This window comes from Nostoc sp. 'Peltigera membranacea cyanobiont' 210A (genome assembly GCF_002246015.1).
Classification (GTDB): domain Bacteria; phylum Cyanobacteriota; class Cyanobacteriia; order Cyanobacteriales; family Nostocaceae; genus Nostoc.
In genome coordinates this window covers 287,508-345,178 of record NZ_NOLJ01000001.1, presented here as the reverse complement: position 1 = coordinate 345,178, position 57,671 = coordinate 287,508, and the positions used below count along the sequence as shown (strand labels likewise).

The following is a 57,671-nucleotide window of genomic DNA, read 5'->3' as shown; positions in this document are numbered from 1 at the left end:
TATCACTGTTGATCATCAGTGAAGCGCGTAATTTGAGCCGCCGCTTTCTGGAATTTTTTGAACACGTTGGTAATGTCGCCAATGGTGTTTTCACCATCGTTCAACCCCACGAATTGGTCGATCGCGAGAAAGCGATCGCCCACTCAATCACTCAAGGTAAGATTGAGTTTCGGCGGGTGAATTTCAACTACACAGATGAGAAGAAAGTTTTCAACAACCTTTCTGTCACCATCCAAGCGGGACAACGTATCGGACTGGTGGGCTTGTCCGGTTCTGGAAAATCCACCTTTGTCAATCTGATTCTGCGTTTATTCGACCCACAATCTGGACAGATTATCATTGATGGAGTCGATATTCGAGATATGACTCAGGATGCTTTACACGCTCAGATCAGCTTAATTCCCCAAGATCCGTCTCTGTTCCATCGCACTTTGCTAGAAAATATTCGTTATGGACGCTTGGATGCAACCGATGAGGAAGTAATTGAGGCTTCGCGAAAGGCTCATGCTCACGATTTCATCGTCCAAAGTAAGGATGGTTACAATTCTCTGGTAGGCGAACGTGGCGTTAAGTTGTCTGGGGGGCAAAGACAGCGCATTGTGATCGCGCGGGTAATCCTCAAAGATGCGCCGATTCTGATTTTAGATGAAGCCACCTCAAGCCTCGATTCAATTACCGAAAAAGCAATCCAGGATACCCTCGACTTAGCAATGAATGGGAAAACGGTGATCGTAGTAGCTCATCGATTATCTACCATCGTCCATCTAGATAGAATTTTGGTGTTCGACAAAGGTCGGATTATCGAAGATGGTTCCCACGCCAAACTGCTGGCACTCGGCGGTGCTTACTACAGGTTATGGAAAATGCAAGCGGGTGGATTTCTACCGGAAAATCTTGATGAGGTTCGCACTGGCACAGATAACATCGAAAAGGGAATGATCGCTTGACATTTGCCGCTACTTGAGGTTTATTTGCAAATTCAACTCAAGAATTGTCCGGGAAAGAGTCCACAAAACTAAAGTAATGTAATTGAAGTAGTGGCGTGTCAAGACTAAATTTGTGCATTAGCAAACTCTTGTGGGATGGGCTTCTAGCCCGTCCTAATTGGCGGGCAAGATGCCCGCCCCACAAGAAAATTTATTGCAACATTTTAGCCTTGACACGTCACTACGTATATTTCAAAAATTAAATATGAGTTTTATATCATACTTCTAGTGGTGAACAAAACCAACTCAGTTTCCAACTTATCTCATTAAAGCTTGAAAACCTGCTTGTACAAAATGCTGATCAAAAGTTAAAGCTTGAGAAACTTCAGCTTGCTTCATAACTACAAACGAAATACAATCAACTAAACCCCATGCTTTATCTTGATGGGTTTTGTGAAGTGTGAATGCTTGTGCGAATAATTCTGGAGTGAGTCGCACAATTTCCACTTCATCTGAGCCAAAAAAATGCTCGATAATTTCAACAGCCTCATTTTTGTAGTTACGAGCTAGTGCATTACCAATTTCTAAAAGTACTGCATCAGTTGTGATTAAGAGTTGAGTTTCTAAGCTATCGGCTAATTCGGAGGCTCGCTGGTGATATTGGTCACGCTGATTAATTAGTGCTACCACAAATAACGTATCAACAAAGATTTTATTTCTCACCCTCATCCTTAGCTAGATAAGAATCAAGATTGCTAGCGAAATCCTCTGGAGCATTTATCTTAATTTGTTTTAATTTTGACATGAAACTCGGTTTTTTCAGATGTTGTTTAGATTGGGCAAAATCTTGGATTAAAAGATATAGTTCATCTAGATATTCTTCGTTAAGACTATCAATTTCAGCGTGAATTTTGTCTTTTGCAGTCATTTCTACCTTTCCTGTAAATACCATACTCATTGTAACTTTTAAGGATAACTGGAAAGCGATCGCACCTCCCCACAAACCCAATACCCGTAGATGTAACGCGGTGAGGGGGTCGCAGTCTTGGCGGTTCCCGTCGATTGCGAACCCCCGAACCCGAAGGGCTTGTCGTTAGACATCGCACCTCCACAAACCCCAAACGCGATTCCCGTTGAGCATACAATATAGAAAAGCAAGTTATCTGTAATCTCTATGGAAAAGCTCAATATTAAAGAAGAAGCTCGAAAGCTAATTGATAAATTACCTGCTAACTCAACATGGGATGACCTCATGTATGAGATTTATGTTAGGCAAGTTGTGGAAGCTGGACTTGCTGAGAGTCAAGCTGGTAAAGTAATTTCCGTACAGGAAGTTAGGGCAAAATTTGGACTACCAGAGTGAAAGTTTTTTGGACAGAAACAGCCGTAGAAAACCTATCTGCAATTTATACTTATCACTGCCCAGAATTCACCTCGGTACGCAACCAGGATTATTGACCGTATAACCAAACGTTCCCAGCAGCTTGCGAATTTCCCTCTATCTGGTCGAATTGTACCAGAGTTTGAAACCGAGCAAATTCGGGAAGTTATTGAAGGTTCATATCGAATTATCTATTACATCAAGCCCGAACAAATTGATGTACTTGCTGTTATACACGGGGCACAGGAAATTACACCAAGTATAGAATGAATAGCGATCGCACCTCCACAAACCAATCAAGCAAACGCGATCGCCCTTCCCCACAAACCCAAATGCGTAGACGCAACGCGGCTTGTCGTTAGACATCGCACATCGCCCAGATCCTTTTACTCCGGTAAACCCTCTAAAATCTCTCGTACTACCTTAGACCAATATTCATCCTGATACTCAACATATATCTCCAACGCTGTCTGCAAATTAGCCCTAGCCTCTGCATAGTTTTCCTCTGCTTGTGCAACCGTTCCTAAACAATGAAGCGTGAGAGCTTGCGAATAGCGATCGCCAAATTCGATTTTGATTTCCAGGGCTTGTTGATAATAATCCCGTGCCTGGTCGTATTCCCGCAACTGTTGGGCAACCTTTCCCAACTGGTGGTAAGTGCTAGCACACTCATAACGATCGCCAAATTCGATATATATTTCCAGGGCTTGTTGATAATAATCCCGTGCCTGGTCGTATTCCCGCAACTCTTGGGCAACGATTCCCAAGTTGTGGTAAGTGTTAGCACTCGAATAGCGATCGCCAAATTCGATATATATTTCCAGGGCTTGTTGATAATAATCCCGTGCCTGGTCGTATTCCCGCAACTCTTGGGCAAGGTATCCCAAGTTGTGGTAAGTGCTAGCACTCGAATAGCGATCGCCAAATTCGATTTTGATTTCCAGGGCTTGTTGATAATAATCCCGTGCCTGGTCGTATTCCCGCAACCGTTGGGCAACGATTCCCAACTGGTGGTAAGTGCTAGCACTCGAATAGCGATCGCCAAATTCGATATATATTTCTAGGGCTTGTTGATAATAATCCCGTGCCTGGTCGTATTCCCGCAACTCTTCGGCAATCCTTCCCAACTGGTGGTAAGTGCTGGCACTCGCATAGCGATCGCCAAATTCGATTTTGATTTCCAGGGCTTGTTGATAATAATCCCGTGCCTGGTCGTATTCCCGCGACTCTTGGGCAACGCTTCCCAAATTGTGGTAAGTGCTAGCACTCGAATAGCGATCGCCAAATTCGATATATATTTCTAGGGCTTGTTGATAATAATCCCGTGCCTGGTCGTATTCCCGCAACCGTTGGGCAACGATTCCCAACTGGTGGTAAGTGCTAGCACTCCAATAGCGATCGCCAAATTCGATTGTGATTTCCAGGGCTTGTTGATAATAATTCCGTGCCTGGTCGTATTGGCGCAACTCTTGGGCAACCATTCCCAAGTGGTGGTAAGTGCTAGCACTCCAATAGCGATCGCCAAATTCGATTTTGATTTCCAGGGCTTGTTGATAATAATCCCGTGCCTGGTGGAACTGTCGCATATCCAGAGAGGCATTACCTAAATAATGCAAGGAATTAGCGACAGCACGACGATTATTCTGCTTTTTGGCAATATCTAAAGCTTGTTGATGATAGCTGTTTGCACTTTCAAATTGTCGTTGCTGCTGATAGCTTTTACCTAACTGATTGATAACTTCGATTTGTAAGGAATAATCAGGAAATTGCTTGGTAATTTCCCCAGCTTTTTCTAAATATTCTCTAGCTTTGATTGGTTTGTGCTGGCTTAAATATGCTTTGCCCAATTCATTTAAAATATTACAGCAATTGCGGAGATGTTCTGGGCGGGGTATTTCTCCAGTTGGGTGATATTCCATCAACAAACTATGTAATAAATCGATACGTTCTTGTTGTTTTGGTGTTGGTAAGCGTTCTATATCTGTGTCTGCATTCAGAGTATTGGCAATTGCCCTATCTCTACTCAATTCTGTAGTTTTAAAGCGAAATAAACCTGATTTCCAAGCCCAAAAATCAGGTGCAAATTTTGCTAACCGCGAAATCGCATAATCTGGCAAGATAAATAAAAGTGGATGAGGTACAGTTTTTCGATAGGAATCGCGGACGAAGTTTAAATCCTGTAAAACTGGTGGATAATCTCCAAACACACCAATCGATTTTTCTAAGTTCCGAATTAATAAAACAAGTTTTTTATTTGTTTCTTTAGTAATTTTGGCTAATTGCTCCACCAATTCATCCCGCAAAAATCGTAAATTTCTATCAGGAAAATCTAAAACTACAAATTGGATTTCTTGGCATTGAGGATTCTGTTGCAATCCAGCAATTAATAAGTCTATATCGGGCGAAAAGTTAATTTCAATAAAACCTAATGTAAATTTTTCTGCAAAATCGACAAATGTCACTAATTCAGCAAATTCATCTTGATTATAGGCAATAAATTTACCTATTTCGGCTTGAAGTTCACTGTTTTTGTGCTGATTGGAGAGCTTCTTGGAAGAACTCATTTCGCTTCACCACTGGATTTGGATAATTCCACCGTTTATCACCGTTATATTCCAATACGGAAGTATTAAATAACATTAATTGCCCAATTTCATCTTTACTGACATTTTTAGTTAAGCAAACCTGAGCCAAATGAGCGTAATGTTCTTCAGGAATAAACCGCTCAAAACTAAATTGTTGCTGTTTAACTGCATACTCTATATCTTCGGACATAATTTTTGCGTGTTTTTTGGTACTCGCTGTTTGACATGCAGAGCGCATCATTTGCATTAACTGGCGCACGTGTCCACCACTTGCTTTTGCTAATTCTAATAATTGATTACGGCTCTCGAAAATTGCATCAATATCAACCCGCTTTTCAATTACACTTGCCATCGCATCTAAGCCCGTCTGATTATAATCTAGATCGCATTTATGCCGCTCAAATTCATAGATATTAATCATCGGCACAATATGAGGATTACCATCAAATTGATTCAGGGGATTTTTCGGCGAGCAAAGAATTGAAATTGGTACTGTATAAATGATTGTACAATTTAATTCTTGCATCTGAGCCGCATAATCAAAGAACAAGTGTTCTGCTACGACAGGAGGAACCCGATCCAAATTATCGAAGATAATTAATAAGCCTTTACATTGAGGAAATTTTTGCCGCAATTTTGCGTAAGCGTCGCTTAATAACAGATTAGTATCAGATTTGAGGCGAGATAAATCTTTTTCTAGAGTTTGCCGAATAGTTGTTTTTTGCTTGTCCGAGCCTTTAATTTGTGCCAGCAATTTGACCATTAGTTTGGCGATAAATGGCGCAGTAGGGCTGAGAGTGGCTTCTGCCTCGACGTTGACTGATTTTTCGACACTTTGCTCGTTTTCTTGAGTAATGTCTTTAAACCATGATTCAAAAGTTTTTAATAAAGCTTGATTAAAAGTCAAACCTAATTTTCGTAATTCAAATTCAACTTGTTTAATTACAATTAAATATAAATCTGTATACCGGGTATCATTAATATCTGTCTCTTCATTCGCTTCCAAATAAATAACCCGATAATTATTTTCCCAAAGACTCTGAATTTTTTTTAACTCTGTACTTTTTCCACAACCGCGATGTCCGGTAAATAAAATTGTTGTAAAATCACCTGCTTCTTGAAAATCCAAAACTGTACTGACATTATCAATAGCCGAAGTTTTCCGCACCAGCGACAGATCGACATAATACCGTTCCATTTCTGCTGGTTCAAGCGGCTCAACATTACAAGCCAAAAAAGCCGCTTTAAGAGTATTTGCACGCTGAAAACTTGACTGAGACATTGTTTTGGGCAGATAACAATCACCAACTTTTAAATTTTAAGCGATCGCCTATCAAATTTAGCAAATACAGCTATAGGACTCATAAAACTCCGCGCGCAAGGAAAGGAAATTAGTTAGGATTCCTACAATCATTGCACCCCAAAGAGCCAAAGCTATGCTTTGTCTCCCCTTTCCTTGGTATCAGCACTCGTAACTCGCTTAACCCTGGAAACTAGTTGCCAAAATTGAAGCGTTTGCAACAATTGCTCTTTCATATATAAGAAAGGTTTAAGTATTTCCAAGAAAGATATAAGCAGTTGCTGCAAATGCTTCATACTTTGCAACAATTGCTCCTTCATGTATAAGAAAGGTTTAAGTATTTCCAAGAAAGGTATAAGCAGTTGCTGCAAAGGCTTCATGCTTTGCAACAATTGCTCCTTCATGTATAAGAAACGTTTAAATCATTGCAACAATTGTTGTAATTAACTTATGAGTTGCTCTATAGCGCGTCACTTCGGCTACGCTCAGTGACCGCACTTCTCTACGAGACGCTGCGCGTAGCTTGCTTCCCCGGAGGGGTACGACATGGTTCGACTCCCTTCGACTGCGCTCAGGGCAAGCCGCTCACCAGCCGATCAGTGACCATCGTAGACATCGCAAACCGTCTCCATGAGCATAGCTTGGCGCGGACAGCATCAATTTTCGCTAATTACTGCTGTAAGTCAACCTGGTAGACAAACAGAAAGGGGTGCATCCCAGTTTTTATTTTGCACTGAGAGAATAACTGTCATTGCGATCGCGCAGCGTGTCGCAGACAAGCAATTGCATGGACTAGTTCTTAGTTGGAGATTTTGCGATCGCTTTGCTTCACTTTGTTTTGCTCGCAATGACATACAAAAAAGTGGGATGCTCCTACAGAAAATGCGATCACAATCAGCTTATACCATTTTGGATTTTAGACTTCGGCTCCTTTCGACTTCTCTACGAGACGCTACGCGTTAGCGGAGCTTTCGCTTTAGCGATACGCTCAAGGCAAGTCGCTCAGTCGAACGATTTTAGATTTTGGATTGTGAAACATCCATTGGATAAGTGTTTCAGTTTTCCATCTGTCGCAATCATTTTTCAAATTGGTATTAGAAGAATTGAATTTACGTTAACAGTACTGTTGTTTTTTGAACAGTGACAACAGCAAACATACTATTCCCATTACTACCAACGACACTGAAGAAGCAGATTCTGAGACAGGTTGAGGGTTTTGCACAGGCTGATAATTGATGAAATTTTCTTGAATTGGGCTGAGTGATGCCAAAAGTTGCTCAATATCCTTAGATATATTAGTGTCATTACCAACACTTTTAGAAGAGATGAGGCGGTTAAAGGTTTGGCTACTTGATACATCAAAATCTCCCGTGAACCCAAGAAAATTTTGACCTATTTTACCTATAAGAGAGTCAATCAGATTGTTAACATCAGTTTTTATCCCTAATGGGGATAACTTTAAACTGCTGATATTGTTGATGTTTCCAATCTTTGTGTTATCAGTCTTTGTTAACCAATTGCCATTACCAATAATTTCATTTCCATTGGTAAAAACCCAGTTACCATTACCAATAATTGTGTTATCAGTGCCGAAGTCCCAATTGCCGTTTCCAATGGTTGCGTTGTCACTGCCGAAGTGCCAATTTCCATTACCTAGTGTTGCATTATTACTGCCGTTGTCCCAATCCCAGTTGCCATTGCCAAGGGTTGTGTTACTCTTTCCAAATAGCCAGTTGCCATTACCAATGGTTGCGTTGTCATTATTAAAGTTCCAGTTACCATTACCAATGGTTGCACTGTTACTGCCATAATCCGAGTTAAAATTACCAATAGTTGCGTTATTATTACCAAAGTTCTTGTTACCTTTCCCAACCGGTGCGTTGCTCTGATTAAAGGTTTGGCTACCTGAATTAGATGTATTGCCAGTGTTACTAAAGGGTATATTGTTACCAAGAACTTCTTTCAATGGATCGAAAGGCGATTGTTGAAGCAGACTTCCAGCACCTGCGATCGGATTACTGCTGCCTGCAAATGGGTTAGTAGTGCCACCTGCGATCGGATTACTGCTGCCTGCAAACGGATTGGTAGCCCCACCTGCGATCGGATAACCACTGCCTGCAAACGGGTTACTACCTCCTGCTAATGTGTTGTCAATACCCTTGAAATAGTTATCACCCAGAACTAACTTTAATCGCTCAAAGATTAATTTCTGAAGCCCACTGCCACCATCACCTGCAAACGGGTTAATACCGCCACCTGGAATAGGATTGTTACCGTTACCTAATAACAGATTGCTACCACCCGTCAACAGGCTGCCTTTAGCAGCAGACAAACTATCATTGGCAGCAAAGGAATTACCGCTATATAGGTTGCTAGCGCCACCTGCACTTAATGGATTAAATGCACCATTTATGGGATTGACAGCAGACGCTTCCATTGGCACTAATTCTCCTATTTCTAGTTAAAAAATTATGAAGTCTTCAGTACTTCTTATACCAATTATGAATTTGCGAAACTCAAAATCTCTCTAAAATAAAGGCTTTAATAATCTTACCGTCCAACTAACAGAAGATATTGCCTAAACCTTTACCTGAGAAGAGTTTTGGGCGTAAAATAGCAAACTAGTACAATAAGGCAGAAGGCACATCAGCGATAATACACGCTTTTCTGGTTTATCGAATAATTTGTTTATTTGCGCCAAACTGTACTAGCATACTATGTACTGAAGAACTCATCATTGTTCCCTTCTATTTATCTGTTTATTTTCGCAAATATTGTATTAAGCGAAGGGGTTTTGTCCACCTGTAGGAAATGGCGAGGTTTGTCCACCTGTAGGAAATGGCGAGGTTTGTCCACCTGTAGGAAATGGCGAGGTTTGTCCATCAGTAGGAAATGGCGAGGTTTGTCCACCTGTAGGAAATGGCGAAGTTTGTCCACCTGTAGGAAATGGCGAAATTTGTCCACCTGTAGGAAATGGCGAAGTTTGTCCACCACCCACTTCCTTGTCAAGCTTTGAGTTAACTAGCTTGTCAATAGTAGCCCTCAAAGTGAACCCGTCCGGTATTTCAGTTGTGCTAATACCATAGGTCTGGCTGCTACTACCAGTCAAAGGGTCGCCACTACCTTGGTTTCCGCCGCCTGTGGATGGGATAGCGCCGCCTGTGGATGGGATAGCGCCGCCTGTGGATGGGATACCGCCACCTGTGGATGGGATACCGCCGCCTGTGGATGGGATACCGCCGCCTGTGGATGGGCTACCACCAACTGTAGATGGGTTTACACCGCCTGCAAAGATATTCCAGAAGTTGTCGCCAGCGAAAGGATTACCACCATAGGCTAACTCAGGCTGACTGCCAGCAGCACCACCACCAAATGGGCTACCGCCACCTTCTGCATTACCAACACCACTGAATAGATTTTTGACGCCTTCCTTACCGACGACTACTTCCAAGCGACCAAAGGGTGATTGTTCAATTGGATTGTTCCCACTAGTAGAGGAGTTACCGCTACTGCTATTACTCAAATCTTCTGCCATTAGGATTAATCCTCTTATTGTTTTGATCAAAATTTTGCTAGAACGCAACATACAAATAGACAAAAATCAAGTGTGCTTTATAACTTTATTGTTGTCTTTTTGTTAGCAGAACTAGTTAGTAGCTATTAGATTATTTGGTTATCTTCACTTAGCAAAGATAATCTATTTTTAATCAGTGCTACTCACACCTACAATTTATATAATTTGATTTTGAAGGACAATGAAAAATATTTTGATGTGTTGATCAAATTTTTAGATATTTGTAGACAATGATTTAAAAAACTTAACTAATACCAACTCAATTAATGATTGCAACACATCCTTGGGTAAAGACGCGATGAATCGCGTCTCTACAAATGGTCTATTTGTCGCATTCTTTTTTCAAATTGGTATAAAATATTTGGATAATAAAATTAAATTTGGGTTAAACATTATATTGCAATGAATAATCTTTTGATAAATTTACCAAATTTTTAGATATTTCATTTATCTGCATTTATCCTGGGTTTTATCAGTTTTAACCAACGTTGTAGCGCAAGACTGATAACAATAAACAGCACAGTTAGTTCCACCCTATAAGAGGTAGTTTGGCACAATAAAAGGAAACTGTGTGAATAAAAGCAAACAAGGTTTAAACGCTTTTTGTGCCTGCCTTCTGCCCCTATTCGCTGCTTTATCCCAACGATAATTATTTACGCCGACCTAGTTATCTTGCATCATATTAGTACCGCTACGAAGTGCAGCGAAAAAAACTTCAGTGAAGGGATTACTTTAGATAAATCAGCAAATTCAATCCGGGAATTGTACGCGAAAGTGTCCACAAAACTAGGGTGATATAAATTAAACCCAAACTCCATTGATACCAAGCTAGTGCAGAGATAATACCTGGTAAATGTTCATCTCGCAGGCGAATATCATTAAATCCTAATTTAACTAGATTGTTGAGGCTAAAATCATAGTAGTTGAGCCAGTTCCAACGGCGATCGCACAACAAGGGCATATATCGTTCCCGAAATGTCTGATTCCTTGGTATCACTGGCAAACGCCCAATCAATAATCGTAACTGGCGAAATGTGCCGTCTTCTGTGAAGTAAGAAACATCCATTAAGTCATGATAACGACCTTGTTGGTAAAGTCGGATCAATAAAGCCATTGGGACGGGGACAATAATTATCAAAAGACACCCCAATGTCAGCCAAGGTTGTTCAGCATTACGAAAGATCGCTAGTAAGCTGAAGAATTCTAAAACGCTAAAACTGACTAATATCGAAATGGTTTCGTAAGATGTGGGAATAATTGGTACGGGATGCAGCCGACGATAGCGATCTACTAGCCAAAATAGTAGGCCGAAATAAGCGATCGCTAATCCTCCCACACCAAAGACTAACCAAAAATTTGTCCCATAGCCACTCAACAACAGCAGTACACTCAACGCCAACCAACTCCAAGCTTGCAGCAACCACCCAAGTATAGAAAGGGTTTCGCCAACAATTAAGCGATCGCTTAGTTGGGTATATTTTTCTAAATCGATGTCTGCTATGGTAAGTAACTCACTACTGTTACGAAAGGATTTTACCAGACGACGCTGGGCGATCGCTTGGGCTTGAGTTGCAGAAAAACCCAGGTTAATCAAACTTGCAACAGTTGCACTATTAATATTTGTAGCCGTCAAACGATGCCCAAACTCGATTAATCGCAGTCGTTGTTTTGTGTATTCCAGTTCATTAGCATCGGCTACTTGCTGTTGCTGACGGAAATTTTGCCCCAAATTCCGCAAGACGTTTTGATTCCCTTGCAATGTTGGGATGCAGAACATCTGACCAATTTCACCGGGATTACCTAAAATTTTCGCTTTGTTGGAGTTAAAAGTTAAACCAGGTACGCTTAAACAAGCCTCTTTAGCAAACCTCGCATCACTAAAATCTGCTTGGTTAAGAATATTTGCACCTTGCAGATTTACCAATTGGTTAAAGTCTGTTTCTCGGAAGCTTACAGCTTGCTCAAAAGTCGCTTCTGTTAAAAGGAGGAACTGATTAAAACCTGCTTTAGTAAACTGGGCTTGATTGGCAAAATCCACTTCAGAAAAATCAGCATTTCCTTGCCATTGGACACTACTGAATTTAGCCAATTGTTTAAAAGTTGCTTGGTTAAAGTTGGCAGTTGTCTCAAAGATACTACCTTGAAAATCAGCCAGTTCCCGAAATTTAATTTTTTTAAAGTTAGCTTTTTCAAAAAATATACTGCCCTGAAAATTGCTTGATTGCTGGAAGTTAGCACTGGTGAAACTAACGGGACGAGCAAATCTGGTTTCAGTCCAGTTAGTGGGTTGGAGAAAAGTTGCACCTTGGGCATCAACAGACTGAAGAAAAAAAGTATTGGAGAACTTCACTTCGCCGTTGAAGCGAGTTTGCACCAGTGTTAAGACACCACGAAAGACGGCGATTTCACTGGCTGGGGTTGACTCTGTTCCCAGAAGCGATCGACAATCTTTAGAGTTGGGTAAAGCGATCGCCAGTGACTCTAGACAAACGAAGCGCAAACGTTCTAGTTTTTCTTGTTCGGTAGCGGTGAAAATAGGTGCGATCGCTTTTGCATACAGTAGTGTTCTTAAACCCAAATCGCTGCCGACAAAATCCCCCAGAATCAAAGCATAGCTGAGGTCTAAACCTAGAGGTTTTGTTCCAAGTTCTTTTCGCAGCAGTTGGTAAAAAGCATCACGAAAGCTGGCGTTTTCTGGGCGTAAATCGATCGCCATTTTCTGCAAATCTACGGTTAAATTTCCTTCGCGGAGTGTGGGTGTGCGTAGTCGTTCTTGTAATAATTCTAGGGTTAAGGGTGTGCGTTCTGGTTGTGTTTGTGCTGCCGAAGCTGGTAGGGGGAGGAGGAGGAGAAGTAAAACGCAAAGGAACGCTATCGCAAAGCGTCTCGCAGAGAAGGGAAGCGCGGAGGTACGCAGAGAAACTCCTTTGTGTACCTTTGCGTTTAACCTCTGCGTGCCTTTGCGTTTAAAAGATAAATTATGCAAATTGTTCGATCATTCGTCACTAATCAGCAGAACAATTTTACCTGCCACAGACCCACTTTCAATTAATTGGTGGGCTTTAGCTGCTTCTTTTAAGGGAAATTTGTGACTCACATGGATTTTTAATTTGCCTTCATCGATCCAGGTGGCAGATTGTTCGAGAATTTCTGCATGATGGTGGAGACTATCTTGTAATCCTAGCAATGCTGGTGCCAACATGAATTCTAAACCAATGCGGAGGTTGCGAGTTCTAGCAGTTTTCCAAACGGTGTTGGCATCTGGTTCGAGAATTGTCACAATATCGCCATAGACTCGCACTGCGGGGAAGGTTTTGTGAAAGGTTTCGCCGCCTACGGTATCAAAAGCCAAGTCTACGCCTTCGCCACCAGTCCAATCTAATACCGCTTGCACAAAGTCTGTTTGTTTGTAAAAAATGACATTATCTGCACCGAGTTCTTTGACGAAATTAGCTTTTTCCTCAGAACCCACTGTGGTGGAAACAGTAGCACCTTTGAGTTTCGCCAATTGAATTGCTACATGGCCGACACCACCAGCACCCGCATGAATCAAAACCCGTTCCCCAGGTTCTAATCGTCCCCGTTCATATAACGCTTCCCAGGCGGTGATTAATACTAAAGGCGCTGCTGCTGCTTCGGCAAAGGAGATAGACGCGGGTTTACGTGCCACAAATCGCTCATCCACAACGGTATATTCAGCGTAATTTCCTTGGTGTGCGCCTAAGCCACCATAGCAAAAATATACTTCATCACCTGCGTGAAAACGCTGAACGCCAGCACCCACAGCTTCCACAATACCTGCACCATCACATCCTAAAATTGTTGGCGTCCGATCGGGGTAGAAAGTGCCTCGACTCCGAAGTTTAGTGTCAATGGGGTTGATGCCAGCCGCCACCAAACGCACTAAAAGTTCAGTATTCCCTACAGGAACAGCAGGGTTTGGCACATCCTGTACTTGCAGAACTTCGGGACTGCCAGCTGCTGTCATCAAGACTGCTTTCACAATTCTTTCCTCCTGGCTCTAGATGCACGTTCTTATGCAACTTTAGCGTAAGAGGGTAGATACAGAGCTATGTTTGAGGGAAAACTGTGATTTTTGGTGACAAGGTGCGATCGCCCTACATCTATTATTCAACAAAAAACAAGCGACTGAAGCTTTGAAGATTATCCCTTAATTACTGCTAAATTCAATATATAATCTCACGTAAGTAATATTTGTTTATTCTTCACTCATAATTGAGCCATTTTGTAAAGTCGCCAAACTCCTACTTCACTAATGTCCACAGCCTGATGAATAGATCGAGTAAATTAAGATAAGTAAAGAAAACGCTTTGAACTAAATGGCAGCTCTAAGCTTACAAGAAATTTCTACTCAGCTAGAAAGTCCGAATTTACGCGATCGCATGGTAGCCCTTGCTAATCTGCGTCATGTTGCGGCTGAGGATGCAGTCCCTTTGATTAAAAAGGTACTAGATGATGAATCTTTGCAACTGCGATCGATGGCAATATTTGCTCTGGGAATCAAGCCAACACCAGAATGTTATTCTATTTTGGTAAAAATTCTCGAAAATGACCCCGATTATGGTATACGCGCTGATGCCGCCGGTGCTTTAGGATATTTGGGTGATGCCAGAGCCTTTGAGGTGCTTTCACGGGCATTTTATGAAGATACTGATTGGCTAGTACGTTTTAGTGCAGCCGTTTCTCTAGGTAATATTAAAGATCCTCGTGCCCGTCAAATTCTTCTTCAGGCATTGGATAGCAAAGAAGTAGTGTTACAACAAGCTGCAATCTCTGCACTGGGAGAAATTCAAGACATCGAGTCTGTAGATAAGATCCTGCGTTTCGCCCAATCAGATGATTGGTTAGTCAGGCAGCGTTTGGCAGAAGCCTTGGGAAATCTTCCCACTCCCAAGAGTGTCTCAGCTTTAAAATACCTGGAAAAAGATAATCATTTCAACGTTGCTGAGGCAGCCAGAATTGGCCTCAAGAAGCTTGAAGAAATAGGCAATCAAGCTTAATATTAAAGCCTCCTGTTACCTTTTAATAATAATTAAGTGGGAATTTTAGCATTTTGATGCAGGGTAATTTCATTCATGAATATTGAAGAGTTTTTTCAGTTAAGTACTGGTAAATGGTTTTCTCATCGTACTAGTCAACATTTGGCTTTTAACCAATCGGAACATAGCAAGTCAGATATCATCATTGAGGCGCTGGCATTAGATCATCCAGAAGTCATCAAGCTGTGTCAAAGTTACAATATTAATCCTAGTTCTGCTTCCTGTGCTACCAAAATTACCTGGAACGGCACAATGGAAAAGGATCAAGCAAAACACACTGGTTCAACTGTGTTAGTTTCGGTACCTGATGCGGATAATCCGACCCAAGGCAGGTTACTCCAAGAAATAGTTGATGCCAATAAAACTCCAGTTCCCGGACGCTATAAATTTGACAGCGATGGTGCTTTAATCCTAACTACAGAGGATGAAACCATCTCCTCAGAGGAACGCCTGTGGTTTGCTAGCCCCAATTTGCGAATGCGGGTAAATGTCCTCAAGAGTTTTGGTGGATTTAGTATCACTTCCTTCACTTCTGAGATTCGTATGGGTGGCTTTCCCCCAGCCGAGAAGGTTTCTGAGGCGGCTAATTCAGTATCTAGTTAAGTTTGATCGCAAAATATTCTCCCCGTTTCTGGGTTACGGTGTACACACAAGTCGAATTACCCCCCTTAATCCCCCCGATGCATTGGGGGGAAACCGGAAAATCTAGTTCCCTCCCCTTTCCAAGGGGAGGGTTAGGGTGGGGTAAAACCCTGGTTAATCAGCTATTTCAGACTTGTGTGTACACCGTAGGTTTCTGGGGGGAATTAAGTAGAAATGGGTTAGGGTTAGGGAAAGTTTTGATTAAGCCTGTAAAACCTTAAACCACTTATTCAAAACCGTGCTGATGGTTTTCTTAATCTGATGATTGCGACTCCATTTTTGGAATGCCATTTCATACTCTTCGCCTTTAATTTGAAAGGTATTCCAGACATCAAGCGCTACAGGCAATCCGCAGAATAGTAAAATGTACAGCGACCAAGAAATTCCACCACCGGTGATTAAATCAAGCAGTATAAAAAAACCAGTGGAAATTGCATATTTGCTTAGGCGTTTCTGAAATCTTCTGATGCGGTAGGCGTCAAAAGCTTTTCGCTGTTGGAGTTGCCCCTGTTGTGCTACCCAATCGCTTTCTGCTAATTTTAAAGACTCAGGTGAAATTTCTAACTCAGCAGCAATTTCTAATATATGCTCATAAGAAAATTCTGTGTCTTTATCATCTGCTTGACGAGCGATCGCTAAGTGCAGAATTTGTTGGACATCTTCTTGGCTATACGAGCGGATGCTTTGAGGTTCAAACGCCGTCATAATTCTTTCTCTTATTATTACTTTTAATAGAAATTTGCTGCCTGATAGATTTTAAGCAGCTACGCCAGTACTATCTCTATTATTCTTAGATTAACAAATCTAGATGCTGTCCGGCATTGAATGTATGGGATTTTTAACTTTGGGCATAGGGTAAAGAGGCAGAGTGGCAGCACTTCTCTACGAGAGCTACGCTCAGTGACCGGGGAGCGGAGGGGCAGAGGGGAAAAATTTACTGCATCTGCCCACTCTCCACCAATCTAAAGACTCTCCAAACATCCAAGATATTATCAAATGCAGCAGAGCATAATTAATAACGAAATAACAAGCATTAACAAGGATGTAAATCAATGGTTGAAGAAAATGGATCGATTCGTACCCTATCGGTTGATATTGGCGGTAGCGGCGTTAAAGCTATGGTTTTGGATATTACAGGGCATCCTGTAACGGAAAGGGCGCGTTTAGATACGCCCCAACCGGCGACACCGGAGGTTGTAATTAATGCAATTGTGGTGTTAGCAGCGGCTCAAGGTGAATTTCATCGCGTTTCGGTCGGTTTTCCCGGTGTAGTACGATGTGGAGTCACGGAAACAGCCGTAAACTTACATCCAGATTGGATCGGATTTGATTTGGAAACAGCATTATTAAAACACTTAAACAAGCCTGTACGGGTGATTAATGATGCGGATATGCAGGGATTTGGTGCGATCGCAGGTAAGGGTGTCGAATTGGTGATTACTCTGGGTACGGGGTTTGGTTCGGCTTTATTTGTAGATGGTAAGCTGGTGCCAAATATGGAAATGGGGCATCATCCGTTTCGTAAAGGAGAGACTTTTGAGCAGCAATTGGGGCGTGCAGAGTTAGAAAAAATTGGTGAGAAAAGATGGAACAGGCGTTTAGAAAAAGCGATCGCATCTTTGCAACATCTGTTTAATTATGACTACCTTTACATTGGCGGTGGTGAAGCTGTAAGAGTGAATTTCCAGCTACCGTTAAATGTCAAACTCATCCCCAATATCACTGGTTTATTAGGCGGTATTGCTTTGTGGCGAGATGAAAAAAGGTAAAAAGTTTTTCAATATCCACAAATGAGAGTACTAAGCGATATCTAAGGGCGGCCTACGCCTACACACTTTTTGGTTAAGGTGCATTCTTTGTCAAAGTTTCAAAATGATATAAAAATTAACACAGATTAGACAAGAGAATTGCACAAACATTATGTTCAGTGCCCCTGTGTAATTTTTTCATGTACTATCTAAACTTTAACTCAAATTCCATACCGTGCAACAAGGTTGTGCGGTTTCATTCTTTTGAGGTTAAAATGTGCGCTTTCCGAGAATAGATTGAAAGAGCGACATAAGTTGCAATACAGTTCAGAATGAGCAACAAAACCCTTATTGTAGAGACGCGATTTATCGCGTCTTCAAAAACCAATAATCCTTAACCCAAGCGTATTGACATAAGTTGTGATTGATAAAAAGTATTTGAAATTAAGAGCTTTTAATCAATAGTTAAAAACTGACTCGATGAATTCAGTAGTATTGTTACTCGCAGTATAAACATGATAAAAGCAACATCAGCATACCAAGCACGATCCAAATATAACTAAGTAAATTTGTTTGATGGCATTCCCAGGCGATCGTATAGTATGTTATTGTCTAAACCATTGATTTAGATAGTATGTCTGATAACTTGATGGCTTGATTAATGATATTAATCTGATTAATGGAATCGGAGGTGAGCAAATATGAACATGAAAATATTAGGTGGAAAAATTAGTACATGACTTTTTTATTTGGTCAGTATGTACTATCCCGGACAACAACTGTTGGTTAAAAGAAATATTGGTTGAAGTAAAATAAGCTAAAATGACTGAAATTGGCCTGATGATGACGGGCGTGTTGACAATAAGACAAGCATCTGGGGCCAGTTTGCCACAGCAGCAATTATTTCAGATGGAAAATGACGTAAACCAGTCAAAACAGAGTCAGTTAGAGATAGCTGCTAAAGTTACACCACCTGAATTTATGCAGACAGATGAGATTTCCCAGGCTTCTCTCTCAGTGCTGAAACCAGAAAAAGAACACATACTTCAGAAAATCAGCAAAAAGAATCTGGGACTAGTTTCTTCTAACTTAGGTAAGCCTAAGAAGTCTTCTCAGTCTGAAGCTAAAGTTCGTACAAAGGCTACAGGACGGTTCCAGAAGTTTAGTAGCCAACTACCAACTCTTTATTTCGGTAGTTCTGGTATTGCTGTCAGAGCCTTACAACAGTTATTAGTGACTAACGGTTATGCTGTGAGAGTAGATGGGATTTTTGGCGCACTAACAGAGACTGCTGTCAAAGCCTTTCAAAACCAGCAAAATTTAGGTGTAGATGGAGTAGTTGGTCAACGAACTTGGAGTGCGTTGACAATTTAGTTATTTGTTTATTGTCCTTAGTCATTTGTCTTTAGTCTTTAGCTAATGACAAATGACAAATGACAAACTAACGGTGTTTATGCTGTTCTAATAGCTGTTGCGCTCTTGGTTTGTAAATTAAATAGAACAAAGCCTCGATATAGCGCAATAAATCTTCCCGATTTTCCTTGGAAGTAAAGTTCCAGAAGCCATAAATCCGTGCTAATGATAGCAGCTTGCTAGTGTGAATTTTCCAAGTATAGGTGCTGTAAACTCGCTCAATTCCTCGCTGGGCAATTTCATTCCAATAGTTAGGATTTTGCTCGCATTTAGTGATGAATTCCACAATTTTTGTGGCTGTTTCCTCTAAATTTGTCGGGTTAATCAAAAAGCCATTAACCTTATCTTGAATAATCTCTAATGGCCCACCAAATTGGGTGGCAAAAGTTGGTAATCCTGAAACCATCGCCTCTAAAATTGTTAAACCAAAAGCTTCAAATAAAGCTGGTTGTACAAAAATTCCTTGACGATCGGCAATGACTCGGTAAATTTCACCAGAATCAGTTTTAGTCAGGCGCACACCCAGCCAACGAATCTTTCCGTGGAGATTGTACTGATCAATTATTTGGTAGAGTTTGATAATTTCGTCACGTTCTTCGTTGTCGCCTGATTCTTCGACGCGTAATTTACCCGCTACCAAAATTAAGTTGCAATGCTCTTGTAATTCTTTACTTTGACCATAGCATTCAGCTAAACCTGTGAGGTTTTTAATGTGGTCAAGACGCGCCATTGAGAAGAGAGGGCGCTTGTTAGGATCGTCTAGTTTGCCAAAGATTTGTGTGGGGTCTTCCAGAGTAAAGAGGGTTTCTGCAAGGCGTTGGCGATCGCTCTCCACGCGGTCTTTATTTCGGGTGTAGGGGAAGTAATTATTTTCATTTACTCCCGGTGGTACGACATTAAATTTGGGACTAAATAATTCAATGCCATTAGTAACATGATACAACTCCGGCATAGTGAAGCACTTATAAGATTCGTACTGTCCCACACTATCTGGTGTTCCGACAATTTCTTGGTAGGTGCTGCTAATCACAAAATTGGCAGCATTCATCGCAATCAAATCAGCGGTGAATTGCAAGGAAAAATGATATTTCTCTTCTAATTCTTGCCAGTAGAGGTTACTGAACAAGTATTTAGATTTTTCCAAAGCATGGGCAACATTGCATTGAGTAACTTTCAGCCGTCGCGCCAGCAAAAACGCCACTAAATTCCCATCAGTATAGTTACCAACTATTAAGTCTGGTCTACCTTGAAACTCTGCTAGCAGTTCTCTTTCTGAATCAATGGCGTAGGTTTCTAGATAAGGCCAAAACTCAAACCGAGAAATCCAGTTTTGAGTCATGTTAGGATTAAATTCCCGTAAAGGCACTCGCAAAATCCAGGCATTTTCGGTATCGTGGACTTTTTCTAGCCGTTGATTACAAAGGGTACCATCACTATTGGGAATCAAACGGGTGAGAATAATTACCTTTGGCTCGACATTCAATTTTTCTAAACCCGCAAGCAGGACATCTTCTTGTAGCTGCTTCTCTAGGCTCTTTGCCTGGTCAAGGACGTAAACTACCTGACCACCGGTATCGGGACGCCCTAAAACTCCCTCTTGCCCAAACCAACCGTGAACTGATACCAAGACGATTCTAAAAATCATCGGGATGCGAGAAATGAATGCTTCTAGGGTCTGAGGATCGGCAGAATCAATCAATTCATCGAGAATATTTAGGGTTTCCTGCACTCGCGCTGCGGTGTTACCCCAACCCGGCTCAAAACCCATTGACTGCAATTGGAAGCGGAATTGTTCGTAGGGTTCATCTGTGGGGCGATTATTAACAAAACTGATAGCTTTCTTAACTTGCTCGGAAAGTTGCTGCTGTGATTGAATGCGATCGTTGATTAGCAGTTGAACACCGTTGTAGTGGTGCAGGCGCAAGAAATTCAATAAGCTGTCCAGCAATTGTTTGGAGTCTTGAAAGATTTTGCTGGATAGATAGCGGTTGAGAAATTGCACCCCCTTACCAATATTTTTGGGGTCGCGGATGATTGGGGTGTAGTCATAAAAGGGGCCGAAGTCCAATTCTAGCAGGTCGCCCTCGTTGGGATGATATTTGTTCACCAAGCGATCGCGCAAATCCAACAAATCCTGCACCGTCATCGGCTCAATGCTCAAGTCTGATGTCAACCAATAAACTTCTTGGCTGGCAATCTTAGAACGGATGATGAAACAGAAGTTTGAGTCCTCCTGAATTATTTCCTGAGTATAGTAAATGAGTTTGCCTAACTCGGAGGAAGTGTAAAAGCCTTCAGGTTTCTGGGATTTGGAGCAATACTCATTATATACATTGAGTATGTCGTTCCGTAGCAAGTACTTCTTTTCTTGTTGGCGTAATTCACTAATAAAGGAACGTAAATCACTTTTTTCTTCACTATCTAAGACTGCTTGAAGCAATTCAGACATAGCAACTCCACTAAATGACGATGTTTGCATTGTTAACTTTCTAGGCGAGACAAATAAGCCTCTACCTTTTGTTAGACATATATAAACACGAAACAACACAGATAAATATAATTTATCTGTGTACCTACAAGTATCAAATTTTCAGCAGGCACTTAAATCATGTTCTACTTTACTTAAAGTATCTATGACTCAGTATTTTTGGATCTCACTAAAGGAATACAATTTTTATTTCTTTTGATAGATGTTAGTAAATAACTGCATCAGAAGATTTGGGGCACAAATTATCACGCTCTCAATTGCTTAATGTAATATTTACTATATCATTTATTTGCGTATATTTTGACGATCGGCACATACAGCATAATTCAGAATTTATATAATCAGAATAGGCTGCGCTAACAGAAGTAAAATAGGCTTTCATAGCTTGTGTAGTTCACAAACTTGAAATCTGTTGTATGTAAGGTAAATAATTTAAAAAATAAAATATGATTCCTGTATTATGTTAATTTTGGGAATAAGTAATAGTCTTGCCATAATCTCTTTTTAAAGAATTGAAATAAAAGTTAATAGTTTTGCTGAAGTTTAACTATTTAGTTTAACTTAAATTAATTAAAATCAATTTTTGTTTAAAAACAGACTAATATTGATTTGCCATAGTTATAATTTAGGCAAAAGTTGTTTAAATTTGGTCAATTTTATATGGCTACCAATACAGATAAGTTAACAGCTTCTGACCACAGTATAGGCAACATTCTGATTATGTCTTTACTTGCCTTCTGTGGGCTGACTTTGATCGTTCTTCTAGGCATTTTTTAACAAATGTGCGTTCAAAAACTTCTGACACTCAAATTCCCGATTTCTTGGAGAAGTCGGGAATTCTTAATATAAATAGCTCAGGCTCCAGAGAATTATGAGCATTTGTTTAGTCTGATAGCGTAGTAATAGGTCAATACGGTTCAGTTAAGCATTTTTTCTCTTCTCTCTGTTTCCTCTGCGCCTCTGCGGTTCGTTAAAAAAGTTGACTTTGACAAAGAGTTTTAGCCTTAACTGAACCGTATTGAGTAATAGGTTCTCTATCTTTAGCCCGTCTCGTAGAGAAGTTGCTAAAAAGTAGATTTGCTTATATACATCAACTTCTTTATAAGATAAACTAATGAATTATTATAGATTTGTAAACCTTCCAAGTCTATGAACTCGTATACAACAAATCATTGCTAAAGTAATGGTTATGAATGTTCAGAACCAAAACGGATCTTTATATAGGAATATATATCAATATAAGATTATATAGGGCGAACGATGGGAATCGAACCCACGAATGGTGGTACCACAAACCACTGCCTTAACCACTTGGCTACGCTCGCCATTCAACAATTTGAATTATAGCAATAATTTGGCAATCGATCAAGAGTTTTTGTTCAAGGAACGGACTTGGTTGATTTAGAGTCTCTGGAATCTAACGATTACAACGAATTTTACTTGGCAAATATGAAACCATTGACCATCATTGCGTATACTGGAGCAGCAGTAGGCCTCGCCGCCTTGGGTGTGACAATGGCGAAAACCAATCCCAGTCAAGTTGAATATGAAGAATATGCAGTTCAACGCCTGACAAAATACTTAAAAACCGATGTATGTAAAAAAACTACGAATATTATAGAAAATTTAATCCGTTTTAATTGTGATAAGTTAGTTGACTCGGCTAACCCACAAATCCAAGAAATTATTGCCAAGACTACAGAAAGGCAAGATTTCCTTATTTTTAGTGTTTACCGTACAAATTTAAAAATAAATTCTTGGATACCTTCATACAAATTTGAAACGGTAGGAGCTTTTGATCAATTTTATACTTACACTGCCGAAGAACAATAAGGTAAGCAGCAGGGGAAGAATATACAGCAGAATTCAGGAGTGAGAATTCAGGAGTCAGAATCGGCTGCGCTAACAGAATAAAAACAAGCTTTATACCTGCTTTTGAAACGAATAGTTGTGTACTTTACAACTTGAAATCTGCTGTAAAAGTGATTAAGAATAATTCTGTTTAGTAATTGATAATAGTTTCAATAATTACCAGAGTACTTATGAACCCCGGCTTAATCTTAAGTAAGATATAGTAACTGAAAGTTCGAGCTTTACCGATGTCATCTGCCTATCTGTTATTATCTCACGGAAGTCGCGATCGCCGCCCAGAAATTGCTATGCAGCAACTAGCTAGTCTGGTATGTCAGAAATTGTCAAGCGAACATTTGGTTGGCATCGCTGCTTTAGAAATGAGTTCTCAACCTTTACACGAGCAGATTCAACAATTTGCTAAAAGCGCTTTTGGCGATTGCCCACAGTCTCAAAATGAGAATCGCCTCAAAATTGTACCGCTATTTTTACTGCCGGGAGTGCATCTGATGACAGACATTCCCGCCGAAGTAGCACTCGCACAACAGGCTGCTGGTCAAGATACTATCATTGAGTTGCAACCATATTTAGGCTCTCATCCTAATTTAGAGAAATTGTTGGCAAAGCAAATAGCTGCTATCAAAGCAGAAGCATGGATTCTCTTAGCTCATGGTAGCCGTCGCCCAGGTTCGCAAGAAAGTGTGGAAGCAATGGCGGCGAGTTTGGGAGCCGTGACTGCTTATTGGGCTGGGCCTCCTAGTTTAGAATCACGAGTGAAAGAGTTAGTAACTGCTGGTTATCGAGAAATTGCAATCTTGCCATACTTTTTATTCGCTGGTGGAATAACCGATGCGATCGCCACCTCAATAGAAGAGCTAAAATTACAATTTTCTGCGGTGAATTTCCAATTGGCGCAGCCCTTGGGAGCAAGTGCAGAATTAGCCGAGCTAATTTGGGATTTAACACAGAGATGAACCGCATAGAAAAACAGGAGAACAAGTATTTGGGAAAGGTTTATTTAGTAGGTGCGGGGCCAGGAGATCCAGGATTAATTACCCTGAAGGCGAAAGGTTTGTTGGAATGTGCAGATGTAGTCATCTATGATGCCTTAGTGAGTCCGGCAATTCTGGCTATGATTAATCCTCAAGCCGAGCAAATTAATGCTGGTAAACGTGCGGGGAGACATTCGTTGTTGCAGTCAGAAACAACTCAATTGCTGATTGATAAAGCGCAGGATCGTGCAATTGTAGTGCGACTCAAGGGTGGCGATCCCTTTATTTTTGGTCGCGGTGGCGAAGAGATGGAAGAATTAGTCAAAGCTGGAATATCAACGGAAGTAGTGCCGGGTATCACTTCGGGAATTGCAGCAGCAGCATACTCAGGTATTCCTTTGACACATCGGCTGTATAGTTCGTCAGTCATATTTGTAACTGGTCATGAAGCGGCGGGTAAGTATAGACCGCAAGTGAATTGGAGTGCGATCGCTCACGGTTCCGAAACCATTGTAATTTATATGGGAATTCACAATCTGCCTTATATTGTGGAAGAATTAATTACCGCTGGGTTGAATTTAGAAACGCTCATTGCTTTGGTGCGCTGGGGTACGCGCCCAGAACAAGAAGAATTAATTGGGACATTGGAAACAATAGTCACACAGGTAGAGGAAACTGGATTTGACGCGCCTGCGATCGCAGTTATTGGACAAGTAGTGAAGATGCACAGTATTTTGTCTGGCTGCCGCCCAGTTTGATAGTTGGCGAAAAGCTTGTTGTTTCGTATTCTCCGATAACCCTAGTGTATGATCGATAAGGTGATTCGGTTCTGGTGGGAGTCAGCTACCAGAGGTAACGGGGAAAGTTCGGTGCAAATCCGGCGCTGTCCCGCAACTGTGAACCAATGTGAGATTCAGGAACTAAATCGAAAATCTCAAATTGAGTGAGTCAGGATGCCCGCCGAAATAGATTTATTAGTTTCACATATCTGCGAGGTACAGATGACTACGACTGTAAATATTTCCCCAACCAGTCCAATGGAAGTTGCTGAACATACTTTATTTGTTTGCAAAACCTGTGCCAGTGTTTGGCAAAATGGAAAACGCTTAGGTGAAAGTGGTGGTGAAAAACTTTTACACCAACTTCAGCAGCTGGCACAAGATTGGGAATTACGAGATCGATTCCCGATTCAGGAAGTTGAATGCATGAGTGCTTGTAATCGTTCTTGTGTAGTCGCCTTTAGTGCCAAAGGCAAATTAACATATTTATTTGGTGATTTAGCCGTTGATGGCAGTGCCTCTGCGGTACTGGAATGTGCTAGTCAATACTATGCTAAAGCAGATGGTTTACTGCCTTGGTCAGAGCGTCCAGAAGCAATGAAAAAGGGCATTTTAGCAAAGATTCCACCTTTATCTCAATAAACCTCTTGCATAAATCACAAAATTTGAACCCCATCCTGATGCTTTGCGGTGTACACACAAGTCTGAAACAGTTTAATCATTATGGGTTTAAGCATAAGTTTTACCCCTCCCTAACCCTCCCCTTATAAAGGGGAGGGAACTGAATTTCCTGTTTCCCCCCTTTATAAGGGGGGATTAAGGGGGGTAATTCGACTTGTGTGTACACCATCGCGATGCTTTGGGGAGGAGATTAAGGGGTGGGGTGTTAGGGACTTTTACAAGATATCTAATGATGCGCGTTTTGATTCTGGGTGGGACGGGTGATGCAGCAGAACTAGCTGCCAAAGTTACTACTATCCAAGGGTTAGAAGTAATAACTTCTCTTGCTGGCCGCACCCGCGAACCGTCAGTACCGCTGGGCGATTTGCGGGTTGGAGGCTTCGGGGGTGTGGCTGGATTGGCTAGCTATCTGCGAGTCATGCAAATCGACTTATTAATTGATGCAACCCATCCTTTCGCTACTCAGATTTCCTTCAATGCGGCAGATGCGGCAACGGAAGTTGGAGTCCCCCGTCTGATGTTAATCCGTCCGCCTTGGGAAAAAGAAAGTGGCGATCGCTGGATTGAAGTTGATAATGTTGAAGTCGCAGCAACAACCCTGCAAAATCAGGCACAGCGCGTATTTTTGACCGTTGGTAGGCAAGAACTCGCTGCTTTTGCTCATTTGGAGAAAATTTGGTTTTTGATGCGGATGATTGACCCTCCTGGCGAAGATGCTTTAGTACCGCCGGGGATGGTATTGTGCGATCGCGGGCCTTTTACCCTCAATAATGAGAGACAAATTCTGATTGAGAATAACATTGATACCATCGTCAGTAAAAATAGCGGTGGCGATGCCACAAAGCCCAAGATTATTGCCGCGCGAGAACTAGGCGTGAAGGTTGTGATGGTAAATCGTCCAGCGATACCGCCAGGCGAGCAGGTTAGTAATGTTGATGCTGCTTTGGTATGGCTATGCGTAGGCGTAGCCCGCCGTAGGCATCGCTGTTAGTAAATAGGCAAGATTGATAATACTATCTTTCCTAATTTCCGTATAATACACGGGAACGATCGCAGTAACGACTTCCATGAAAAATCTAGCTCTATCTGCCATAGCCCTCGCCACCACATCTGGATTAGTTTTCGGGACAATGCCAGCCGCTTCTGCTTTAAGTTGGAATTGGAATTATTCTGGTACTGGCATAGCGGCGAACGGTACTTTCACCAGTAATGACACCCCTAACGATTTGGGTTTTTACCTGATTTCTGGAATTACTGGTACACGAAATGGTGAAACAATTACCGGTCTGCAACCCGCTGGGACTCCAATACCAGGAAACGAACCTTTTAATGTTGATAATTTAATTAGTCTTAACACTCAGCAGTTAACAGGTGATGGTTTTGGGTATTCCACTTCGGGAGGAAACTATTCTAGTCCATTTTTCGCGAGTTTTTTGCCGACACCAGGTTATTTAGAGGTTTTTTCTGCGCCGCCAATCATACCAGGTTTTGAAAATTTGGGATTAGAAGATAGTGAGTTACTTATTAGTTTTTCTGCAACCATAGTCACTGTTCCTGAACCCACTTCTATCCTTAGCCTGCTCTTTCTTGGTACTCTTGTTGGCGCACCTTCATTACTCAAACGCCACAATCTATCCAAATTTACTCAGAAGAAGCTCGAAAAAGTTTCCTAAAACCATCAATAACAATTCAAAATTATACCCTTACAGGAAAGCAAGCTATGCGTAGCGTCTTGTAGAAAAGAGAGTTGCAAATAGGAATTTAAAGCCCGATTGTAGCTTGCTTTTTGTAGGATAACTTTAGCTAAGTACAGTTTTGCGTAAAAGCGTAGCGTCTCGTAGAGAAGCCGTTGGCGCAGCCTCTCCAAGGGTTGTATTAGTCATTTGTGTTTACCAAGGACAAAGGACAATTGACTTAGGACAACCTCACCAGTTGATGTGCAACTTAAATGCGTAACAGCTTACTAAGTGTTGACGTTCGGTTTTAAACCCTTAAATTCATGAGAAAACTTGCAATCTCTCTATAGGCTCTTTGAGACATACAGATTAAAGTAATATAGCAACGGTGGTATCATTGCATCCAAATGATACCGTAATTTTGTCTAGATATAGAATTCTATCGCCCTGCGGACGGTAGATTATTTCTAAAAGGAGTTTGCTGCAATGTCCACAACACCAACTACTCGATTAATTTTAGAGACTTTACTCCCCCATCTCAAAGTAGCAGCAGCCTATGCCAATTTTCTACAACCAAAAATTGCTGCACTTCCTGCCAAAGAACAAGCAAACAACTTTTTTAGTGCTGCACTTACTGATGCAGATGTGGCTATTCAAAATCTGGTAGAAGTAGTATTACTAGGCACTTTCCCAGATATTCGCTTTTATGGTGAAGAATATGAAAGTTCTAATAATACCAAATATTTTTGCGCTACCGAACTCGGTTCAGAAGGTGATTACTTAGTAACACTTGACCCGATTGATGGCACAAAGTTTTATATGGATGGACATTCTAATTACCAAATTATTCTCAGTATTCTAAATGCGGATGACTTTGAAGCAGTAATTGCCATTTCTCCTGCCCAAAACATTTATTTTTACGCGCTTCGAGGTGAAGGTGCTTTTAAAGGCACGCTGGACATGAACTTAGAAGCTTGTGCCCCATTAGATATAACATCTGCCAAACCTTCTATTTTATTGGGATGGGGAATGAATTCCATCGCACATTTATTAAAAGATCGATATAAAGTAATCGATATAGCGGCTGATTACTCTAGTGATATTCAAATTCCCAATCTTAATGGTATTCTCAGTGGCGACTTGAGTGGAGCAGTTATCAAATCGGGCAAATTTCTTGATAGTGCTGCACTTGCTTTTATTGCAAAAGAGGCTGGCTGGATTGTAACTACTCTCGACGGTTCGACTTTACCGCCACTGCATACTTGTCAAAACTATAGTTTGCCTGGATTGATTGTAGCTGCCTCAAAATCTGTTCATCAAGATTTATTAGAAGCGCTGCAAAGTTTTAGGAGTAATGAGTGCTGAGTAATGAGTAATGAGTAATGAGTAATGAGTAATGAGTAGTAGTTGTGAATCTTCCCACTCTAAGCTGGAGAATTCACTACTGGGAACTGAACTGGATACCGTTTTCCACAAATCATATTTTTTGGCTAAATGAAAATCTGTATTGTTGGCGCGGGTGCGATTGGTGGATATTTAGGGGCGAAATTGGCACTGGCAGGTGAAGAGGTGACATTAATCGCGCGTGGTTCTCATTTGGAGGCAATTCAAAAAAATGGGCTGAAGTTGTTTATGGCAGATGGTTCTAGCCAAATTGCTACTCCATTTCTAGCAACTAGCGATATTCAGTCAGCTGGGCCACAGGATGTAGTAATTTTAACTGTGAAGGCTCACAGTGTTCCTGCGATCGCACCTTTTCTCCCTGCACTCTACAATCCTTACACGATGGTGGTGACAGCCCAAAATGGCGTTCCTTGGTGGTACTTTCGTCAGCATGGCGGTAAGTATGAAGGTACGCGGATTCAATCTGTCGATCCAGATGGGATTATTGAAGCTAGTATCGGTGCTGAACGTGCTATTGGTTGTGTAGTTTACCCGGCAACAGAGATAATTGAACCAGGTGTAATTAAACATATTGAAGGCGATCGCTTTACTCTCGGTGAAATCGACGGCACTAAAACCGAACGCATCCAATTATTAGCACAGACTTTAAAACAAGCAGGATTCAAAGCACCAATCCGCAATCAAATTCGCACGGAAATTTGGATCAAGTTGTGGGGAAATGTAGCGTTTAATCCCATCAGTGCCTTAACTGGTGCGACTCTAGAGGATATTTGTCGCTATCCCCTCACCCGTGAACTAGCGCGACAAATGATGAGAGAAACTCAAGCGATCGCAGAAAAATTGGGTATAAAGTTTGGCATCACTTTAGAACAGCGAATTAATGGCGCAGAAAACGTTGGTTCCCACAAAACCTCAATGCTACAAGATATTGAAGCCAGACGCCCCACCGAAATACACGCCATTGTTGGCGCGGTAGCAGAATTGGGAAAACTTACTCAAATTCCCACACCTTATATTGATGCTATTTATGCCAGCGTCAAGCTACTGGAGACGACCAAAATAAGAATTTGACAGTCCCTAATTACAACATTCCAGTAATTCATAACAAATTCTCCGCGTACCTCTGCGCTTCCCTCCGCGCACCTTTGCGTTTAAATTTCACCCTCAATTCCCCACGAATTTACGCATTTAAGTTGCAGAATTTAAATTATATAATTATCAAGCTTATGAAGAAAAAGAAACTATGGCTATCAACAATATTACTTGTAGCATTAGTAATCAGCATCATCGGACATAGTAATTCTCTAAAAGCTGCTTCACCTTTAGGGAAAGACACCCTGACGATGATTACTTCCCCAGATTATCCTCCTTATGAGTTTTATGATACGAAAGGAGGCGATCGCCAAATCGTTGGCTTTGATATAGATATTGCCAAAACCCTTGCTGAAAAACTAGGGTTTAAACTTCAGATAATGGAATCTGATTTTAATGGGTTAATTCCTGCACTCCAAGCGAATCGCGCTGACTTTGTAATGGCTGGGATGACTCCGACTCCAGAACGTCAGAAAAATATTGATTTTTCAATTATTTATTACGAAGCTAAAGATACAATTGTCGCTCCTAAAGGTAGCAACCTGAAGCAGCCCCAAGACTTATCAGGAAAAAAGCTTGGAGTACAACTAGGAACGATACAAGAACAAAATGCTCAAAAAATTGCTAAAAAAGTTGCAGGTATTCAGCTAAAGCAACTCAATAAAGTGCCGGAAGTAGTTCAAGAAATCAAATCTGGGCGAATTGATGCAGCAATTGTTGAGGATACCGTCGCTAAAGGATTCGCCCAAGCTAACCCAGATTTAGAATTTAATACTATTCCGTCACAGGAAGCAAGCGGATCAGCGATCGCTTTTCCCAAAGGTTCTTCTTTTGTAGAACCGTTTAACAAAGTCCTTCAACAAATGAAGGACGATGGCACATTGAATAAACTTGTCGCCAAATGGTTTTCAGAGAACACTACCGCTAAACCTGCATCCTCAACTCCTGCCAAAGGCGGATTGAATCTCGACTTCACCAGAATTCTTCCAGATATTCCCTTTATTCTGCGGGGAATCCCTTTAACTTTGTTGTTTACCCTATTATCTGTAACCTTGGGGTTAATCTGGGGAACAATCCTATCTCTATTAAAAATTCTCGGCATCAAGCCGCTTACCTGGGTTGCTAACGCCTACACCTCTGTTTTTCGAGGTACACCTTTGCTATTACAGTTGGCATTAGTTTACTACGCAACACCCCAGCTTACAGGCTATGATATTTCAGCATTGGCGGCTGGGGTACTAACTTTTACTCTGAATTCTGGCGCTTATATGTCAGAAACCATCAGGGGTGGGATTCAAGCGGTGGATAAAGGGCAAAGTGAAGCGGCGATGTCTATGGGTGTTCCCTATTGGTTGATGATGTGGGATGTGATTTTGCCGCAAGCATTGAAGAACATTCTCCCAGCATTGGTAAATGAAACTATCGGATTGCTCAAAGATTCCGCGCTGGTGTCAACGATTGGCGTGGTGGAAATATTACGCAGCGCCCAAATTGTTGGCGCAAACAAATATATTTATTTTGAACCACTGCTATTTGCAGGGTTAATCTACTATGTTTTGGTAATGGGTATGACCTTGGGTGCATCCGCTTTAGAAAGGAGGTTACGGGAAAGTGAATAATGTAGTAATTCGCACGGAATTCTTATCTAAATCCTTTGGCAAACTCGACGTACTCAAAGATATTTCTACTGAGTTTTATCAGGGAGAAGTGGTTGCCATACTAGGCCCTTCTGGTTCAGGTAAGTCTACCTTTTTACGATGCATAAACTTACTAGAACAACCCACTAGAGGCAGAATCTACTTTCACGATCAAGAAATTACCAAGCCCAAGGCAAACATCGCTAAGGTGCGCCAGCATTTGGTGATGGTATTTCAACATTTTAATTTGTTTCCCCACATGAATGTGCTGCAAAATGTCACCTACGCACCCATCAAGGTAAAAGGAATAAACAAGCAAAAAGCAGAAGAACATGGCTTAGAATTGCTTGCTAAGGTAGGTTTAGAAGAAAAAGTGTCTGTCTATCCATCCAAACTATCTGGGGGACAGAAACAGCGAGTAGCGATCGCTCGTGCATTAGCAATGGAACCAGAGATGATTTTATTTGATGAACCCACCTCTGCATTAGATCCAGAAATGGTTAAGGATGTGCTGGAAGTGATGAAAGCTTTAGCACTTTCTGGAATGACAATGGCGATTGTCACCCATGAAATGGGGTTTGCCAGAGAAGTTGCCAATCGAATTATGTTCCTCGACCAGGGAAGTTTAGCAGAAGATACTACCCCTGGCGAGTTTTTCCAAAATCCTCAGTGCGATCGCGCCAAGCAATTCTTAGAAAAAATGCTTTAGAACATCAGAAATTCGCCGCTTTTTTTGTATTCTTGAAACTTTTCTAAAACGGGGCGATCGTTTGGCATTAATGTAGGTAAGTCAGCCAAATCAAAAAATTCCAGCGCCAGCGATTCTCCATCTAAGCAAGCGAGGCTGCCTGACCATTCAACGGCTCGCAAAATTAAAATGAAATTTTGGACGCGATCGCCATTAGGATAAGTGACAGCTTCAAAGTCTGGGTTGGAAGAAAACCCCACAGCTGCAAAACGCTTAACCGTTAAACCAGTTTCTTCAAAAACCTCTCGTGTTGAACATTCTTCAGCAGATTCACCTATTTCAGGACAGCCGCCAGGTAGCCCCCAAAGTTTGAAATCACTCCGCTTTTGCAATAAAACACGCCCCAAATTATCTTCAATAATCACCCGTGTGCCAAATAATAGAAGTAGGCGATCGCCTAAAATTTGTCGTAACTTGCCGAGATAAGAGTCTGACCAATTCGCCATAATGAGAAAGTTTGTAAAGAAACTCTAAAGGTAGCAAATAGCGATCGCCTGAAAACAGGATAATGCAGCTGAACAGGTTAATTATTCCCATTCAATCTAGAATTATGGCATCTACACCTAAAATCCTCGCCTTTGCAGGCAGCACCCGGATTGATTCTTACAACAAAAAATTGGTAAAAATCGCGGCGGCTGGCGCTAAGGCAGCAGGTGCAGAAGTGACTTATATAGACCTCCGCGATTTGCCTTTACCTCTGTATGATGAAGACTTGGAAGCTCAAGAAGGACTACCAGCCAACGCCCACACTTTTAAGGACTTGATGATTTCTCATCAAGGATTGCTGATTGCTTCGCCGGAATATAATAGTTCACTCACAGCAGTTTTGAAGAATGCCATTGACTGGGCATCCCGTCCAGCACCAAACGAAGCACCGTTAGCTGCTTTTGCAGGTAAAGTTGCTACGATTATGAGTACTTCTCCAGGTGCTCTTGGTGGTTTGCGGGGGTTGGTTCACCTGCGGTCTATTTTGGGAAATATCAAAGTTTTAGTACTTCCCGACCAAGTAGCAGTATCCAAAGCTTATGAAGCCTTTAATGCTGATGGCACGTTAAAAGATCCGAAACAGCAAGAATCTATTGAGCGGTTAGGCGATGGCTTAACAAAGATATTGCTGAAGCTTAACTAAATTCTTCAGGTGTTCAGTAAATAACGAACACCTATAAGTAAATGTTTTAATCACTAATAGGGATTTTGATGAATTGCAATTCGCTTGCGTTCCAATTTCGGTTCTCAGCAATGTTTCAATCCCTAATAGGGATTTTGATGAATTGCAATGCGTAGAAATTGCTGATGAAAACTCTGATAATTCTGTTTCAATCCCTAATAGGGATTTTGATGAATTGCAATTATTTGCTGCACCTGCGATACTCTAACGACCATTAGTTTCAATCCCTAATAGGGATTTTGATGAATTGCAATTGCGATCGCGCAGTTTTCCTTGCTTTGTATGCTTTGTTTCAATCCCTAATAGGGATTTTGATGAATTGCAATATAAGCTTGCATTTGACAGAGATGGGTTGAGTCATAAGTTTCAATCCCTAATAGGGATTTTGATGAATTGCAATATAGGATAGAATTATGCTAAAATTATGGCGAAAGGGTTTCAATCCCTAATAGGGATTTTGATGAATTGCAATTTGCGATCGCATTAAGCACATATTCCCTTTTTTCCTCTTCAGGTTTCAATCCCTAATAGGGATTTTGATGAATTGCAATCCACTTGCGGCACATGAGGCGGGGCATGATTTCCACGTTTCAATCCCTAATAGGGATTTTGATGAATTGCAATCTTGGACTGGTACGCTTCAGCTTGAAGTCAGTTTTGTTTCAATCCCTAATAGGGATTTTGATGAATTGCAATCTAGATATTCTCTGATTTGAGCAGTCGTCATTGTTTCAATCCCTAATAGGGATTTTGATGAATTGCAATTCGTTCGTAGTACTGCAACGGGGATTCCTGCGGGTTTCAATCCCTAATAGGGATTTTGATGAATTGCAATCCATGTCGTTGTTAAATTCGTGTACTGTTCGACACCGTTTCAATCCCTAATAGGGATTTTGATGAATTGCAATGTTGACATGGGAGTAGATTAGATACATCGAAATCAGTTTCAATCCCTAATAGGGATTTTGATGAATTGCAATGCAAAGTTCTTCACTGAGCAAATTGCACTACTCGTTTCAATCCCTAATAGGGATTTTGATGAATTGCAATTATTGGGACTCCAACCTTGATAGAGTGCAACGTAAGCGTGTTTCAATCCCTAATAGGGATTTTGATGAATTGCAATACTCAAAAGCCAGTGCTATTGGTGGCTCATTTCGTGTTTCAATCCCTAATAGGGATTTTGATGAATTGCAATCATTAGAAAATGGTGCAGAAATTGAAAACCTAGTGGGTTTCAATCCCTAATAGGGATTTTGATGAATTGCAATAATCGGCACAAGATTCCGTTTACTTTGTCGCGGTTTCAATCCCTAATAGGGATTTTGATGAATTGCAATTGCTCTTGTTAAGTTGGTTGAATTTGTTAATAGTTTGTTTCAATCCCTAATAGGGATTTTGATGAATTGCAATAATTCAGCACCCTCCTTAAGATAATGCTTAATCGTTTCAATCCCTAATAGGGATTTTGATGAATTGCAATTTTGGTTGTCATTGACTCAATTATTGCTGATGTAAGAGTTTCAATCCCTAATAGGGATTTTGATGAATTGCAATACTATAACATATATACAGTAAGGTATTGGCAAGAAGTTTCAATCCCTAATAGGGATTTTGATGAATTGCAATCTTAACTACTTGCAACTGAAAGAGATAATGAATTCCGTTTCAATCCCTAATAGGGATTTTGATGAATTGCAATGTTGTATTTGTGCAATGTCATAGATTGAAAGTCTCGTTTCAATCCCTAATAGGGATTTTGATGAATTGCAATATTGAGCGGAGTTCCTTCAAGGTCTTTGTTAGTAGTTTCAATCCCTAATAGGGATTTTGATGAATTGCAATAGCGGGAGCCTGAAAGGCAAGCTGTATTTAGTTTTCAAGGTACGGTTGCGCGATTCAAGGGCAATCATAGCATTAGAGAATTCGTTTGGAAAGAGCGCCAGGAAAATTTAAAGGCTGAAATCGCATTTTGGTAAGCATTTCAGAGGTTGCGCGGATTAGGATTAGGCGACTAATGGCTTGAAATCCTTACTGGAGTTGGGATAGAAGCACTTTTTTCTGGTTGTGAAATTTCTACACCTACCCTTCCGCGCATTTGAGATACAGGAACCTAGCTAGAAGGAGACTCAGCAAAGAAAATTGTTTCGTCTCGTGGCTGTTCTCCGCCAATACGTTCGACTTTTCGCTGACAACAGCCACAGAGAAAATAAAAACGCACGCTATCGGTATCGGGTTTAATCAATTTAGCTAAACGCGATCGCAGTTTAGCATACTGAGTGGGAGTGACATCGCACTCAAACACACTCAGTTGCATCCATTGTCCGTAAGACTTAAGAATCGAATGGATTTTAGTCCGACGCTTATCTTCTGGAATGTCGTAGCTGACAACAATATACATGGAAGTGGGGGAGTTATTTGAGAATTAAAGGAGGATATTTATCGATTTCGTTCATGAGGTATTTAGCCAGTAACCTCGCTTGAATTTCAAAGGATTCTTGGTAGGTGCATTTGTTTCCCAAAACTGGATGTTTGAAACTCGATAGTTTCTTTTGTTGATAGGCGCGAAGAAATGTATGCAGTCCTTCTTTGGTTAAAGACACGGCACCACTGAGCGGTTCGGTGGTAAAATCAGTTGAGGTTAGCGATCGCTTGTTAATCAGCGACAACACTACAGCATCTACTATTAAAGGACGAAATTCTTCCATCAAATCTAAGGCTAGGGAAGGTCTACCATAACGCTCGACGTGTAAGTATCCTAGATAGGGATCGAAGCCAACAATATTTAAAGCACTTTGCACATCATGACGTAGCAATGAATACCCAAAACTCAGTAACGCATTAACTGGATCGGTTGGTGGGCGGCGGCGTCTGGCTTCAAATTGAAATTCTGAGGTTTTGATTAGCTGTTGAAAGCAACCGAAATAGGCTGCACTACCAGCACCTTCTAAACCTCTGAGGGAATCAATACTGCTAGTTTTTTCGATTGGTGCGATCGCGTTTTCCAATCGAGTGATGTTATTATTCAGGTCAACATCAGGATATTCTCGCTGAGTGCGAAGTAAGCTATGGCGGTAATTTTTCAATTTACCCCGGACAAATCCCCTGACTAAATGTATTGCTGGTTGTGATTCTCCCACAGCTTGCCATTGGGCTTTACGAACAAAGATATTTTTGGTAACTTCTGGTTCTAAACGCCCCAAATATCGTCCGTTTTGTGTGAGAAATGTTAAACAAATGTGACGTTCTAAAAGTTCACTGACGACGGCGGGAGAAATAGTAGCCCGTCCTAGTACTACAATTCCCTCTATTTTAATTAAAGGGATATCCAAGATTGTTTTTTGTTCAGCTTTGACGGTGAGACGTTCGTCAACTTTACCGATAAAAGCATCGGTTTGTGTTACGTAAACTGTTCCCATTTTTGATTCTTCCTAGTAATAATTTTGGCTTGGATAAATAGATTTATCGGGTATAATTAAATACGGTTTAGCAAGGGTTATTGGTGTAGATAATTGGTCTTTCAAGACGCGATAAATCGCGTCTCTACATGATGGTTTTGTTGCTCATTCTGAACTGTATTGGGGTATGATTTAATTTACTTCTTGATAACTTTCGACTTTATCTGTTGCTTTGGGTAAACATTGCGAATAAAGACTGCATCCTTGGCAGCGTTTGCTGTAAACTGGTTTTGGCATTGCTCCTGTTTCTAGAAGATTTGTCACAGATTGAATAGTAGCGATCGCATTCTTTCTCAACTCTTGATTAATCTCTACTAATTGCCGTTGATGCGAGTGGGCATAATAGATATATCCAGTGTTAACTGGTTGTCCTGTCATTTCTTCTAAACATAACGCTTGGGCACAAACTTGTAACTCATCGTTATCCCATTCGCCTTTACGTCCTCGTTTGTATTCCACTGGATAAACTTGACCAGATTCGGCTTCAATTAAGTCAGATTTGCCGATGAGTTTGTATTGCTCAGACTTCAGCCAAATTGCCCGAACTTGCCAAGTTTCTCCTCGCTGTCCATCGCCTGTAGTGTGGACGCGATCGTGTAAAGTTGTACCTTCAATTGTATATTGGTTATCGGTAAATTCTCCTGCACAAAACATTCGCCAACAGCGATGCGGACAATAGGCATATTGATTCAATGCCGCAATGGAAATATATTCAGTTTGATTCATAACTTAGGTGGTTTTGAAATGATTATTGAAATTAGGGAGAATACAACCGTCGCGTCATTCCCATACCCATTGTTGTTTTGCGACCAATTCCTGCATACAGAGCAAAGTCAGCTAAAGCGTTAATTTGCTTAATTTGTATTGGTTCAACTGCCCCTAAAATTTTATAAGTAACTTCGCCAATAATGCCAATAAATTTGCTGCGGGAATCAGCTAATATTTCTGTGTGAATATTGACAAATGAGGGAAATATTGACTCGATCGCAATCTGAGTAAATTCTATACCACTGTACTTATTCCACCGCGAAAGTAGGGAATTGAAAACAGATTCTCTAGTAGGAAGAGTAGTATCATACTGTCCTTGACGAAAGGCGGTAGGCGTGGAAAAGTTAAGGTTAATGGAAGAATTACAATCGCTGGCTTCTTCGTATAATTGAGCATAAGTACTAGCATTTGCCCAAGGTTGAATAGATTGCGGTGTACCTTGAATGCTTGTAATATACAAGTCAGCCGGGCCAAGATGCCAAGGACGATTGGGATTAAGATTTAACCAGAGTTGGGTAAGTTTGCTAAATAGAGTGTCATCTAATAAAGAGATGCGCCACCAACAAGGAGTTCCGGCGGGAATGGGTTGTTGATGTGAGTATTGCAATTTAGATCCTCCCTTACCTCCCTTTAAAAGGGGGGAGTTTGTATTAGTAATTTGTAGAGGGGAGAGGGTGAAGGCTTTATCAGCAGTGGAATCGTGCAAGCGATCGCCCAATGTGGTATCTACAGAACTAACGAGGGTTAAAAATAGGGCGTGGAGATGTCTACCTGTGAGATATTGGGGTGGAATGGGCGATTGAGGTAGCAAATTCAACACTAAACTATGAGGCATACTTTCTCTTTTTGGTTGTAGACTGAGTGATTCTTGACTCTACAGTAAACTCAGGGATTTCCTGGAGTTCAGCTTCACTCAAACTATACTGTTCACAAACGAGACTTAGGCGATTTCCTGGGGTTTTGACTGCGTTAACCGAATGGGTTAAATCACCTTGAAAATAAACTAAAGTATTAAATTGGGGCTTAATTTGCCCAAGTTGGCGTTTGTGCGATCGCAATACCAATTCTCCCCCTTCCATATCCGCAGGTACGCGCACATAAAGGACGCTGACAACCGCAGGTGGTTCAATGGTTTTGCTGTAGGAACGTAAGGAGCGATCGATATGCGGATCGACGCGGGAGCCTTCTTTTAGCTGTAAAGGATTGAGGTAAAAAGCATTACAATTCGGTTGGAGAGCCAAATCGAGGTAAGGTTTGAAGTAGGGAAACTGCTGTTCTACTTTTGCTAATCCAGAACGCTGAAATACTACAGAAAATCCTTTGGTGGCGATAAAATCGCGGTTGAGGTTGTTGATAGCAAAGTAAGGACAAGCTTGGATTTCTCCCCACAAGTTGTTTAGGTAGTCGCTGGGGAAGGCGTTGCTTTGTTGTTGATAGTGTTTCACTGGGGATATGAGAGAAATATGCTTATAAATCGATGTTCTACAAATTCTCGCACCAATGGTGCGAGAATTTAATTACTTATCCTGCAATAAAAACTTCATCATCTGGGAGACGTAACTGTTTAAACTTCATTGCCATTGTTAAAATTCCTGACAATCCTGCTAAAAACTCATATTGTTTTTCAGCATCATCGCAAACAATATTTATGGTATAGGAAATAATTCCTTGTTTATGTAATTGGAAAAGAGCAGCAGCATTAGTTCTGGGGCAAATAATTACTCCTGGTAACAAGTGTTTTGACAATGCCTGTAATTCAGGCGTTGGTCGTACTGCTTCTCCAATACTGCGGACAACTTGACAATTTTTAAAAGCTGTTAACTTATTTAGCTCTGTATTAACAAACTCTTGTCGGCTACCAATATAACGCATTCTAAAGCTCAGTTTATAGGTTTCGGTAGCACGACTTTTGATTTCGATAAAGTCACCATTTTGAGCAAATTCGTAATAGCGCAATAGATGAAAAGGTTCTAACTGTGTTTCTTCAGATTCATCTGTGACTAAATTATGCGGGTCACGAATTGGCAAATTTTCAAAGAGACTATAACGAAAGCTAAATAATGGTGCATAGCTTGTACTAAAAACCTCAGCAAATTCTTTTAGTTCAGCCAGTACATTATCTTGTTTAAACACATCCTCGTATGCTTCTAAAGTTGTGCGTCCAGAACGTAAATCATCCCACTCTTCAGGGGATTTTACCTTGATATAGGTTTTGACGAAAGCTTGACCACCTTTAAGATATTTCCAGCCTGTTTTTAATTTTTCTAGAGACTTGTCAGCAATGTTTTCAGCGCCTCGTATAACTTGCATTCTGTGGCGATAGTCTTCCCAATTGCGTTTACCTTCTAAAACTGATTTTAAAGTTTCAAACAGTTTTGGAATTAATTCAGCACCTGCTATATTTTCAAACACTTCTTCCAGATATAACAAAGGACGTGCAATTTCTAGAGATGCTTCTGAACGCCAGTAAGCTTTTAAAAAAGGCTTATCTAAACAGGGAAGTGTTTCAAGTAAGTCTTTTAGCGCTGTACGTCCCCCAGTAATATCTAGAGAGGTTAAACCTTCTTCCCAGGCGTTAGCAGGTAAGTAAGCAATGGCTTCTGAATCAATATTAGTTTCTGATTTACCCAAAACACGCCCTACTCTACCAATTCTCTGCCAAAATGCGGCGCGATCGCGTGCTGAAAAAATCAACCAATCTAAATTTTGTCGTTTCGGTTCAGGATGTCTTCCAAAGTTAAATCCTACATCTACAGTGCTAGTAGCCAAAATAATTTGACACTGCATAGCCCTTTGTCTATCTTTTTTGGGTGCAGGGCCTGTAATACGTCCGATGTAATCACCAAGTCCTTGCTGTCTTAATAAAGTTGATAGACAATCAATATTATTAAGCGAGTCCAGAATTACAGCACCATTTTCATCAGGTCTGTCTCGAAAACGTTGGACAACTTCTGCTACTAACTCTGTTAACCACTCTTCCTTACTATCTGGTTTTGGTCTTAATTCCAGATTAACTGCTGTTTGCGACGGTAAAAGATTAGTATTACCTACTTCTCCATCAATTCTTGCTATCTTAACACCAGCCTGTTTTAAATTCTGCAATGCTAATTCACAAGCTGGTTCTGGTGTAGCTGTTAGCAAAACTATTTTACGGCCGTCCTGAAAAAAGCGGAAAACTTGAGAATAAGCGAGATAAAACAACATTCCTACTAGCTGTTTAGCATCGTAGAGGTGAAATTCATCAAAAATAACTGTCGAAAATTTGGTGTAAAAACTACTGGCAATATTACCTCTATCTAGGTTGTTATATGCAAAGAAAGTTGCATAGTAAAAGATATCAGGATTTGTGACTAAAATGATGGGCGTATTAGCCCCAACATCAGGAAAGACTGTAGCTGGATTCCGTAATACGTTATACAGCTTTTCCCCTGAACGACTGCCAACTTTATCGTTAGACCAGCTTTTAATATCTTTCGCAGAAGCTGATTTGACTATATGAGGTAAGTTAGCATCACTAACAAACTTTTTTGCTGCTTCTGTTTGCTGTTCAATTAAAGCATTAGTTGGAGCAATGTAAACAGCACTTTTATTTGGCTGATGTTTTAATACTGTTAGCCCTGCGTTGGTTTTACCTGTGCCAGTTGGTGCTAAATCAAGGATAATATCTGCATCCTTAGATTCTTCAAATACATCAACTTGATGCTGAAGTGCATTCCCCATAAAAGAGAGTTCATCTGGCAAAGATGCACAAGCTGAAATACTGCGCGGTTCTAATCTGATAACTAATCTTTGATTACTCATTGTTACTTTCTCTGCCGCAAAAATGTAACCCTGCTGGTACAACGATTTCTCCAACTTGCCAAGCAGCGCCCCGAAAACGAAGATTTTTAATGATGGGTGCAGGAGGGATAGAAATTAAATCGAACGCTAAAGCCTCTATTTGCTGTGGTAAATCAGCAGCATTTAGATAATGTTGACTTTGATATTCACCTTCTGGTAGTAAAGTCACAGGAAATTCATTAAGCACATTCACCTTGACTTTACTCATGAACTTACCAAGGCGAATATAGTTTGGTAATTGGTAATTTCCAAATACCAAAGTTTGAAATTTGTTTCTGCGTTCAATCATCCGCAGTCTTCCAGTTTGCGGAAAATTACTTGGTCTAAATGAACTTGGTTTTTTCCCTTGGCGTTGTAATGGTAAATCTTCCCGCGCCGTAGCAACACGGTTATTAGTCATTGCATACCAGTAAGAATCAGAAAGAGCATTGAAACGTTCAAATCTGAATGTAACTCTACCTACTGGTGAAGCTGGTAAGATATAACCAGCTTGTGCTATTGGTTGCAAATCTTCTTTGTAGGTTGGTCGTCCTGTAGCCTGACCTTGGAGGCGATAGGGGGAATTTACCCAACCTAAAGCATAGGTAAGAGCATAATTCCCAATTACCCCCTCAGTGTAATAGGTATCAGACAACTCCCTAGAGGCAAAAAAGACTGGTTCAAGACAGTATAATTCAACAAGTTTTGCCTGCTGAAAAGGGATTGTTGACATAACCTAAATCTCTACTTCAACTGGTGTATTCTTGGCTTTAGCTTTGGCCTTTTTCTTCTCAGGTGCAACCTGACGGAAGGATTCATAGGATTGCGTTAAACGCTTGAGGAAATTATCACGTTCTGCTTCTGACCAATTAGTTTCTACATCAGTCAGCAAATTTGCTAATTCTTCTTCAGATAGTTGCACAGAAACCCCTCTCTTATTTTTCCAATTAGCAATTACTTGTTTGCTGGCTGTAATTAATTGATTAATATTCAAGGGATGTTCTAAAGGCTTACCTAATACGTCATAGGTAGCTTGTACAAGTTCCAGAGAACTAGGAAGTTCGGTAATACTACCAAATACACCTAATATCTCGTTTTCCATGCGTCCAACACGACTGGAAACTGCACCATAACGACTTGTGAACAGAATGTTACCGATGATATAACGCAGTTCATCCGCAGTTACATCTTTTAGGGTGACGACATCTAGAAAATGCACGCCTGGTTTGATGTATTCGCTGGTATTTAAAGCTGTTGATGCGTTACCTTTTTCATCGCGCATTGTGCCAGTTTCGTAGATGGCGTTTATGGTGCGATCGCCTACAACATCACTAGCAGGTAAAATACTAAAAGCGTCTTCAGTCCAAATGCGACTTTTTTGAGCGCCGCCCCCACCAGCCGCGAAGCCGTAGAGGAAACAATCTACACACATTTCACAAGGTGCATTAGTATTTAAGGAACAAAGAGAGCCATCTTTAGGGTTAGTGTATAAAAGCTCATGCGCTCTTAAATGTTCTCGTCCGTAGCGTCTTTCTGGTGCGACTTGTTTACGCTTAGTCATTACCAAGCGTTGAATTATAGTTTTTTGATTTTCACCCTCTAAACCAGCTTGGACAAACTCGCTACACATTGGTTCACCTGAACCTTCTGTGCGGAAGATAGTTTCAGAATGGGTTGTCCTTAAAACAACTAAAGTAATAAAACGTCCTTTGGGGAAGTTCTCATAACTTGTTGCTAGAACCGAGGAAAGTTTTGAAATGGGCATGAAAAACTCCTAATTATTTAAACAGTTGTAGTCGTTTCGATAGATTCATCTTCCGATTGACTCTTTAGTTGTTTACGTGCTTCTTCAAGGAAGAATAAATAAGCAGCTTCTAAAGTTTTTTGGTCAGATAAAAACTTTTCAGGACGTGCTGAATAAACCTCCTCATAAAGTTTTCGTAATAGCTCGTAATAACGCTTGATTTGTTCATACTTTGTTGCACCTACGTGATGCTCACGGATACGGTCTAAGCGAGTATGATATTGCTGTACTAAAGCAGCAAAAATTACATCTAAACCCAAATAAGGCTTTTGAGAACGAATAGCAGCAATAAAAGCTGTAAACGGTTCTGCTTGAGCAGTTCGTTTAAAAGAACTTCCCCAAATTTTTCCCTCTGCTGCAACTTGAGCAGCTTCTCGAAGATATTTAGTTAAGAGTAAGTTTTCATCCGGCATAAAGCTCTCCAGTAAAGTATTTAACGGCTCACAAATGCGACTCCAAATAACACTCAAGTTTGGTTCATCTTGTTCTCGCAGAGTCCAACGTAGCAAGACATAATAAAGTTCAATTGGTCTGACACAAGCACGAGCCAAATCATACAAACAATCATCAGCTTTCTGAATACTTGCAATAGATGTTGCTAGTTTGCCAATGCAACGTAGTCGCTCAAGAATTTTTTCTGCATCTTGGCGTTGCTGATATTGTCCATTTCCTAATAAAGTTTGCAGTGCAGAAGGAATTCCCTCTATTCGTCCATAAACATCATTAGATAACTCAACTTCTAGATTGCTACTCAAGGTAAAAGGAAAGCCAATATCTAAAGACAAGGAAATTTCTAAAGCAAGCCTCAGTGATTTTAGTAAAGCTAAAGAACTATTAACATCTCCCCAAAGTAAAGGAATAATGACAGATGTATGAACAAAATCAGGACGCTTTGGCAATGCCAAACCAACTACTTTGTTAGCTTTAAATTCAAGCTGGTTATCTTTATATAATTTTAATTCATCAATAGTGACAGTACCACCTTCAGCATTTGTCGCTGCAAGTTGTTTTAAAAGTTCACGCCAAATTATCAACAGTTCTGGAGCAGAACCTTTAGGTAATGCTAAGTGCAAATAAAGCGGGTCTTGTTTTTTAACAGCAGGAAAGTTCGCACCGACTGCCATTAATTGGTAAGCTAAAGCTGCAATTGAATCTGCTTGTCTTTTCGGTTCAGCACTGATACCACCCGGTAAGCGATTAGAAAAAGCCTGTACTTTTGTACCAGGGGGCATATTATCTGAAATTAGCTCATCTATATCAGTAGAAGTAGAACCTAAAGAGCATCTTTGTCTGGGATTTGCTTCTACATAAGCATTTAAATCATTGGCTCCATTTAACCGAATAGCAAAAGGTAAATTTACCATTCGGCTAACGGCTGCAATCATTTCTTCAGATACTTCTGTTTCTTCAGATATTTGTGTACTTTCCTTTCTTAGTTGGAAAGATTCTTGTAGAGCTTCTTTAATACCCTCAATTCCTTTAACAGCAGCCTTAGCAGCAAATAAAGGTCGCCCATATTGACCATTAAATGGCTCAATTGCAGTACGCTGAAGTTCGGATATACCCGTATGATGAGCAATTTTATCCCAAACTTCTTTAGGGCTTAATCCTGATTCTCTATAACTGAGGTAAGCTGCTTTTAAACCTTCAGATATGGCAAATTCCTCTGCATTATTTACAGGTAATAACTGAAGTTCAGCCGCTTTTATTAGTGCATCTGCACCAGCAGCATCACCCCACTTAGTTACATCTTTAGCAATCTTGTCTGATTTATATCCAGCTTTTTTCCTTTCTAAAAGAGCCTCAACATTTACCAAAACTTCCTCAATGTTTTGTTGGATGGCTTGATAAGTAACTTTAATACCATCCTTGGTAGGTCTGACAAGTCTTTCGATATTATTCCCAAAAACTTGGTCAATTTTACTTTGCCAAACAGCAGCTATTTCTTTTGTAAAATCTACATTTGGTAAAGCTTCTCCTTCAAAAAGTTCGCCATCAGGGAAAATTGCTAAAGGATTTAACCCATACTTTTCTAAAACCTCTTCGCAAGCACCCAGCAATAGGGCTGTAATATAGCCTTTGTCTTCAGATATGCGTATTCTGAAAAGATTAGAAGGTCGATTAAATGCAATAGTTAACTTATTTTGAACTTTCCGAAAACGTTTTGCTTCTGGAATTCCTAAATCAAATAAGTCAGAACCTGTAACCATCGCTGCCCAACGGTCAATATTCTCGTCTTCGGGCAAAAACCTTGAACCATCGGTCACATGATGATCTGAATGACGTTCAATTAGTTTTCTAACTAATTCCCAGTCATCTTCTGTAACTACGAATTTTATTACGCAAGCTTTTTCAAGTTGTTCTTGTAAAAATTCGTGGTTTCTCGCTAAGGTTTTGACATTACGCCCTTGGGAACCTTCTAATTTATTCAGGTCATGTACAGCAGTTGCTGCTAGTAACAAAGGTCTTTTATCTTCTGCTACTCCTGCTATTCGGCTAACTGTCAAAAGAAATTGACACGCAGAATCAAGATGCTCTGCAAGGGTCGTACCCGTTCTCACACCAGTTTGATGGTGATGTGCATGATTTTCGTAAAGCCGGGGGCGGATTTCACTGAAATAACGCTCCTCCAAGGTTTTGGGAGGAGCATTTAAAAGCCGACTGCGCTTAATCATATTGAGAGATATAAATTGTAAATAGATTTAATACCAAACTCACTCTCACCAAGTGGTCAACAATCACCATAGTCTGTCTTAATTTCTTGTGCCACTAGTACGAGTTTTTATTGAATAAATTTTCAAGCCCTATTTTCAGGTGGGCGAATTCTGACTCTATCTAATTCAGCAGTTACAATTGCACCAGAGAATAATTCGTTTCCGTAAAGCTGAAGTACCCGCAAACAAACTATTGATTGTTCTTTCGTTGAGAGATTAACTAAGCGCAAGATACCACAGTGAGGATTTCCCCGCAGAATTGCTAACTCTCCAAAATCTTTATCAAGGGTGACTAAAATCCTACCTTGACGATAGGCGGTTGCTAAAATTTCCTCGTCACCTGGATCTTTTGGCCAATCTCCAGACCAAACTACATCATACCCAGTTGTTTGTAAATCAATACGCACCCTAGCATTAATGCAAGTATCTAGCAGTATTTTCACCTTGGATACTCTATCAATAAAGGTTCAACTCGTTCATGACCAACTAACCTTCGTGCATAGACTAAACAGGCTTGTACATCTTCCCGTTCTAGCCAGGGATAAGCTTCTAGCAAAGTTTCAATAGTATCTCCTACTGCTAACATTCCTAAAATATGTTCAACAGCTAGGCGACGACCTCGAATGATCGGTTTACCGCCAAAGATTTGGGGGTTAAATGTAATTCTTTCTAGTAATGTTTGTTCGTTCATGGTTTAGTTCTCCTGAATATAACATATTCTTGTCTGTAGGAAAAAAATGATAAAGTTAATCTAGTTCTACAAAAAAATGTTCACCGAAATTTTTGAGATGTATACTAAAGAAGCCTTGAAACTGTACGCTAATCCCTAGCAGGGATTGAAAATGTAGAAAAGATGTGATCAAGGCGTTAACACAATTTTATAAATCCCTATCAGGGGTTGCAAGCCAGGGTATAGCTCTGGCTTTTTTCGTATCTGCCTAGCGAGTAACATTGTGTTTTTTGGTATTGAAATTATTGATTAACTTGGTATACATATAAAATAGCTATAAATACCATTTCTGTCAATAGTATAATTACAATTTATAGATGCCGAGAAAAAAAGAAACGATTACACTGTCAATTCCGCCAGGAACTAAGGAACAATTAGAAGCGATCGCTCGCCAACTCAATATCACTTGGGGCAAAGAACCGAGTATTTCGGGCTTAATAGTGGCGATCGCACAACAATCTGTAGAGGTCGGAAAGCCCTTTACGCTTGACTCTAACCAAATTAATGCCTTACAGCAGGCTATAAAAGCTTTGAATGATGCAGGTCACATAGGAGAAGCGCAAACTGTACTTGCACTTTTACTAGAACGGGGCAATCTCGAAACGCCTCTTCGTCAATTGCTGATGAAACAACTTAGTCAACCTATCCAGGAATGGCGAAATACGATAGAAGAGCTAAGTAAAGCAAAACAGCCTTTCTATCTTCTCTATTTCAACTCTCAAGGTCAGGAATTAGATTACAAAGTTCGTCACGCTGAAGTGCGCTTCTTTGAGAAACGCTTCTATCTCATGATTTGGTGCGAAGAGACAGCAGACGTAGAAAACGATATCCCAGAATTAAGCGAACTTTGGCACAATCGTTGCTTAAGCTTTGAGCGAATTAAGTCTGTTGTCCCTACAAGTGGAGATTGGCGGGGTGAACTTGATTATGTAAAAGTGCAATTACACTTTCGAGGTTGGCTAGCTAAAGCCTATCAACCGAAAGAAGATGATATTGAGGATGACATGAATAATGATGTGCGTCAGGTGGTGCGGCGAGTAGCTAATCCTTTCTGGCTGATTCGAGAAGTATCCCGGTATTGGGAAGATTGCGTGATTGTATCACCTGAGAGTCTGCGCGATCGCCTTAAACAAAAACTCCTCACCCTCTGCAATTTATACGATATCGAAACCAGGAGTTAAGTCTTGTGGGATAGGCATCTTGCCTAATATAGGTTAGAACCTATGAGAATAAATTGGTTCGGCAGGGCAGAAATTCTCACACTCGATCAAATTAATCTCCTATTTACTGAGGGCTTTGTCAACCCACGCGATCGCTCTTAAGGCGGGCGAAGCAGCGCCTTCTAGTTAAAAACATATCCAATTGTAGGGGCACAAGGCCTTGCGCCCCTACAAATCTAGAAATAATTTGGGATAATTTATTTTTTGCAAGTCCCTAAGAGACTATTATGTTCCCGGACGAGAGCGAATACAATCGGGTATATGATGGCGATCGCCTAATATTTCTAACAAAGGGCCATTAACATCAAATTTAACCATACTTACCGACGCGACCAAAATATTCACCCGATAGCGATAGCGTCCCAAATCAATTCCCAGTAAACTGCAAAGCATAATCCGAATCGTAGCTTTATGAGAAACTACTAAAACATTACCTTGGGGATGTTTTTCTTGAATTTCAGCAATTACAGGCATAGAACGGTTAGCAATATCTACCGCAGTTTCTCCACCTAGTGGTGCATTCCAAGCGGGTTCTGTCACCCATTTTACATAGTTTTCTGCGTAATTCTCTTGGGCAAACGATTTACTCTTAGTTTCCCATTCGCCGTAACTACCTTCTCTAAGTCCGTCACGCAACTGCATATCTATACCGATAGCATCACAAAATGGCTTGGCAGTTGCAATTGCGCGCTTCATCGAGCTAACATAAACACCTTCCCACTTCAATTGTTGATAAACATCGGCAAAAGCGGATGCCATCTGCATACCTTCAGAAGTCAACTCCGCATCAGTTTCACCGCAGAAATTACCACTTTGACTAAAGGTAGTTTCTCCATGTCGCAGTAAATATAAATTAAGTGTCATAGCTTGTATCGCGATTGGGATAAAGGAGTTTGTGCAAAAATAAAATACCATCAATCTCGCAATCGAGTCTGTGACACCAGGACAAAGTAATCAACCAAAAAAGCCAATCAACCACAATCCGCATCCCTTATCGTAAAATCTGGTCAATCATCCTATTGGCTTGCGAATCGTAACTAGCCCCAAATAAATTGAAGTGATTCAAAATGTGATACAGGTTATAAAGCGTTTTTCTTTGCTCATAGCCTGCATCTAACGGAAACACCTCGTTGTAACCCTTATAAAACCCTGCGGGGAACCCACCAAATAATTCTGTCATGGCGATATCAACTTCTCTATCCGCAAAATAAGTTGCTGGATCAAATATCACTGGTTCTCCCCATGCAGTACACCCAGCATTTCCACCCCATAAATCGCCATGTACTAAGGATGGTTGTACTTGATGATCTGCCAATAGTTCAGGGATAGCTGCTAATAGCTTGTCTTCTTTGGGGAAATTACCTCCCCGTCGCCTTGCCAACTGAAATTGATAACCCAGGCGATGTTTAATATAAAATTCCGTCCAGTCTGCTGTCCAAGTATTGATTTGCGGCGTGGAACCAATAGTATTGTTAATTTTCCAGCCAAAACCTTGACTGCTGCTAGCTTTATGCATTGCCGCTAACTTGCGCCCCATCTCTTCCCATGACTTGCTGTTACTGCTACCAAGTTCCAACCATTCCAGGATGATGTAGCTAGAATTATCAGCAGTACCCCAGCAAATTGGTTTGGGGATGCGAATACTAGCTGTTGCGATCATTTGCTCTAAACCCAACGCCTCAGCTTCAAACATTGCAACTTGGGATGCTTGATTAAGTTTGACGAAATAGGTTATCTCACCATTAGAGACAGCATAACCTTGGTTGATGCATCCGCCACCAACCGATCGCCGTTGCTGACTTTGAAATTTTTCGCCAGTCACCTGGCTAATATGGGCGTCGATTTGAGTCCACATGATTAAATTGGGGAGTGGGGGATGAGGGAGCAGGGGAGGCAGGGGAGGCAGGGGAGGCAGGGGATGCAGGGGAAGAATAATTAATTATTGATTAATTACCAATGCCCAATGCCCCATGCCCTATTTCCAACTTTTAATTTACGGCTTGACAAAAACTACACCATAAGAGCTAGGAGATAGATACTCTTTGGCTACTTGCATCAAGTCTGTTGCGTCTTGGCTCTGAATTATCGCTGGGTAGTTAAAGGCGGGTTCCAAATCTCCCACCAAAGACTGATAATAACCATACAACCCAGAGCGATCGCTTGGTGTTTCGTTGCTAAATATAAATCTGTTAGCTACTCGCTGCCGTATACGAGCAATTTCTGATTCTGCGATCAATTCTGTCTGTAGTTTGCTAATGTGTTGAGCGATCGCATCTTCTACAATTGCTAAATTTTCCACTGCACATTTAGCTGAAATATAAAATATCCCTTGTAGCTCGTTGCTCATGTTGCTCACAGAAATCGAAGAAACTAATCCCCGTTCCTCCCGTAAATCCCTCACCAGTCTTGATGTCCGTCCGTGTCCCAAAATTCCGGCTAAAACATCCAATCCATAGGTACGATCTAACTGAGTCATTCCTGGAACTCGCCAAACCATCACTAGCCTTGCTTGTTGCAGACTTTCATCGATAAATTCTCGACGGACAATTTCTGTAAATGGTGATTCAGGATTAAGGGGAGAGACGCGATTAATCCCGTCTGTACTGGGCTGGGGAGTAGTTTTTGTAAATCCTTCTGCAACAGTTGCAATTAATTCTTCTACTGGCAAATTGCCTACAGCTACAGCAGTAATTGACTGCGGTTGATACCAATTAGCATGAAAATCCCGCATCTGCTGGGGTTTCAGTCCGGCAATCACCGATTCTGGCCCCAATACCGGACGGCGATAGGGTAGCCGATCGAAGGCTGTCTCCATCGCCCGCCGATATGTACGCCGTTGGGGATTATCTTCTGAACGCCTAATTTCTTCTAAAACTACCAATCGCTCACGTTCAAAGGCATCATCAGGAATACTCGCATTCGATACTACATCTATTTGTAGTGGCGCAAGCTCGGCAAAATCTTTGGGGGCAGTAGTTATATAGTAATGAGTATAGTCTTGGCTAGTAGCAGCATTGGTAACAGCACCCCGTTCTTCAATTCGACGTTCAAATTCGCCGCTAGCGAGTCGTTCTGTTCCTTTAAAAATCATGTGTTCTAAAAAGTGAGCCATGCCGTTAATGGCATCAGGTTCTACAGCAGAGCCAACTTTTATCCATAAGTTGAGGTTTACGGCTTCAACTGGCATTTGCTCGGCAATGATTGTCAAACCATTGGGCAACTGGTGCAGCGTCGGAGCATTGAGACGGGGAAATTTCCGCAGGGTTGAGGTCATTGCTACTTGTGTGTGAGGAGCATGTTACTCTCTTATCTTATCTGCGACTATAAAATAAGCACTGCGATCGCTTCTCTACAAAAGAAGAAGCGATCGCATTAGCAAGAGACACAAAAAAGACTTGACAGGGTATCTGCCTTAAGTTGACGCTAATAGCGAGAAGCCCACCTCACAAGAAGTAGTTGAGTATTTTTTTATTCGTCAATCACAAGAGGATGTTTGAAAAGTCAAAATACAGCAGAATTCAGGAGTCAGAATTCAGAATTCAGAAGTAAGTTTCTTAATTTCTGCTTAACTATTCTGCTTAACTATCTGTTTAACTATATTAATGCAACACCCAGTCTCCTATCTGTCATATCTGTCGTTTCTATTATCTCTGTCATATCTGTCATATCTATCGTTTCTATCATATCTATCGTTTCTATTATCTCTGTCATATCTGTCGTTTCTGCGATCGCCAACTGAAAACTCAGCTCGGCAACCATTTTTCACCCAAATACGATTTCTCCGATAGCCCCAATTCCCTCTACAACTGGTGTTAGACAATTGCCTAACAAGCCTCACTCTGCCTCTTGTATCTACCGAACAAGTATTCCTTCGATTATTTTGGCTTGAACAAGTTATTATCTCTTGAGCCGAAGCTGGGGCAGCAATACTCAAAAGTGTACCAATACTAAGACTAGCAACCAGAAAGGTCGCAGCAATTTTGGGAAGGCGCATAATCATAATAAAATGCTAGATTTCTTCCAAATCTCAGAAACAAAAACTATAGTAATTCTAGCAAATTGCATTCAGAGCTAATGAATAAATGAGATTAAATGCAAATATTCTTTGCATTCCGAACTTCATCAAATACAATAGGTTCCATCAAGCACTTAACCTTTGCAAGGGTTTTTATTGAGCTTTTTTAAATGTTCAACCCTGCAACAACCCCACTTCCAATGCCGTTGATAGTCTTTAGTGAAATGATAATAAATAGCTCATTGGCTTCCGTTTGGTGCTGAAGATAAAAAAGTAATTACAGCCTGTTGCTCACCAAAGTTACAGGTACTTACTTGTATCTTTGTTGCCTTTAAAAGCTGTTGAAAATACTAAAAAATACAATAATGGCGTTGCTAATTTATATTGAAGTTGAGGTTGAGCTTGTGATGCACCATTCTCGTCATTTGCGGAACATTGTAGTCAAGCGTCTTGAGTTACCGGGTTTGAGTTTTAGGGTGACTCCAGATTCCACAATTGGCGGTTATCCAATCGAAGCACTCGATATCCCACCAAGGGCAAGTCATCCAGATGGGGAACCTCGCTATGACCTGCTGAACTTCCGGCTAAAGACTAAGTTAGACTGTTCTCATTTCCACCGTGGGCAGAAAGTTTTGGTTGAGAAGCTTCAGGTTGAGTAGTTTGAGATGCTTGGAAGCGATCGCTATTTTTGGTTGGTTCTTCTCTTTCAGTCCCCTCTAATATGATGTTGTCTTCCCATCAGCAGTTTTGAAGGAGGCAGGAGGCAGGAGGCAGGAGGCAGAAAGAGCAATTCACTTATGGGATTCGACCCCTCCTGAATTGAAGCCACTGAATTCTTATTCAGTGGGGGTCTTAAACCCAAGACCCATTTGGTCGCAGCAGTTCTTGCTGATAGCGCCGGCGGCAAGCGAGTCTGTGAGCGTCGGGCAGTTTTCCTCCTGCCTTCTGCCCTCTGCCTCCTGCCTTCCTTGATAAAGTCGAGTTAAGACTTTGGTTTATAAGTCGAAGCAACGTGTAATTCTTTCAACTGTTTAGCATCTACACTCGAAGGCGCATCTGTTAACAAACAACGTGCTTGTTGTGTCTTTGGAAAAGCAATGACATCCCGAATCGATTCTTCTCCAGCTAGCAACATTACCAAACGATCTAAACCGTAGGCGATGCCACCATGCGGCGGTGTACCATATTCAAATGCTTCTAAAAGAAAGCCAAATTTACTTTGTGCTTCTTCAGGAGATAACCCAATCGCTTCAAACACTTGCTGTTGAATTTCTCGCTGATAAATCCGCAGACTTCCGCCGCCAACTTCTACCCCGTTGAGTATTAAGTCGTAAGCTTGGGCGCGTGCAGTCTTTAAGTCGCTCAAATCATCAGGATGCGGTGCTGTGAACGGGTGGTGTAATGCTTCTAGGCGCTTTTCGTCAGCATTCCACTCGAACATCGGGAAATCTGTGATCCACAGCAAGTTGATTTTTTCGGGATCGATTAAGTCAAATTCTCTAGCGATCGCTTGTCGTAATCTATCTAAAGTTTTATTAACTGTAGCAGCTTCCCCTGCCCCAAACAACAGCAAATGTCCAGCTTTTGCACCTGTACGGCGCAAAATTTCTTGTTTTTGTTCTTCGCTTAAGTTGTCTTTAATCGCCCCAATGGTGTCAATTTCGCCATCATCTCTGACGCGGATATAAGCTAAACCTTTAGCACCGGCTTCGCTGGCTTCTTTAAATAAATCGCCACCTGGTTTAATGCGGACATTAGAAATTACATCGTTACCGTTGGGAATGGGGAGGATTTTGACGATACCACCATTGGTAACAGTGTCCCGAAAGACTTTGAAACCAGAGTCTTTGACGATATCTGAGACATCAACTAATTCCAAACCATAGCGTGTATCTGGTTTATCACTACCGTAGCGTTCCATCCCCTCAGCATAAGTAAGACGGGGGAAAGGACGCTGTAACTCAATCCCTTTAACTGTTTTGTAGATATGGCAAACTAAATTCTCATTTAGTTCGATAATTTCTTCTTGGGACATGAAGCTCATTTCCATGTCCAACTGGGTGAATTCTGGTTGTCTGTCGGCGCGTAAGTCTTCGTCACGAAAGCAACGGGCAATCTGATAATATCTATCTAAGCCGGATACCATCAGCAATTGTTTAAATAGCTGGGGTGATTGCGGCAAAGCATACCACTCACCAGGATTGACGCGACTGGGTAGAACGTAATCCCGCGCTCCTTCGGGGGTAGAACGGGTAAGAATTGGGGTTTCGACTTCGATAAAACCTTCCAAATCTTCTAAATAACGACGCATGGCTTTGACAATTTGATGACGCAGTTGCAAATTTTGCGCCATACGTTCGCGTCGCAAATCCAAATAACGATATTTCAGCCGTAAGTCTTCTCGTACTGTCTCGGTGTCAGCTACAGAAACTTGGAAAGGTAACTGTTTGCGAACAGCATTGAGTAGTTCAATTTTATCGGCGTAGATTTCTACCTCGCCTGTGGGGATGCGGGTATTCAACGATTCTTCGGGACGTTGTGTTACCCTACCAGTGATTTTGACAACATATTCATTTCGTAGGGCATTCGCATATTCGTAAGAATCTGGGGTGCGTTGCGGATCGCTGACGATTTGGACAATTCCAGAGCGATCGCGTAAATCTAAAAATATCACACCACCATGATCGCGGCGACGGTCTACCCATCCGTAAAAGGTAACAGTTTCTCCAATATGTTCTTTTCGGAGTTCGCCGCAATAGTGAGTTCGCATAAGTCTTAGTTATTGTTTCCGGGCTAGATTGGCAAGAAAATGTCAAAGCCTTCCCATTATCTAGCATCAATAGTAATTGTAGTAGTTCTGGTGAAAGAAAAAATCAAATAATCTCACACTATATATACAGCAGTTTTCATGTATTTGAACCACACCCAATACTTGTCGGGTTTTGGGGGAAAGGGACTCATTTTAAAGGAGAAAAGCCTTATATATCTAGCCTTCCACTCCTTTTTCCCTTTAACCGAGCAGTATTAGAATCACACCTGTCGTAGGAGCGCAAGGCCCATTGGTGTCAACTTAAGCCAAAAACTATATCGGACAGGCGTTTTGCAAATCCCTCACGCCCTCATCCCCTAACCCCTTCTCCCAAAGGAGAAGGGGAATTGAATGTCTAGCTCCCCTCTCACGGATGGGAGAGGGGCTGGGGGTGAGGGCAAAACGTTCTCACCAAGCGGGTTTAGCGTTAAGTTGACACCTATGTGTAAGGCCTTGCGCCCCTACCGCGTAGTCTATTTACTATTTTGGTTGATTAGGACGGTTTCCTTGGGGAGAGGCTCCGCCATCGCCAGGAGGATGAGGTGGAACACCTAGCGCGTCAATCAACTGTTGTTCAGTGACACCCAGCTTTGCTGCTGCGGCTTTAAAATCAGGTCTGGGTGGACGTTGACTGCGATCGCCTGGATTTGGCGGATTGGCTGGAACTCCTAACGCTCCCTTTAGCTGAGCTTCTGTAACTCCTAATTTTGTCGCTGCGGCTTTAAAATCAGGTCTGTGTGGGCGTTGACTGCGATCGCCTGGATTTGGCGGATTGGCAGGAACTCCCAACGCTGCCTTTAACTGTGCTTCTGTAACTCCTAATTTTGTTGCTGCGGCTGCAAAATCAGGTCTGGGTGGACGCTGACTGCGATCGCCTGGATTTGGCGGATTGGCAGGAACTCCTAACGCCGCCTTTAACTGTGCTTCTGTAACTCCTAATTTTGTTGCTGCGGCTGCAAAATCAGGTCTGGGTGGACGCGGCCGTTCGTTTGATGGTTGATTGGGTGGTTGTTGCGCCTGTGCAATTCGCTCGAATTGATTAGCAGCATTTGCTTGATTGAGTGAAAGAAAACCAAATGTGCCAACCAGAACAGGAATCGCTGTCACCACTAGTACTCTACGAATATTCATCATTAAATCTCCAAAGGTTTATATTTCTAATTAAGTCTTCTCAAAATAACAGTCTGCCCTGTTTCTAAATTACAAAACTGTAATTTAGAAACAACAATACTCTGACGAGATCGCCACTAAAGGCGAGGCGAAATGCAAGGGTGCATTAATTAACGGTTATTGCGTTCTACCCGGTTTTGAACTGCTTCTTGATTATGAGCTTGGGGACGTTGGGGAGTACGCTTTTTCTGATGTGGACGGGGTTTAGAATGTCTGATTTGTGGTTTTTTCTCAGATATTTGCCGTTTGTTGGGCTGTTGTGAAATCTCGGCGTTCCGATGAGATGGATTAGCGGCATTTGCCTGATTGGGTGCAACAAAACCGAATGTACCAATCAAAAAAGGAATCGCTGCTACGGCTAAGATTCGACGAATATTCATAAAAATCAACCTTCAAAAGCTAGGGTGTTCATATTTCTAATTGAGCCACCTCAAAATTACAACTTTCTTATTTTCTAAATTACAGTTTTGTAATTTGAATAAAAAATAATGAATTTAGAATAGAAGAATATATGAATTAATAAAACTTGTGAACGTTCTGTTTGTTGAAGATGAAGCGAAAATTGCTAACTTTGTCCGGGCTGGATTAAAGGAGCAGGGATTTGTTGTAGACTACTGCGATAACGGTGATGATGGATATCTGCGGGCATTAGACAACGAATATGATGCGATCGTACTCGACATTATGATGCCGGGAAAAGATGGACTATCGATTCTAAAACTATTACGGCGGCAAGGTCGGAACGCTCCGGTGATTTTGCTGACGGCTCGGAATGAACTAGACGATCGCTTGCAAGGGCTAAATTTGGGAGCGGATGACTATATCGCTAAACCGTTTTTTGTGGAAGAGTTAGCGGCTAGAATTCATGCCGTTGTGCGCCGAAGTGTAAGCGACCGCCAAAATCTAGTTTGCGTTGGGCCGATCAAACTCGATCGCATCACTAGGGAAGTAACTTGCAATCACCAGGCCATAGAACTCACCAGCCGCGAGTTTAATCTTCTAGAATATCTCATGCGTTCTCCCGGACGGGTTTTCACTCGTACCCAAATTTTGGAACACGTTTGGGGCTACGACTTTAACCCCAACACCAACGTTGTGGATGTTTGTATCCAGCGAATTCGTAAAAAAATTGACCCTCTTGATGAAGTAGTCTGGATTGAAAGCATTCGAGGGGTTGGATATCGATTTCGCAAGCCAGATTCTTCATCATGAAACTCCCTTCGTTTCGACTCCGCATTGCTCTGTTGTCTGCGGCTCTAGCGGGCAGCACATTAGTCGGATTTGGCGCGGTTTCCTGGTTTCAGATTTACAATGCTAAGATTAGCCGCCTGGATGCAGAATTATTAAATCACTTGATGCGGGCAACTCCGAACTTCCCTCCACGAGAGGAACCTCCCGCTGGCGCAGTCTTTCCCAGAAGAGAAAACTCACGCGATCGCTCCCGATGGCAGTTTTACGAAGATTCATTATCTTATTCCTTCGGAACCAATACAAAAACCCCTGTCGCCCTGGTGGTGCTGGACACAAATAACAATATACTTTATCAATCCAACTCCCTACCTGCCGATGTTGAGGTGAATCGTCTGTTGCTGAAGCGTCTGCAATTGACACCTCTACTACCGCCCCCGAAGAGAGAACCACCACCTTTACCCTCTAATACAAATCCATCCTTCGAGCGACCACCACTGATTCGTCCACGCCCACCTCAATTTGTCACAGAGCGGACAACAACAGCAGTCTGGCGGATTGGGGCAGTTAAATTTCCCAATGCTCAGATTGCCATTGCCATTAGCTTACAAGCCGTAGATCAAGAAATGGCTACCATTCGCAATATCTTCCTGGTTTCAATTCCGGGAGCGCTGCTGTTGGTTGCGGTGGGAGCATGGTTAGTTTCTGGTGGTGCTTTACGTCCCATCCGGCAATTAACGGGCGTAATTCAACAGGTAACTGTCAAAGGGCTAGATCAGCGGATTCCCATTGGGACAACTGATGTTGAATTTGTCGAACTGATTCAGGTGT

General features: G+C 41.3%; 53 protein-coding genes, 1 tRNA gene, 1 CRISPR repeat array and 1 riboswitch (2 of these 56 cut by a window edge). Of the genes, 23 read left to right on the top strand and 31 right to left on the bottom strand.

Annotation, left to right across the window (positions count from 1 at the left end; translation table 11 throughout):
• A protein-coding gene (locus CDG76_RS01470) for an ABC transporter ATP-binding protein (RefSeq protein ID WP_094347336.1) crosses the window boundary here: on the top strand, window positions 1-947 show its 3' portion. 919 nt of this gene lie to the left of the window's left edge; the window shows 947 of its 1,866 coding nt (coding positions 920-1,866); the start codon falls outside the window, past its left edge; the stop codon is at window positions 945-947.
• 297 nt (window positions 948-1,244) lie between these two features.
• Here the strand turns inward: CDG76_RS01470 and CDG76_RS01465 are convergent, their stop codons facing one another.
• Genes CDG76_RS01465 through CDG76_RS38940 form a run of 3 tightly spaced genes read right to left on the bottom strand, consistent with a single transcriptional unit; the run spans window position 1,245 to window position 2,027 of the window.
• Window positions 1,245-1,655 (bottom strand): type II toxin-antitoxin system VapC family toxin, encoded by a 411-nt coding sequence (locus CDG76_RS01465; RefSeq protein WP_223265096.1) that lies wholly within the window; start codon window positions 1,653-1,655, stop codon window positions 1,245-1,247.
• Window positions 1,639-1,854 (bottom strand): hypothetical protein, encoded by a 216-nt coding sequence (locus CDG76_RS01460; protein WP_094347908.1) that lies wholly within the window; start codon window positions 1,852-1,854, stop codon window positions 1,639-1,641. The genes CDG76_RS01465 and CDG76_RS01460 overlap by 17 nt, the downstream gene beginning before the upstream one ends.
• Window positions 1,855-1,892: 38 nt before the next feature.
• Window positions 1,893-2,027, bottom strand: coding sequence for a hypothetical protein (locus CDG76_RS38940; RefSeq protein ID WP_262984295.1), 135 nt, complete (start codon window positions 2,025-2,027; stop codon window positions 1,893-1,895).
• Between the two features lie 73 nt (window positions 2,028-2,100).
• Between CDG76_RS38940 and CDG76_RS01455 the strand changes: the two genes are divergently transcribed.
• Window positions 2,101-2,289 (top strand): hypothetical protein, encoded by a 189-nt coding sequence (locus CDG76_RS01455; protein WP_094347334.1) that lies wholly within the window; start codon window positions 2,101-2,103, stop codon window positions 2,287-2,289.
• A gap of 36 nt (window positions 2,290-2,325) precedes the next feature.
• Entirely contained in the window at window positions 2,326-2,577 is a 252-nt protein-coding gene (locus tag CDG76_RS01450; protein ID WP_317616112.1) for a type II toxin-antitoxin system RelE/ParE family toxin, read from the top strand.
• Window positions 2,578-2,693: 116 nt separating this feature from the next.
• Here the strand turns inward: CDG76_RS01450 and CDG76_RS01445 are convergent, their stop codons facing one another.
• Together CDG76_RS01445 and CDG76_RS01440 are read right to left on the bottom strand one after the other, a co-directional pair.
• Complete coding sequence (locus CDG76_RS01445) at window positions 2,694-4,871, bottom strand: tetratricopeptide repeat protein (RefSeq protein ID WP_094347333.1); 2,178 nt, start codon at window positions 4,869-4,871, stop codon at window positions 2,694-2,696.
• A complete protein-coding gene (locus CDG76_RS01440) occupies window positions 4,828-6,174 on the bottom strand; it encodes a P-loop NTPase fold protein (RefSeq protein WP_094347332.1) in 1,347 nt (448 codons plus the stop codon). Before CDG76_RS01440 ends, CDG76_RS01445 begins: the two co-directional genes overlap by 44 nt.
• A 648-nt stretch (window positions 6,175-6,822) precedes the next feature.
• Between CDG76_RS01440 and CDG76_RS01430 the strand changes: the two genes are divergently transcribed.
• Window positions 6,823-7,155, top strand: coding sequence for a hypothetical protein (locus CDG76_RS01430; RefSeq protein ID WP_094347330.1), 333 nt, complete (start codon window positions 6,823-6,825; stop codon window positions 7,153-7,155).
• A gap of 151 nt (window positions 7,156-7,306) precedes the next feature.
• Here CDG76_RS01430 and CDG76_RS01425 read toward each other — a convergent pair whose 3' ends face one another.
• The 4 genes from CDG76_RS01425 to CDG76_RS01410 all read right to left on the bottom strand — a co-directional run bounded on the left by CDG76_RS01425 (window position 7,307) and on the right by CDG76_RS01410 (window position 13,769).
• Window positions 7,307-8,629 (bottom strand): hypothetical protein, encoded by a 1,323-nt coding sequence (locus tag CDG76_RS01425; RefSeq protein WP_223265095.1) that lies wholly within the window; start codon window positions 8,627-8,629, stop codon window positions 7,307-7,309.
• 342 nt (window positions 8,630-8,971) lie between these two features.
• Entirely contained in the window at window positions 8,972-9,727 is a 756-nt protein-coding gene (locus CDG76_RS01420; RefSeq protein ID WP_094347329.1) for a hypothetical protein, read from the bottom strand.
• A gap of 766 nt (window positions 9,728-10,493) precedes the next feature.
• A complete protein-coding gene (locus CDG76_RS01415) occupies window positions 10,494-12,752 on the bottom strand; it encodes a pentapeptide repeat-containing protein (RefSeq protein ID WP_094347328.1) in 2,259 nt (752 codons plus the stop codon).
• 9 nt (window positions 12,753-12,761) lie between these two features.
• Window positions 12,762-13,769, bottom strand: a complete 1,008-nt coding sequence (locus tag CDG76_RS01410; RefSeq protein WP_094347327.1) for a zinc-dependent alcohol dehydrogenase family protein — start codon at window positions 13,767-13,769, stop codon at window positions 12,762-12,764.
• 337 nt (window positions 13,770-14,106) lie between these two features.
• Between CDG76_RS01410 and CDG76_RS01405 the strand changes: the two genes are divergently transcribed.
• On the top strand, window positions 14,107-14,787 hold the full coding sequence (locus CDG76_RS01405; RefSeq protein WP_094347326.1) for a HEAT repeat domain-containing protein: 681 nt from the start codon (window positions 14,107-14,109) through the stop codon (window positions 14,785-14,787).
• Between the two features lie 75 nt (window positions 14,788-14,862).
• A complete protein-coding gene (locus tag CDG76_RS01400) occupies window positions 14,863-15,429 on the top strand; it encodes a phycobiliprotein lyase (protein ID WP_094347325.1) in 567 nt (188 codons plus the stop codon).
• A gap of 240 nt (window positions 15,430-15,669) precedes the next feature.
• Here CDG76_RS01400 and CDG76_RS01395 read toward each other — a convergent pair whose 3' ends face one another.
• Window positions 15,670-16,173, bottom strand: coding sequence for a 2TM domain-containing protein (locus CDG76_RS01395; protein ID WP_094347324.1), 504 nt, complete (start codon window positions 16,171-16,173; stop codon window positions 15,670-15,672).
• A gap of 347 nt (window positions 16,174-16,520) precedes the next feature.
• On the opposite strand from CDG76_RS01395, the gene CDG76_RS01390 reads away from it, so the two are divergent.
• Both CDG76_RS01390 and CDG76_RS01385 read left to right on the top strand, forming a co-directional pair.
• Window positions 16,521-17,237 (top strand): ROK family protein, encoded by a 717-nt coding sequence (locus CDG76_RS01390; RefSeq protein WP_094347323.1) that lies wholly within the window; start codon window positions 16,521-16,523, stop codon window positions 17,235-17,237.
• 801 nt (window positions 17,238-18,038) lie between these two features.
• Window positions 18,039-18,590: a peptidoglycan-binding domain-containing protein gene (locus CDG76_RS01385; RefSeq protein WP_094347322.1), complete on the top strand. Its 552-nt coding sequence runs from the start codon at window positions 18,039-18,041 to the stop codon at window positions 18,588-18,590.
• 67 nt (window positions 18,591-18,657) lie between these two features.
• On the opposite strand, the gene CDG76_RS01380 is transcribed toward CDG76_RS01385, so the two are convergent.
• Together CDG76_RS01380 and CDG76_RS01375 are read right to left on the bottom strand one after the other, a co-directional pair.
• A complete protein-coding gene (locus CDG76_RS01380) occupies window positions 18,658-21,078 on the bottom strand; it encodes a sucrose synthase (RefSeq protein WP_094347321.1) in 2,421 nt (806 codons plus the stop codon).
• Between the two features lie 1,291 nt (window positions 21,079-22,369).
• Window positions 22,370-22,442, bottom strand: a tRNA-His gene (locus tag CDG76_RS01375).
• A gap of 124 nt (window positions 22,443-22,566) precedes the next feature.
• Here CDG76_RS01375 and CDG76_RS01370 point away from each other — a divergent pair.
• From CDG76_RS01370 to CDG76_RS01325, 10 genes are all read left to right on the top strand, one after another.
• Window positions 22,567-22,950, top strand: coding sequence for a DUF4359 domain-containing protein (locus tag CDG76_RS01370; RefSeq protein WP_094347906.1), 384 nt, complete (start codon window positions 22,567-22,569; stop codon window positions 22,948-22,950).
• A 266-nt stretch (window positions 22,951-23,216) separates the two neighbouring features.
• On the top strand, window positions 23,217-23,942 hold the full coding sequence (locus tag CDG76_RS01365) for a sirohydrochlorin chelatase (RefSeq protein WP_094347320.1): 726 nt from the start codon (window positions 23,217-23,219) through the stop codon (window positions 23,940-23,942).
• Window positions 23,939-24,718 carry a uroporphyrinogen-III C-methyltransferase gene (cobA, locus tag CDG76_RS01360; protein WP_094347319.1) on the top strand — a complete coding sequence of 260 codons (780 nt, stop codon included), beginning with the start codon at window positions 23,939-23,941 and terminating at the stop codon, window positions 24,716-24,718. Before CDG76_RS01365 ends, cobA begins: the two co-directional genes overlap by 4 nt.
• 49 nt (window positions 24,719-24,767) lie before the next feature.
• Window positions 24,768-24,939, top strand: a riboswitch (cobalamin riboswitch).
• Between the two features lie 22 nt (window positions 24,940-24,961).
• A complete protein-coding gene (locus CDG76_RS01355; protein WP_094347318.1) occupies window positions 24,962-25,381 on the top strand; it encodes a DUF1636 domain-containing protein in 420 nt (139 codons plus the stop codon).
• Window positions 25,382-25,652: 271 nt separating this feature from the next.
• The gene (locus CDG76_RS01350) at window positions 25,653-26,411 is read left to right on the top strand and encodes a cobalt-precorrin-6A reductase (RefSeq protein WP_190240761.1); all 759 of its coding nucleotides are present in this window, start codon (window positions 25,653-25,655) and stop codon (window positions 26,409-26,411) included.
• A gap of 76 nt (window positions 26,412-26,487) precedes the next feature.
• The gene (locus tag CDG76_RS01345) at window positions 26,488-27,093 is read left to right on the top strand and encodes a PEP-CTERM sorting domain-containing protein (protein WP_094347316.1); all 606 of its coding nucleotides are present in this window, start codon (window positions 26,488-26,490) and stop codon (window positions 27,091-27,093) included.
• A gap of 489 nt (window positions 27,094-27,582) precedes the next feature.
• Window positions 27,583-28,461: an inositol monophosphatase family protein gene (locus tag CDG76_RS01340; protein WP_094347315.1), complete on the top strand. Its 879-nt coding sequence runs from the start codon at window positions 27,583-27,585 to the stop codon at window positions 28,459-28,461.
• A gap of 129 nt (window positions 28,462-28,590) precedes the next feature.
• On the top strand, window positions 28,591-29,571 hold the full coding sequence (locus tag CDG76_RS01335; protein WP_094347314.1) for a 2-dehydropantoate 2-reductase: 981 nt from the start codon (window positions 28,591-28,593) through the stop codon (window positions 29,569-29,571).
• 155 nt (window positions 29,572-29,726) lie between these two features.
• On the top strand, window positions 29,727-31,211 hold the full coding sequence (locus CDG76_RS01330) for an ABC transporter permease subunit (protein ID WP_094347313.1): 1,485 nt from the start codon (window positions 29,727-29,729) through the stop codon (window positions 31,209-31,211).
• Window positions 31,204-31,938: an amino acid ABC transporter ATP-binding protein gene (locus tag CDG76_RS01325; RefSeq protein WP_094347312.1), complete on the top strand. Its 735-nt coding sequence runs from the start codon at window positions 31,204-31,206 to the stop codon at window positions 31,936-31,938. The genes CDG76_RS01330 and CDG76_RS01325 overlap by 8 nt, the downstream gene beginning before the upstream one ends.
• Here CDG76_RS01325 and CDG76_RS01320 read toward each other — a convergent pair.
• Complete coding sequence (locus tag CDG76_RS01320) at window positions 31,935-32,423, bottom strand: NUDIX hydrolase (RefSeq protein WP_094347311.1); 489 nt, start codon at window positions 32,421-32,423, stop codon at window positions 31,935-31,937. The genes CDG76_RS01325 and CDG76_RS01320 overlap by 4 nt on opposite strands.
• Before the next feature lie 104 nt (window positions 32,424-32,527).
• Here CDG76_RS01320 and CDG76_RS01315 point away from each other — a divergent pair, with 104 nt between their 5' ends.
• On the top strand, window positions 32,528-33,106 hold the full coding sequence (locus CDG76_RS01315) for an NADPH-dependent FMN reductase (protein ID WP_094347905.1): 579 nt from the start codon (window positions 32,528-32,530) through the stop codon (window positions 33,104-33,106).
• 43 nt (window positions 33,107-33,149) lie between these two features.
• A CRISPR array of direct repeats spans window positions 33,150-34,990; the repeat unit is 37 nt; unit sequence GTTTCAATCCCTAATAGGGATTTTGATGAATTGCAAT.
• Between the two features lie 268 nt (window positions 34,991-35,258).
• On the opposite strand, the gene cas2 is transcribed toward CDG76_RS01315, so the two are convergent.
• The 11 genes from cas2 to CDG76_RS01260 form a co-directional block, all read right to left on the bottom strand.
• On the bottom strand, window positions 35,259-35,546 hold the full coding sequence (cas2, locus tag CDG76_RS01310; RefSeq protein ID WP_094347310.1) for a CRISPR-associated endonuclease Cas2: 288 nt from the start codon (window positions 35,544-35,546) through the stop codon (window positions 35,259-35,261).
• Between the two features lie 13 nt (window positions 35,547-35,559).
• Entirely contained in the window at window positions 35,560-36,564 is a 1,005-nt protein-coding gene (gene cas1d, locus CDG76_RS01305; protein WP_094347309.1) for a type I-D CRISPR-associated endonuclease Cas1d, read from the bottom strand.
• Between the two features lie 171 nt (window positions 36,565-36,735).
• Window positions 36,736-37,329, bottom strand: a complete 594-nt coding sequence (gene cas4 / locus CDG76_RS01300; protein ID WP_094347308.1) for a CRISPR-associated protein Cas4 — start codon at window positions 37,327-37,329, stop codon at window positions 36,736-36,738.
• 31 nt (window positions 37,330-37,360) lie between these two features.
• On the bottom strand, window positions 37,361-38,206 hold the full coding sequence (cas6, locus tag CDG76_RS01295) for a CRISPR-associated endoribonuclease Cas6 (protein ID WP_094347307.1): 846 nt from the start codon (window positions 38,204-38,206) through the stop codon (window positions 37,361-37,363).
• Complete coding sequence (locus CDG76_RS01290) at window positions 38,196-38,816, bottom strand: 2OG-Fe(II) oxygenase (protein ID WP_094347306.1); 621 nt, start codon at window positions 38,814-38,816, stop codon at window positions 38,196-38,198. Before CDG76_RS01290 ends, cas6 begins: the two co-directional genes overlap by 11 nt.
• Before the next feature lie 76 nt (window positions 38,817-38,892).
• Window positions 38,893-41,172 carry a type I-D CRISPR-associated helicase Cas3' gene (gene cas3, locus CDG76_RS01285; RefSeq protein WP_094347305.1) on the bottom strand — a complete coding sequence of 760 codons (2,280 nt, stop codon included), beginning with the start codon at window positions 41,170-41,172 and terminating at the stop codon, window positions 38,893-38,895.
• On the bottom strand, window positions 41,165-41,923 hold the full coding sequence (gene cas5d / locus CDG76_RS01280; RefSeq protein ID WP_094347304.1) for a type I-D CRISPR-associated protein Cas5/Csc1: 759 nt from the start codon (window positions 41,921-41,923) through the stop codon (window positions 41,165-41,167). Before cas5d ends, cas3 begins: the two co-directional genes overlap by 8 nt.
• Before the next feature lie 3 nt (window positions 41,924-41,926).
• A complete protein-coding gene (gene cas7d, locus CDG76_RS01275) occupies window positions 41,927-42,955 on the bottom strand; it encodes a type I-D CRISPR-associated protein Cas7/Csc2 (protein ID WP_094347303.1) in 1,029 nt (342 codons plus the stop codon).
• 17 nt (window positions 42,956-42,972) lie between these two features.
• On the bottom strand, window positions 42,973-45,669 hold the full coding sequence (locus CDG76_RS01270) for a CRISPR-associated protein Csc3 (protein WP_094347302.1): 2,697 nt from the start codon (window positions 45,667-45,669) through the stop codon (window positions 42,973-42,975).
• A 122-nt stretch (window positions 45,670-45,791) separates the two neighbouring features.
• Entirely contained in the window at window positions 45,792-46,151 is a 360-nt protein-coding gene (locus CDG76_RS01265) for a DUF5615 family PIN-like protein (RefSeq protein WP_094347301.1), read from the bottom strand.
• The gene (locus tag CDG76_RS01260; RefSeq protein ID WP_094347300.1) at window positions 46,148-46,399 is read right to left on the bottom strand and encodes a DUF433 domain-containing protein; all 252 of its coding nucleotides are present in this window, start codon (window positions 46,397-46,399) and stop codon (window positions 46,148-46,150) included. Before CDG76_RS01260 ends, CDG76_RS01265 begins: the two co-directional genes overlap by 4 nt.
• A 356-nt stretch (window positions 46,400-46,755) precedes the next feature.
• Here CDG76_RS01260 and CDG76_RS01255 point away from each other — a divergent pair, with 356 nt between their 5' ends.
• Window positions 46,756-47,619 (top strand): helix-turn-helix transcriptional regulator, encoded by an 864-nt coding sequence (locus CDG76_RS01255; RefSeq protein WP_094347299.1) that lies wholly within the window; start codon window positions 46,756-46,758, stop codon window positions 47,617-47,619.
• A 264-nt stretch (window positions 47,620-47,883) separates the two neighbouring features.
• Here CDG76_RS01255 and CDG76_RS01250 read toward each other — a convergent pair whose 3' ends face one another.
• From CDG76_RS01250 to CDG76_RS39545, 4 genes are all read right to left on the bottom strand, one after another.
• A complete protein-coding gene (locus CDG76_RS01250; protein WP_094347904.1) occupies window positions 47,884-48,522 on the bottom strand; it encodes a histidine phosphatase family protein in 639 nt (212 codons plus the stop codon).
• Window positions 48,523-48,649: 127 nt separating this feature from the next.
• Entirely contained in the window at window positions 48,650-49,513 is an 864-nt protein-coding gene (locus tag CDG76_RS01245; protein WP_094347298.1) for a fructosamine kinase family protein, read from the bottom strand.
• A gap of 138 nt (window positions 49,514-49,651) precedes the next feature.
• Entirely contained in the window at window positions 49,652-50,932 is a 1,281-nt protein-coding gene (locus tag CDG76_RS01240; RefSeq protein WP_094347297.1) for a M16 family metallopeptidase, read from the bottom strand.
• A 345-nt stretch (window positions 50,933-51,277) separates the two neighbouring features.
• Window positions 51,278-51,652: a DUF3011 domain-containing protein gene (locus CDG76_RS39545; protein WP_442946365.1), complete on the bottom strand. Its 375-nt coding sequence runs from the start codon at window positions 51,650-51,652 to the stop codon at window positions 51,278-51,280.
• Between the two features lie 386 nt (window positions 51,653-52,038).
• Between CDG76_RS39545 and CDG76_RS01230 the strand changes: the two genes are divergently transcribed.
• Window positions 52,039-52,332, top strand: a complete 294-nt coding sequence (locus CDG76_RS01230) for a hypothetical protein (protein ID WP_094347295.1) — start codon at window positions 52,039-52,041, stop codon at window positions 52,330-52,332.
• Between the two features lie 323 nt (window positions 52,333-52,655).
• Here CDG76_RS01230 and aspS read toward each other — a convergent pair whose 3' ends face one another.
• From aspS to CDG76_RS01215, 3 genes are all read right to left on the bottom strand, one after another.
• Window positions 52,656-54,443 (bottom strand): aspartate--tRNA ligase, encoded by a 1,788-nt coding sequence (gene aspS / locus CDG76_RS01225; RefSeq protein ID WP_094347294.1) that lies wholly within the window; start codon window positions 54,441-54,443, stop codon window positions 52,656-52,658.
• A gap of 519 nt (window positions 54,444-54,962) precedes the next feature.
• Window positions 54,963-55,616 carry a hypothetical protein gene (locus CDG76_RS01220; protein WP_223265094.1) on the bottom strand — a complete coding sequence of 218 codons (654 nt, stop codon included), beginning with the start codon at window positions 55,614-55,616 and terminating at the stop codon, window positions 54,963-54,965.
• Window positions 55,617-55,762: 146 nt separating this feature from the next.
• Window positions 55,763-56,032 (bottom strand): hypothetical protein, encoded by a 270-nt coding sequence (locus CDG76_RS01215; protein ID WP_094347292.1) that lies wholly within the window; start codon window positions 56,030-56,032, stop codon window positions 55,763-55,765.
• Between the two features lie 148 nt (window positions 56,033-56,180).
• Here CDG76_RS01215 and CDG76_RS01210 point away from each other — a divergent pair, with 148 nt between their 5' ends.
• Window positions 56,181-56,864 (top strand): response regulator transcription factor, encoded by a 684-nt coding sequence (locus tag CDG76_RS01210; protein WP_094347291.1) that lies wholly within the window; start codon window positions 56,181-56,183, stop codon window positions 56,862-56,864.
• On the top strand, window positions 56,861-57,671 hold the 5' portion of the coding sequence (locus tag CDG76_RS01205) for an ATP-binding protein (RefSeq protein ID WP_094347290.1). The gene runs 728 nt beyond the window's last position; the window shows 811 of its 1,539 coding nt (coding positions 1-811); the start codon lies at window positions 56,861-56,863; the stop codon falls past the right edge of the window. Before CDG76_RS01210 ends, CDG76_RS01205 begins: the two co-directional genes overlap by 4 nt.

Coding starts and splice junctions, on each gene's coding strand:
- CDG76_RS01385 (WP_094347322.1), top strand. CDS start 18,039: ATGACTGAAATTGGCCTGATGATGACGGGCGTGTTGACAATAAGACAA.
- CDG76_RS01230 (WP_094347295.1), top strand. CDS start 52,039: ATGGCGTTGCTAATTTATATTGAAGTTGAGGTTGAGCTTGTGATGCAC.
- CDG76_RS01445 (WP_094347333.1), bottom strand. CDS start 4,871: ATGAGTTCTTCCAAGAAGCTCTCCAATCAGCACAAAAACAGTGAACTT.
- CDG76_RS01270 (WP_094347302.1), bottom strand. CDS start 45,669: ATGATTAAGCGCAGTCGGCTTTTAAATGCTCCTCCCAAAACCTTGGAG.
- CDG76_RS01440 (WP_094347332.1), bottom strand. CDS start 6,174: ATGTCTCAGTCAAGTTTTCAGCGTGCAAATACTCTTAAAGCGGCTTTT.
- CDG76_RS01350 (WP_190240761.1), top strand. CDS start 25,653: ATGCGCGTTTTGATTCTGGGTGGGACGGGTGATGCAGCAGAACTAGCT.
- CDG76_RS01315 (WP_094347905.1), top strand. CDS start 32,528: ATGGCATCTACACCTAAAATCCTCGCCTTTGCAGGCAGCACCCGGATT.
- CDG76_RS01245 (WP_094347298.1), bottom strand. CDS start 49,513: ATGTGGACTCAAATCGACGCCCATATTAGCCAGGTGACTGGCGAAAAA.
- CDG76_RS01345 (WP_094347316.1), top strand. CDS start 26,488: ATGAAAAATCTAGCTCTATCTGCCATAGCCCTCGCCACCACATCTGGA.
- CDG76_RS01250 (WP_094347904.1), bottom strand. CDS start 48,522: ATGACACTTAATTTATATTTACTGCGACATGGAGAAACTACCTTTAGT.
- cobA (WP_094347319.1), top strand. CDS start 23,939: ATGAACCGCATAGAAAAACAGGAGAACAAGTATTTGGGAAAGGTTTAT.
- CDG76_RS01370 (WP_094347906.1), top strand. CDS start 22,567: ATGAAACCATTGACCATCATTGCGTATACTGGAGCAGCAGTAGGCCTC.
- cas2 (WP_094347310.1), bottom strand. CDS start 35,546: ATGTATATTGTTGTCAGCTACGACATTCCAGAAGATAAGCGTCGGACT.
- CDG76_RS01220 (WP_223265094.1), bottom strand. CDS start 55,616: ATGATGAATATTCGTAGAGTACTAGTGGTGACAGCGATTCCTGTTCTG.
- CDG76_RS01420 (WP_094347329.1), bottom strand. CDS start 9,727: ATGGCAGAAGATTTGAGTAATAGCAGTAGCGGTAACTCCTCTACTAGT.
- CDG76_RS01335 (WP_094347314.1), top strand. CDS start 28,591: ATGAAAATCTGTATTGTTGGCGCGGGTGCGATTGGTGGATATTTAGGG.
- CDG76_RS01430 (WP_094347330.1), top strand. CDS start 6,823: ATGAGCATAGCTTGGCGCGGACAGCATCAATTTTCGCTAATTACTGCT.
- CDG76_RS01405 (WP_094347326.1), top strand. CDS start 14,107: ATGGCAGCTCTAAGCTTACAAGAAATTTCTACTCAGCTAGAAAGTCCG.
- CDG76_RS01240 (WP_094347297.1), bottom strand. CDS start 50,932: ATGACCTCAACCCTGCGGAAATTTCCCCGTCTCAATGCTCCGACGCTG.
- CDG76_RS01460 (WP_094347908.1), bottom strand. CDS start 1,854: ATGACTGCAAAAGACAAAATTCACGCTGAAATTGATAGTCTTAACGAA.
- cas6 (WP_094347307.1), bottom strand. CDS start 38,206: ATGCCTCATAGTTTAGTGTTGAATTTGCTACCTCAATCGCCCATTCCA.
- CDG76_RS01320 (WP_094347311.1), bottom strand. CDS start 32,423: ATGGCGAATTGGTCAGACTCTTATCTCGGCAAGTTACGACAAATTTTA.
- CDG76_RS01455 (WP_094347334.1), top strand. CDS start 2,101: ATGGAAAAGCTCAATATTAAAGAAGAAGCTCGAAAGCTAATTGATAAA.
- CDG76_RS38940 (WP_262984295.1), bottom strand. CDS start 2,027: ATGTCTAACGACAAGCCCTTCGGGTTCGGGGGTTCGCAATCGACGGGA.
- CDG76_RS01260 (WP_094347300.1), bottom strand. CDS start 46,399: ATGAACGAACAAACATTACTAGAAAGAATTACATTTAACCCCCAAATC.
- CDG76_RS01330 (WP_094347313.1), top strand. CDS start 29,727: ATGAAGAAAAAGAAACTATGGCTATCAACAATATTACTTGTAGCATTA.
- CDG76_RS39545 (WP_442946365.1), bottom strand. CDS start 51,652: ATGCGCCTTCCCAAAATTGCTGCGACCTTTCTGGTTGCTAGTCTTAGT.
- CDG76_RS01365 (WP_094347320.1), top strand. CDS start 23,217: ATGTCATCTGCCTATCTGTTATTATCTCACGGAAGTCGCGATCGCCGC.
- cas4 (WP_094347308.1), bottom strand. CDS start 37,329: ATGAATCAAACTGAATATATTTCCATTGCGGCATTGAATCAATATGCC.
- CDG76_RS01255 (WP_094347299.1), top strand. CDS start 46,756: ATGCCGAGAAAAAAAGAAACGATTACACTGTCAATTCCGCCAGGAACT.
- CDG76_RS01215 (WP_094347292.1), bottom strand. CDS start 56,032: ATGAATATTCGTCGAATCTTAGCCGTAGCAGCGATTCCTTTTTTGATT.
- CDG76_RS01355 (WP_094347318.1), top strand. CDS start 24,962: ATGACTACGACTGTAAATATTTCCCCAACCAGTCCAATGGAAGTTGCT.
- cas3 (WP_094347305.1), bottom strand. CDS start 41,172: ATGAGTAATCAAAGATTAGTTATCAGATTAGAACCGCGCAGTATTTCA.
- CDG76_RS01340 (WP_094347315.1), top strand. CDS start 27,583: ATGTCCACAACACCAACTACTCGATTAATTTTAGAGACTTTACTCCCC.
- cas5d (WP_094347304.1), bottom strand. CDS start 41,923: ATGTCAACAATCCCTTTTCAGCAGGCAAAACTTGTTGAATTATACTGT.
- cas1d (WP_094347309.1), bottom strand. CDS start 36,564: ATGGGAACAGTTTACGTAACACAAACCGATGCTTTTATCGGTAAAGTT.
- CDG76_RS01400 (WP_094347325.1), top strand. CDS start 14,863: ATGAATATTGAAGAGTTTTTTCAGTTAAGTACTGGTAAATGGTTTTCT.
- cas7d (WP_094347303.1), bottom strand. CDS start 42,955: ATGCCCATTTCAAAACTTTCCTCGGTTCTAGCAACAAGTTATGAGAAC.
- CDG76_RS01465 (WP_223265096.1), bottom strand. CDS start 1,655: ATGAGGGTGAGAAATAAAATCTTTGTTGATACGTTATTTGTGGTAGCA.
- CDG76_RS01425 (WP_223265095.1), bottom strand. CDS start 8,629: ATGGAAGCGTCTGCTGTCAATCCCATAAATGGTGCATTTAATCCATTA.
- aspS (WP_094347294.1), bottom strand. CDS start 54,443: ATGCGAACTCACTATTGCGGCGAACTCCGAAAAGAACATATTGGAGAA.
- CDG76_RS01395 (WP_094347324.1), bottom strand. CDS start 16,173: ATGACGGCGTTTGAACCTCAAAGCATCCGCTCGTATAGCCAAGAAGAT.
- CDG76_RS01380 (WP_094347321.1), bottom strand. CDS start 21,078: ATGTCTGAATTGCTTCAAGCAGTCTTAGATAGTGAAGAAAAAAGTGAT.
- CDG76_RS01390 (WP_094347323.1), top strand. CDS start 16,521: ATGGTTGAAGAAAATGGATCGATTCGTACCCTATCGGTTGATATTGGC.